Origin of the sequence: Shewanella halotolerans (assembly GCF_019457535.1) — a bacterium.
Lineage (GTDB): Bacteria > Pseudomonadota > Gammaproteobacteria > Enterobacterales > Shewanellaceae > Shewanella > Shewanella halotolerans.
On the sequence record NZ_CP080417.1, the window covers coordinates 1,381,705 to 1,439,375 of the forward strand.

The following is a 57,671-nucleotide window of genomic DNA, read 5'->3' on the forward strand; positions in this document are numbered from 1 at the left end:
TGGGGTGATGCTTGTCATAGCCCTTGGGCGGTCGCTGCAGGCTGTCACCCTCCATGGCAAATCCGGCGGCGCTTAGCTGCTTGAGCGCCTGTTTGTAGGCATTGGGGTTATCGTCGATGCAGCTGCGGATCTGGCTCAGCGCCTTGCTGTCAGGATGCCAGATCCCGGCGCCGAGAAAGCAGCCGTCGTTGGCGATATGCAGGTAGAGCCCGGGAGCGTGCACATCTTTGCCCTGAAAATGGCGAAACTGAATGCCCACGTTGACCTTGTAGGGAGTCTTATCGCTACTGAAACGGGCATCGCGTTGGGGGCGCATCAGGCTGCCGCCGACCTTCTTGGGCACGGCCGTGAGGCGCGGCGAGAGCTGCTGGATATGGGGCGCCATGGCGCCGATAAAGTTAAGCGCCGGGGTGCGAACCTTGGCCTCATACTCGGCCTGGTGGGCCTTGAACCAGTCACGCTCGTTGTTGCTGGCCAATTTGGCGAGAAACTCGAGACAGTCCGGGCCGAAAAGCGCTTCCTTGGTGGCAGGTGTGGTCATAATCTATCTACTTAAAATCTATCTATTTAAAATCAATGTATTGAAGTATTGAATAAATTACCATAAGAGATCCCCGGAGTGTTAATGCCGCTTGCTATGGGATAAGGTCACTCGTTATAAAGCGCGATAGCTATGCTATAGTGCTCGCAGCCATGATTGACTGTGATGACAGGAAGAAGAGATGAAAATTTGGGTCGATGCCGATGCCTGCCCAGGCGTGATTAAAGAGATACTGTTTCGCGCTGCCGATCGCGCCGAGATTGCCGTGACCTTAGTGGCCAACCACGCCATGCGGATCCCGCCATCGCGTTTTATTCAGCTGGTGACTGTCTCCTCTGGGTTTGACGTGGCCGATAATGAGATAGTGCGGCGCGCGGCGCCTGGCGATCTGGTGATCACCGCCGATATTCCACTGGCCTCAGAGGTGATCGACAAGGGCGCCCTGGCGCTGAACCCTAGGGGCGAGCTGTATACCGAGCATAACATCAAGTCTATTCTCAACATGCGCGACTTCATGGACACCATGCGTGCCAGCGGCGTGCAGACCGGCGGCCCGGCGGCCATAGGCCAGAGCGAGAAACAGGCCTTCGGCAATCAGCTGGATCGCCTGATCACTAAATATCACAAGCGTTAAGCAGCTTAAGCTATTTAGCCCTAGTTTTAACTGCCGTCCGTCAATTAATGAGCGCCAATCTGGCGCTTTTTTTATGCTCGAAAGTTAGTGCTTGCTGACGCCAAAGTACCTGTCTGAGTGGGATAGGCGTTGTCGACCTGTGTGGCACACCTCACATAACCACTTGATTCCGATTTTGTTTACCTTGCGCTCGCTGGCGAAATCGATTAACGTAAAACAAAAGTTTGGTGTGCAAACATTTGTTTGTCTCTTTATATTTGCTTGCTATAGCTTTGCATAGCCAGACAGTACCGATGCAGACACTACACATGCACACATTACCTATTGCTTAGTGAGATCGCCTAAATGACGGAACGTGAATTAGAAATCTTAGCACTACTCAAGCAAGACCCTTTGATCCCCCAGCAGGAGCTGGCCGACCGTTTAGGGATCAGCCGCTCCGCCGTGGCGGGGCATATCATGAATCTCACCAACAAGGGGGTGATTCGTGGCAAGGGCTATATCCTGGCCGAAGCCAAGTATGCCATGGTGATCGGCGGCGCCAACATGGATATTCTCGGTCGTCCGGCGTCTAGCCTGCGGGTGGGGGATTCCAACCCGGGGAGCGTCAGCTGCAGCCCAGGTGGGGTGGGGCGTAACATCGCCGAGAATCTGTCCCGTTTGGGCTCGGATACCCGCCTGATGACCGCCGTGGGCAAAGATGCCTATGGTCAGCAGATCGTCGAGCACTGTCAGCGCGCCGGCATCGACATGAAACCCAGCCTGCAGCTAAGCGATGGCGTGACCTCCACCTACCTCTCTGTGCTTGATGGCGACAGCGACATGCATGTGGCGATCAATGACATGGCGATTCTGGAGCGTCTAGGGGTCGAGCAGCTCAAGAGCCAGCAGGAGATGCTCAAGCGCGCCAGCCTGGCGATTATCGACGCCAATCTGTCCGAGGCCGCCTTGGCCTACCTGCTCAGTAACTTCGCCGACATTCCGCTGTTTGTCGATACCGTCTCCTGCGCCAAGGCGGAGAAGATCAAGCCCTATCTCAGCGCCGTGCATACCCTCAAGCCGAACCTTAAAGAGGCCGAGCAGCTCTCTGGGATCTCCATCGCCAACTATGGTGAGCTGCCAGTGCTGGCGAACTGGTTCCACGAGCAGGGGGTTAAGCGCGTCTTCCTGAGCCTGGGCATCGACGGTGTCTTCTACAGCGATGGTGAGGAGCAGGCCCATATTCCGGCCATTCCGGTGGAGATGGTCAACGCCAACGGCGCCGGCGATGCTTTCCTGGCGGGCCTGGCCCACGGCTTTATTCAAGGCTGGTCGACCCGTCAGTCGACCGAGTTTGCCATGGCGGCGGCGGTGGTCGCCCTGTCGGATCTGGCAACGATCAACCCTAACATGTCTGAAATATCAGTTAACCGAGTTATCAAGGAGTCTCTATGTTAGCGCAGTACCTAGATATCAACCCAGAAGTGAAAGCGGCATTGGATGCCGGTCGTCCCGTGGTGGCACTGGAGTCGACCATCATCTCTCACGGTATGCCTTACCCGCAAAACGTCGAGACCGCCCTCAAGGTGGAGCAGATCATTCGTGATAACGGCGCGGTTCCTGCGACCATCGCCATCCTCAAGGGACGCCTCAAAGTCGGCATGACTCACGATGAGATCGAGTATCTGGGTAAGGCGGGTCAGGCGGTGATCAAGACCAGCCGCCGCGACATTCCCTTCATCGTGGCTAAGCAGGCCGATGGCGCGACCACGGTTGCGTCTACCATGATCCTGGCGGCGATGGCAGGCATTAAGGTGTTTGCGACCGGCGGTATCGGCGGCGTGCATCGTGGTGCCCAGCAGACTTTCGATATTTCTGCCGACCTGCAGGAGCTAGCCAACACAGATGTGGCCGTAGTCTGCGCCGGTGCCAAGTCGATTCTGGATATCGGTCTGACCCTGGAATACTTAGAGACCCAAGGCGTGCCGGTAGTAGGTTATGAAACCGAGACGCTACCCGCCTTCTACACCCGTGAGAGCGACTTCGGTGTCGACTATCGTCTGGATACCCCTAAGCAGGTGGCCGATGCCATGACGGCCAAGTGGCAGATGGGCCTCAAGGGCGGCGTGGTGGTCGCTAACCCTATCCCGGCCGAATATGCCCTGGATAAGGCGATGATCGATCAAGTGATTAAAGATGCGGTGGCCGAGATGGATGCCAAGGGGATCTCAGGTAAGGCATCGACGCCTTTCTTGTTGGCCAAGGTCGCCGAGAAGACCGAAGGCAGCAGCCTGGCCGCCAACATCCAGCTGGTATTTAACAATGCTAAGCTGGCGGCGAAAATCGCCAGTGAATACAGCCGTTAAGGGTAATCTGACGGTGATAAAAAAGAGCGCTTAGGCGCTCTTTTTTTGTGAGTTTACGGGCGGTTTATCTTGAGATGATTTTAATTCGTGAGCTGTTTAGCAAGTGAGCAGCTCATCGCGGATCAGTCTTAGCAGATAGGTCTCGCGCTCGATAGACAGGCCCTTCTTGTCGCTATGGGCCATGGTGTGTTCGTTGTGGGTAATCGCCTCATGAATATCTATCCATACCGGGCGCATGCCGTTTTGCAGTTCATGGTGCTCGAGCCTAGTATCGCCAAGCTCTTCGCCAATGGCGCAGACAAAGCAGTAAGACTCCATCTGGACAAAATCGAATCCGGGTTTATACCAGGGGCGAAACTCCTGGTAGCGGCCGAACTCGCTCAAGATCTCGATAGTATGGGCGCCGGTTTCCTCTTCCAGCTCCCTAAGCAGCGCCTGGCGAATATCTTCGCCCTTATCCACGCCGCCACCGGGAATGCTGTAGTCGTGATACCGCGCCGTGTAGAGCATCAATATTTGGCTACCCCTGAGCACTATGGCGCGCGCCGCGCGGCGGATGAAGCCCTGTCCGGTTACCTCCTCTGGCGTGGCGGCATTAAGGTCGGGATGGATAGTGGATTTCAGCAGGCGCATAAGTTGACTCACTTGAAGATGAAAAAGGATGCCAAAGATAACAGGCTAGGCGCTAAGCAAGTCCAGCTGCGCCTGATAATCTGAGATGGCGCGCTCGAGCAGCGCTTTCTGATCTAACTGACTGCCTCTGACCACCTGATGATAGTGCTTCAACAGACGCCTTAGGTAGGCCTGCTGCAACTCAAACGGCGCCTGTGACCAGAGGTTGTCGCCAATCGCCGTGATGGGACGCTCGCCGCGGCGCGCCACATGCAAAAGCTCGTAGCAGCGCTTGTTCTCGCTGATGAGTCTCTCATCGATCAGATTGAGCGCCATGGCACTTAGCCTGTCTCTGAGCAGATAGGTGTGATGCACGGGGCAGAGGAGAAACTCTATGCTTTGCCCGAGGGCGTCGGCGCAGGCTTGAATCGCGCTCACCAGCTCGCCGGTCAGCTCGCCGCCGACCCCTGCGATGATCACCAGCTGCGGCGTGTTGCTCGGATAGTCTGCCAGCGGCAGCTTGGCCACATCCGTGCAGTGCACCCGCCATTGAGGGCTGGTGGCATCTTGGTTTAGTGGGAAGAAGCGCTCGAGTTTATCTTGCAGGGTCTGCATGATGCCAGGCACGATATCGACAAAATGCAGGGTACCGGCCACCTGTTTGTTAAGCAGGGCGGCGCCGAGCAGGCCGTGATCGCAGCAGCAGTCCCAGATATGGGCGTAGTGGCCATCGACCATGTCTTGCAGGTGAGAGAGGCGTTGACTGAGTTTCAAAGGGGAGGCTCGTCACCGGGAATGGCGGTTGTATCGACATTGCCGGTGTTTAATGGGTTGCTTGGTCTAGGGTGTCAAAAGTTAAAGCAGATCGATTTCCAGCTCGATATCCGTACAACCCTTCTTACAAAACACGCCGTAATGGCCTGTCTGCGCCTTCTCGGTGGGCACGATCAGCTGCAGTGGTTGTTTACATTTTTGGCAATCGACTCTGTTGCCCTTAAATAGCCGCTTGATCAGATTCTTCTGCTCGTTAAAGGAGGCGGCCGTGCTCTTGTTGATGGCCGAGAAGTCTACTGCTTGGTTTGCTGGCGTGGCGTTGTCTGTCATCGTCAATGTCGTTAATAGTGGCAAATGAAGCCCTAGTATACCAGCCTTGGTGCGTTGCAACAGCGCTTTTACCAGCCGACAAGCCGGGATCTGTATTGCAAAGCGTCTTGCCTGATGATCGCAAAGCGTCTTGTCTGGCAGCGCGATAAGTCAGCCAGCGAATTCCACTCCCGAGTAAAATGTACGCTCGTGCAACATATGTTTATTTTTTGTTAATACCTTGTTGCTATCAAGTTGGTGTGATAGCTTGTGCCTTGTTGTGTGGTAGTAAATGCCAAATCAGGTCGCAATTGAAGAGAGATATACCGCGGCATTTGCTATTCAGGGAAGTTCTAATAAAAAGACTCTTAACAAAATAAATATAATGGAGAGACCTCTATGAAGTTAACTAAGTTGGCAAGTGCGGTAATGGCATTAAGTGTTGGCCTATCAACTCAGGCATTTGCCGATGATGATCGTTACATCATCCAGGTAGACAATGGCAGTAAGGGTGTCGTTAAGGCACTGGCTAAGCAGTTAGGCGCACAGATCCATGTCGATGGTGAAGGCTTTATCGCTGCAACCTTTGCGGGCAAAGATTTGGCCCAAGTAAAGGGACTGTTAAACAACCCACACGTTAAATTGGTCGAGGCGGACCAGCGTCGTCATCTGATGAGCTTTAGCGATGATGCGGGCAACCCAATGACGCAGCAGGTAACACCTTACGCTGTGTATCAATCACAGGCTGATCAGCTGACTTTCAACGCCGCAGCCGGCATGAAGGTTTGTATCATCGACTCGGGTCTTGACGCGTCTAACCCAGATTTCGAATGGAACAAGATCACTGGTGACAACGATTCGGGTACAGGCAACTGGAACGTCAACGGCGGCCCACACGGTACTCACGTTGCCGGTACTATCGGTGCAGCTGACAATAATGTTGGTGTGATCGGTATGGCGCCTGGCGTCGACATGCACATCATCAAGGTATTCAACGCTGAAGGATGGGGTTACTCATCTGATCTGGCCCACGCCACTAACCTGTGTAGCGCGGCCGGTGCCAACATCATCAGCATGAGCTTAGGTGGCGGCGGAGCTAACTCTACCGAATCTAACGCTTTCCAAGCCTTCGTCGATGCAGGCGGTCTGGTGGTTGCCGCTGCGGGTAACGATGGTAACAACGTACGTTCATACCCAGCGGGTTACCCATCGGTCATGATGGTGGGCGCGAACGATGCAAACAACAACATCGCCGATTTCTCTCAGTTCCCATCTTGTACTTCGGGTCGTGGTCCTAAGGCGACTTCAGACGAGACTATCTGCGTGGAAGTGACTGCCGGTGGTGTGGACACACTATCAACTTACCCAGCAGGCATGGCGACTGCGTCTAACCTGACCGCGGACGGCGCTTCATTTGCCAGCAGCGCGATGGAAAACTCAGGCACAGTTTCAGGCAACACCTATTACATGGGCACTGCCGAAGCGACCGATGCTGGCGCTAACGGTAACATCTGTGTGATCGACCGCGGCGTGATCTCTTTCCACGACAAGGTCGCTAATTGTGAAAGTTCGGGTGGTGTCGGTGCGATCATCATCAACAACGAACCTGGCATGCTTTACGGTACCCTAGGTGACACCAATACTACCTCTATCCCAGCAGTAGGTACTGCACAGGAAGATCGCGCGGCGCTGCTTGCGGCGAGCACTGCAACGGTAGATATCGGCACTGCCGACTACGGCTTCATGAGCGGTACTTCTATGGCGACACCTGCGGTATCTGGTATTGCGGCGCTGGTTTGGTCTAACCACAACCAGTGTACAGGTAGCGAGATCCGTGCGGCGCTGAAAGCGACTGCCATGGACAGCGGTGCACCGGGTAAAGATGAGTACTTCGGTTACGGTATCGTTCAGGCTGCGGCCGCCGATGCTTACCTGACCGCTAACGGCTGTGCCGGTGGCGACAATGGTGGCGGAAACAACGGCGGTGGTGATTTCACTCTGTCGGCTAACGGCTACAAGAACAAGGGCGTTAAGACAGTTGATCTGACCTTCTCTGGTGCCGCAGGTGCAAACGTAGATGTTTACCGTGATGGCAGCAAGCTTGCGACCACTTCGGCTAGCAGCACCTACACCGACACCATCAACACTAAGGGTGGCGGAACTTACGTTTATAAGGCTTGTGATGAAGGTACTTCTACCTGTACTGCCGAGCAGACAGTGATCTTCTAAACAACTCCCTGAGTAACACTAAAAACGCAGCCTAGGCTGCGTTTTTTTATGGTTAATTCTTTAGCAATAGATGGGCGTAAGGAAAAGGAGCAATAAACAGTCCGTAAATGACTTCGTGATGCCCTGAGGGTAAGCGGCTAAGTGTTAGCCTTGTTCAGTTTTCTTTGCTCAGTTTTCTCTGTAGGTCCTGCCTTACTATCTCTAAAGCCGCCAGTGCCACATCTGGCTCAATCTCATGACTCTCCAGAAGATAAATAAGGTCTACGGCGAGTTTTATTTCGTCACTCGCGTCATCAAGAGCCGTCTTAGTTGTAGATGAGTTACCTGGTGCTTGCGTCATATTCTTCCCTCAAATGCCTGCTGTCGATTCTCACACAGCGTGGCGATGGGAACAAGTTGCCTAAGCTATCTCCTTAATGGCTGGTCGAGATAAAAAAACAGGCCATAAATGGCCTGTTTTAGTGTGATGAACCTACGGGGATTAGTAGGTATATTTGGCTTCTAAGAAGACGTAACCACCATTAAAGCCAAATGGCGTATTGGTTAATGGATAGACGAAGATGCCATTGAAGTTATTGCTATCCGGACGCTTCTCCGGGTAGACATCAAACAGGTTTTGCGCCCCGGCGGTAAAGCTTAGCGCCTCAGTTGCCGCATATTGCACTGACAAATCCATTACCCATTGGTCGCTATAAGTGACATCGCCAGAGGAATAACCCACAGTGTAATCGCCGAAGTAGCTTAGACGAACGTTGGTTTTGAAGTCGCCAAGCCTATGGGTGAGTCCCAGGTTGCCTGTGTTGTTTGGCGTGGCCGAGGTCATACGGGTTTGTTCGATACGATCGAAGAGCTCTTTACCTACGCCGTCTAACACCTGCGGGAAATGAATGTCTTGAATTTCCGTTTTGTTATAGGCATAGGCCAGGTTGGCTTGCAGATCGCCCCAAGCGCCGATATCAAAATCCTGACTTATTACCAGATCAACCCCTCGGGTTCGGGTATCGACGGCGTTGATGAAGAAGCGTGCCGATTCGGCGTTGGTGCCGGCAAGGGCCTCAGCGACCGCCGGTGAATCATCCGGCGTGACTGAGCTCGACAAGATGATTCGGTCATCGATAGAGATCTGATAGGCGTCCAAGGTCAGTGCCAGGCCCGCATCATTGCGATAGACCAGACCTAGACTGAAAGATTGTGATAATTCTGGCTCGAGCTCATTGATCCCTAAGCCTTTTGTCACCGGTGACAGGGTGTTGAAGGTGCCCGATTCTGTCGGTACCAACTGACCCGTGACGGGATCTGGGTTAAACAGGGTAGAGATGTTGCTGAAATACAGCTGCTGTACGCTAGGCGCTCTAAAGCCTGTGTTGATGGTTCCGCGCAGTGCCAGGTTGTCGGTAAAATCATAACGGCCCGCTAGCTTCCAGCTGGTGTTGTCGCCGAAGTCGGAATAGTTTTCGTAACGCAGCGCCGCCGCCCAGTAAAAGTCATCGGTTAACTGGTTTTCAAGCTCGACATAAACGCCTGTGTTATCTCGGGTCTCGTCGACTTCAGATTCTGGGGTAAAGCCCGAGAAGCCCTGGCTGCCGGCGGCGCGATTATCGAAACCGCCATTGATGTAGGAAGCACTCTCGCCAGCTTCAATTTGGTAGCCATTCTTGCGCCATGACACACCCGCGGCAAAGAGGATCTCTGAGTCGTTTGCAAAGTTAAAATAGCGCGACGCATCGATATTCAAGTTGGTTTCACGGGTCGACAAAGTACCTGCATCAAACTCGGTCGGGCTGTCGGGGCCCAAAGATGCGTTTAATGAGTTAACAATATTGTAGTTAAATGAGTTTTCGCCATGGCCTGCGGAGGTATCGATGTTCCATTCACCCAGGGTGAACTCATAACCAAGCACCAACGAGGTGTCGATGATTTCAGGGTTGATCTGGGGTAAGAAACCGTCGGGGTACACCTCGGTTAAGTTACGCTTATCCAGGGCTCTGCGGTAGAAGGCGCCTGATTTTGTTTCGCGTTTGCTCACGCCACCGAAGGCGTACAGCTCGCCCTTGTCTGAAATGGCCTTGGCGGCGTTGATGAACAGGCCTAGGTTGTCGTATTCGGCGTCGCCAACCTGGTGGCTCTTGCGATTAAAGCTGGCTTCGCGAGGATCCGGTGAGCCATCGGCTAATTCTGGATACTGCTGGCGAGGATCTAGTCCAGCGCGGTTAGTGCTGTCTTTATGGTGTGCTTCGAGTGAGACATTGACGAAGCCATCGTCACCCAGGGCGATGCCATGGTTGGCACCCAGTCGCCACTGTTCGCCGTCACCCGCGTAGGTTTGGCCAGCCTGTGCCGATACGCTACCACCTTGCTCATTGTCTTTTAGCACCACGTTGATGACGCCGGCAATCGCATCGGAGCCATATTGTGCCGATGCACCGTCACGCAGGATCTCGATACGCTTGATTGCGGTCATCGGAATGGCGTTCAGGTCGACGTTAGATGAGCCTTTACCGACTGTGCCACTCAGATGGACCAGTGCCGAGCCGTGACGACGCTTGCCGTTGACCAAGACTAAGGTGTGATCCGGTGATAGGCCGCGCAGGCTAGCCGGGCGCACCGCATCTGAGCCATCGGTTACCGATGAGAATGGAAAGCTGTAGCTGGGTGCGGCAAATTGCAGTGCCTTTGCCGTTTCTGTCATCCCCGTCGATTCTAGCTGCTCGGCGGTAATAATGTCCACCGGTGCCACACTATCTGTGGCGGTACGTAGTGCGATACGTGAACCTATGATCTCGATTTTTTCGAAACTGGCTTGTTGATCTAAGGTCGCTTGTTGATCTTCAGCGTGGACGCCAGGAAGGATGAGTGCAGATGACACTGCTAATGCGGAAACAGCTAAGCGCATAAGGCCTCTTAATAATTGGTATGTAAAACAATAATGAGAAGCGCGGGATAATATCACTGTAACAATTGTTACATTTAGAAGGATATGTACTAACTCAGTGCAGACGGTTCTATTGAGTACTCGCGATAGCGTATCGAAGGAGCATTTTATCTCGCCTAACGCGCCCAGTAGATAAGAGTAGATATTGAGTGCATTAACCATCAAAAACGACGGCTGCTTTGGGTAAGCAGCCGTCGTGGAGAAGACTCATCGTATGGGCAAATAGCCAGGCTGATTGGTCTATTCTGGAGAGCAGCGAGTCACTGTCAGCGGCGCACTGCGATGCTCCTCGGCATCTGAGATAAAACACTCATCACCGCTTATCCAAAGCTGGACTATCTGCGGTAGCTCAAAGTTGCGGCCCATCAACAGCTGACCATTAGGATCCCTATGGGGATTGCGCTCCAGCGCCAATCGACTGTTTCGGGTGAACGCGTCGGCGGCTAGGGTCACTTTCTGCATCTGTAACAGCTTGGCGATGGCGTTTTCCAGCTCAGCCAGACTCTCTGCACTCGGCTCACTGACTAATGCTGGCACTGGGGCTGGCACAGGAGCTGCCAAAGCTGCATCTTGTGCCTGTAGTGAGCAGCCAAGGAGCGTTAACGGCATGACGCCGAGTATGATACGAACTATGCGTTTCATCATAAATCCTACTTAGGCTGAGTCAGAATCCGGTTATTAAACAGCAGGTTTTGATTGCGGGTATCTTGCAGCACATAACCCGCATCGACAAACTGAGGTTTCGCCTGGGTACGTGACGCCTTTGCCACCTGAGCCGGGCAGCTGTTGTTGTCACGGTAGTAGAGCGCCGCAGCCAACTGGCCTTCATCTTGGTCGCCTAAGGCATGATTGAAATCATCTGCTACGTCACAGCCTGGCACTTCGCTTTGTAGCGTCGGGTTGCTGCTGGGGACGAAACCGTCTGAGTAGTCGCCGAAGCCCTTGTCGTTTTCCCCCTTGAACTGAATGGTGAAGTAGGTGGTGGCGCAGTTCGGTGTTGGGTAGAAGCCATAGGGCTTACCACAGGTGGTGCCGCCAATCTGGATCACCTCGACATCGATACCGCGCAGGCTGTTGATCAACGCCTCGCTGGCCGAACAGGTATCGTCTGTGGTGAGCACGAATACTCGAGACAGGTTAAGGCTTGGCAGGCTCTGGCCACCGCTCAACAGACTTGGATTAAAGCCAATGGTTTCATCGATGAAAGGCATAGGTGTTAAGGTCTGGCCCGTGACAGGATCTTTGGTGGGGTACTTGTCGTTAAAGGTGCTGCGCTCGAAGATACGATTTTGCGTCGCCTGCTGGCCGGCAATCATGTAGCCGAGCTGGCTCGCCATGGCCAATAAGCCGCCGCCGTTGTAACGCAGATCCAGTACCAGATCGTCTACCTTGGCATTGGCCAGCGTGGCGATGGCATCAAAAAGGCCGCGCTCTGCCGTGGCGATGTGGGAGTTAAATTGGAAGTAACCCACGTTACCCGAAGGGCTGGCGAGCACCTTAGTGTTCTGTACTGGGGTTGAGACCACAGTTTGCGCGGTGAGCACCACATCACGGGTCTGGCTGGCGCCAAGATCTAGGATGGTGAAGCGTGTTTCCTGGCCGTCGTCACTGGGAAAGAGGCCGTTATTCAGGGTATTGATCGAGGCCGTGTCGTTGGCATCTTTCACGCTCACGCCATCTATGCTGACGATGACGGCGCCACGGGCGATATTGGCGTTGGTGGCCGGTGAGCTAGGCTCAGTGTAGGTCACGGTAACCTTTCTGTCTGCGGTGCTGCTGGCCTGCTGGAGATGGAAGCTCATGCCATAGCCAACCGAGGCGCCCGATTGATTAAGCTGTTCCCATTCGCTGGTGGGCATAGAGAAGTGGAACTGATCTTTGGGGTTGCCCGTGGCCGACAGGTTTTCGGTTTTCAGTAGGCTGAAATATTCTAAGACCTGGTAAGGCGCCGGATCCCTATCTATGATCTCGCTGTACCAAAGGTAGGTGTCGTTACTCCAAGAACGTAACCACAGTTTTTCCTTGAGACCCGCGTCGCATTGGTTGGCCAATTGTGCATAGGGAGTAAATTCTCCCTCGACCCATTTCACCGTGCTGCCCGTGCCTATGGAGCCGCCGCTGCCAGAGGTATCGCTACCGCTGCCACCGCCGCTACAGCCAGTGAGCAAGAGGCCTGATGCGATCAGGCTTGTAAACAGAGCATTTGAGATTGACTTCATAAATAATCCTTTATTATTAAACTCTTGTGTTTGGTGGCGTTGCAATTGTTAACGGGTCTCATGCAGGAAAACATGGGTGTAACAATTTCTTGACCATCTTAGCTAAGAATTGCATATAGGTATAGCCTAAGTCGCGGACGGTCTTGTGTTTTCCTGCTCGTTTTCCATCTGTTTGTAGCCGATTACATCGAGAAGGCGACCTTAATAGGGCGTGCATCCAGATAAACCGCAGATATTGCAGCAGAAATGGTCGAATATGCAGGCTTTTGGCTCGTTCTAATTTGGCCGCGCTTTTCTCGCTTGCACCCATTTAACTGCATCTTATAGCCAGCCGCCAACTGCCAACTGCCAACTGCCAACTGCCAACTGCCAACTGCCAACTGCCACTTGTCATGCTTTTGCTGGTGATGAGCCGCCTAAGGGAGCGATTGCGCAAATAGCACACTAAGTCGACTTTAAGATACAAGGAAATTGAGTTGCAATATCAATAGGCTATGATTAAATGAATCTTGGCAGCCATTGACCACTTTGCCCCTTGTTAACAAGTTGAATCCATGATGAATAATTACCTGCTCGACCTTATCGCCGTGACCTGCTTCTTTAGCTGCTGGATAGGTTACGCTCGCTTTGCCCGCAAGAAGGCCAAGAACACCCACTGTATTGCCCGTTGCCTGCATCAGCATCGTATTCATTGGATGTATCAGCTGCTGGGACGCGAGGTGAGGGTGGCGGAGGCGGCGCTGCTGGCCAACCTTGAGCGAAACATCACCTTCTTCGCCAGCACCACTATGCTGGTGCTGGCCGGGGTATTGACCCTATTTGCCCAGGTCGAGCGGTTGGAGGCGGTGATCGCCTCTATCCCCATGACGGCGCCGCCGGTTCACATGCTGATCCAGTTCAAACTTGGCATATTGACGCTGATCTTTGTGATGGCCTTCTTTCAGTTTACCTGGTCGATGCGCCAATATGGTTTCCTCAACGTCATGGTGGGGGCGACCCCAGTCGATAAGAGTGGTCAAGATGAGCAGCTAAAGGCCTATGCGCTGCAGATGGCGATAGTGCAGGACAGGGCGGCCCATGCCTATAACTATGGCCTACGCTCCTACTACTTTTCGATGGCTGTGCTGGGCTGGTTCTTCCATCCACTGCTGTTTATCGTCTCTAGCCTGGTGGTGGTCTACACCCTGTATCGCCGCGAGTTTAAGTCCAGGGCGGTGCAGGCGATCACTCAGGGAATGTTGATCCTCGATGAACGCGAGCAGGCCAAAGCGACTAAGACTGTCTAGCGCTAAATAGAACTAGAGCAACTGACTACCCAGAGCCCAAGATTGCCCTGAGCAACTGACTGCCCCGCACCACTATTCGCCGAGCACTAATTTCCGATAAGGTTAAAGCGTCTTAGGATTAGTGGTCTCTAAAAATTAGTGGCTTATGAGAACACGAGAGCAAGCAACGGGGTGTCTATGGGGCAGGGTGGCGAAGTGTAATCTTTAGGTATCACTTGTTATCTACTTGTTGCGCGTTGTTTTTATTAATGTTTTATTGCTTGGCTTTTATGAAGTTTTTATTGCGCTTTTCCTAAACTATGGCGTATTGTTAGCGCCGCTAGGAGAGCGCAGATATTTATTCTCATAAATATCATAAATTTACAATGGATTGTGTAAAACACCTTTCTATTTTTTGTCTTTTATTCTCCTAGCTTCATAAATATAAGGGAATACATTGATGAAAAAATCAGTAACAGCCGTTGCCATTCTTCTTGGTCTTAGCAGCATGAGCGCCATCGCTGCCCAGGACAATGCCTTTCAACACGAAGCCGGTTTGAACTATAAGTCTAACTCTGAAGAGTTTGGCGATGGTATCTGGAACGCGAACTACCGCTACTATGTGACGCCAGTGGATCAGAAAAGCAGCCCATATGCTTTAAATGGCTTCCTGGCGCAAAGCTCTAACCTGGGTGCTTACTACAGCAACTTCGACGATGCCGACCTGGACTCTTACGGTATCGATGGTACTTATGTATTCGCCTCTAAGTGGTTTGTTGGCGTGAACTATCAGAAGCACGACTATGCTAACTTTGACTTCGACACCTATGGCGCCGAAGTGGGTTATTACTTCAATGACACATCAGCTGTGTCTGTCTTCTATGCCGATGGTGATGAAGGCGTCGAAGAGAGCTATGGTGTGAAGGTTCGCAGCTATATCGCGCTACAATCTACTGCCGGTGTGGATCTGCAGGCTAACTGGACTCACAGCGACAGCGACGACATGATCAATCTGGGTGCAGACTGGTATGTGAACAATTCTTGGTCTGTGGGGCTGGGTTACACCAACACCGACGATGATGATGCATTCGACGTGAGAACCGCGTACTGGCTACGTATTTCTGACAACGTCTCGGCTAACTTCGAATTGGCTCGCGTATTGGATTCAGATTTCGACGGTGTCAACATAGGTCTTGGCGTAGTCGGTCGTTTCTAAGATTTCTGTCAGACAAATGTTTGAGACTCAACGTCTCTTATCTAATGTCTCTGACTAAGTGTCTCTGCTTTAAAATCTTGTTTTCAAGGTGAGAGACATAGTGAGTAACAAAGGCCTGCTAGCGCCCTGGCTTGGCAGGCCTTTTTCTTATCTTCTTTTGCTGATCATATTGATGCGTGGCGCAGTGCTAATCCTTTTCTGGGCTCTGGTCTCAGAACTGTGGCCTTTGGGGCCAATGCTTTGCTGCCTATTTTGCTTTTTTTGCGCCCAATCTTCTTGCTGCTAGCATTAAAACTCGGTGGAGTCGAAGGTGGCTTGTATCCTGAGCACTTCGGGGAGAGCCTCATGGAGGGCGGCGACACAGTCGGCATCCAGCTTATTGCCCGCCAGGCGTGCCAGCTCGGCAAAGGCATCGCTATTGCTCCAGGCGGCCTTATAGGGGCGCTCACTGGTGAGGGCATCAAACACGTCTGCAACCGCCACGATTCTTGCTTCGATCGGCACAGCTTCGCCAACCAGTCCCGCTGGGTAGCCAGAGCCATCCATCGCCTCATGATGACAGAGCACAATATTGCGCAGCATCTGGGTGTGGTCCAGATTACTCAGGCGATAGTTACACAAGAGTTTGTCGATAAGATCCCGTCCAGACTCACAGTGTTTCTGCATCTCGGTGCGCTCATCTGGGGTGAGCGGGCCACGCTTAAACAAGATCTCGTCGGGCACTGTGATCTTGCCAATGTCGTGTAGAGGCGCAAACATGAAGATATGTTCGATGAAGTGATCGTTTAAGCCTCTCTCATCCGCCACGCGCTGGGCGATCAGCCGTGAATAATGGGCCATGCGGCTCAGGTGGCCTGCGGTTTCCGGGTCGCGAAAATGGGTGACATCTATGGCGGTCTTCATGGTCGAGGCCAGGGTGATCACCTCGCTTAACTCGTTGATCACCATCAGCGCCAGCAGATTGCCGATAAGATCCAGATGCTCCACGCAGCGCTTGTCGAACACCTGCTCGTCGTCACCGTTAAAGAAGATAAAGCCCAGCAGGGTATTGCCTGAAAGCAGGGGCAGGGTATAGCTGCTGCGATAGCCCGCCTCATAGATCTTGATGGCGTGCTCGTGTCGGCTGTCTCGGTAGATGCTAAGATCTTGCACTATCCTGGCCTCTCTTGAGCGGGCAACCTCTTGCAGCGAGTGGCACTGGCTGAGATTGGCCTGATAGTGGTTGAGAGGGGAGGGCTTGCCGCTATAGATAAAGGTGCGCACTATGTCGCTGTCCTGGTCGAATAGGGCGACGGCGATACGGGTGATCTGCGGCAGCTTGGCCTGGGTGGTGGCGTGAAGGTGTGACAGCTTGCTCATGATAGAGGGGTGCTGATTAAGGTCCGTCGAGGTGTAGTACATGTGCCGCTCCCTTGGCGTGTGGCCTGCTTGCGCGCAAATCGCTACCCATCATTATAGTCAACACATCGGCAGAGATAGCATTATACCTATGGCTTAGGGGCAAAAGCCGTAAAACCATGACCTTAATCAAGAAATCTGAGTTAACGGTTTTTGCGACCTCGGCCACTAAAACCTGATTAGAACCTTATTTCAGGTATTTGCTAAACCATGCTATCGCCTCCGTTATCGAACGCGTCGAGTGTTTCACATAGGGGTCGAAGTGACCGTCTGGCAGCAGGCAGAGCCGCTTGGGCTCGCGTGCATTGTTATAGGCTGACAAGGCTATGTCTGTCGGTGTGACAGTGTCATTTTCAGCGACTATCATCAAGAGCGGTGTGGGACTCACGCGCGCAATCCAGAGCCCAGGCTCATACTCACAGGCTTTTTCGCTGGACCTGAGTGTGACCCGATTCTCCCATCCGTCGGCGAGCGCCCAGGCTTTGCTGTAAAACGCCATGGCTTCATCGCTGGCATAAATGCCGGATTCCTTATCTTGGGGGATCACTCCTATGTAAGTGGGCGTCTCGCCCTTGGACCGCCTTGTCCTGTCCTGTTCAAATTCTTCTTGTACTGCGCTGAGTCGTGAACCTGCGCGGCGAAGAAACGTTTGATAGCCGCTGATGGTCGGCACCTGGGCGACGACACATTTCACTCGGCGATCTAAGGCGCCCAACATGATGGCATGTCCACCGCTAAAACTTGTGCCCCACACGCCTATCTGCTCGGCGTTAACCTCGGGACGAAAGCTCAGCCAGCTGATCATCTCCCTCATATCTTCTATCTGTTGATAGGGGATGATCTCGCCTCGGGGTTCACCGCCACTCTTGCCGAAATTTCTGTGATCATAGAGCAGCACGGCGAAGCCCGCCTTCGCAAATGCCTCGGCGAACTTGTCGATGTACAGCTCTTTAATGGCGGCGAAGCCGTGGCTCATCACAATCGCCGGGGCTGGTTTATTCAGGGATGCTTCTTCGCAGGCAGGCAGATAAAGCCAGGCGTCTAGCTCGACGTCGTTGGCTGGCACCTTAACGCTGTGGCGGGTAAATTGACTCATAGTCACCTCTCTATCACTCATTGACTCGGAATTTCTGGGAAAACGAGAAAATAGTAAGGCGAGAGGACGAAGGGGTCTGCCTTGAAACGGACAGGTATCTTCGCTAATCAGACAACTTGCGTGCGAAACTCGCTCGGGGTGACTCCCATCATTTTTTTGAATGCCGATGCGAAGGCGCCGGCAGAATCATAGCCCATCTCCATCGCTACCCGTACTATGGGCTCGCCGAGATTTAGCCTGGGGATGGCGGCGAATATTCTGGCCTGTTGACGCCAAATGGCGAAGCTCGTCCCCAGCTGGGTTTGAAATAGCCGGGATAAGGTTCTGGGTGATGCGCCGACTATCTCCCCCCATTGGCTGAGCGTACGGCCGTTGCCGGGATCTGCGAGCAAGCCCAAACAGATCTTCTGCAGCCGGTTATCTTTCGGCATGGGTAGCTTCAAGGGGATCTCTTGTGCCCAGCCGATCTCACTTATCAGGAGCTGCATCAGGTGCACTTCTCTGCTGCTGGGTTGGCTGCTATTGGTCACCGGCATCGCACTCTTCATCAGTTCGCGAAGCAGGGGGCTGACCACCAGGCTTTGGGGCTGCTTGGAGAAGCTATCGGGTAGGGCATCTGGTTGAAAGTAGACGCTACGCAGGCTGACTGGGCCTCGAGCCTTGAGTCTGTGAGGCAGCTCGGCGGGCATCCACAGCGCTTGCTGAGGCGAGATTATCCAGAAACTCTCCTCGCAGCTCAGTTCCATCACGCCGGATTCGGCGTAAATTAGTTGGGCGGCGTGGTGCCAATGGGGCGCCAGTAGTTGGCCATCTGGATACTCCCGAGCAACCGGCTTAAACAGCTGAGATGGCGAGCTAAAGACGGGAATATGTTCGATCTCTTGCCTGTTCATCATCAAGCTTTTGACCTCTTTGTCTTCATGCCTGCCTTCTCCTTTTTAGCATCTAGACCGCTTCGGCATCATAGCCTAATCCAAGGTTTGTTGTTACCCCAACATTTTCAATGTCTTGCTTTATTTTCGTGCGACAGGCCTTACTAACTAGGCCGTGTTAACTGCCAGGGGACGGGGGCTCAAGGTGGGAGATAAAAAATGGCCCCAATGACAGCGCCTCGTGGGGCGATGCTTGGGGCCGATATTTGAGTAGGCTTGTTAAGTCAGTTATCTAAGCGCTTTGCAAGAGTCTTTTAAATTAGATCGCCTTATCCAGCGCCTGAGAGACATCCGCAATAATATCCTCGATATGCTCTATACCGACCGAGATGCGGATCAGATCTTCTGAAACCCCAGCCTTGGCCAACTCTTCGCCGTTAAGTTGCCTGTGGGTGGTGGTGGCCGGGTGGCAGGCCAGGGACTTGGCGTCGCCTATGTTGACCAAGCGCAGGATCATCTGCAGGGCATCGATAAAGCGTCCACCGGCGGCCTTGGCCGCCTCGCTATCTTCGGCCTTGATGCCGAAGCTGATGATGCCCGAGGCTTTGCCCGAGGTGATCTTCTCGCAGTTATCGCGGTAGGGGCTGTTGTCCAGCGCGCCATAGTTGACCCAGCTGACCCTGGGGTCCTGTTCGAGAAATTTAGCCAGGGCGAGGGCGTTGTCGCAGTGACGCTCCATGCGCAGGGCCAGGGTCTCTAGGCCCTGTAATAGCAGGAAGGCACTCTGAGGCGATAGGGTGGCGCCGGTATTACGCAGCGGCACCACGCGGCAGCGACCAATGAAGGCCGCCGGACCAAACGCCTGGGTATAGACCACCCCATGGTATGAGGGGTCGGGCTCGTTAAGCAGGGCGAAACGTTCAGGCTGGGCGGCCCAGTCGAACTTACCCGAGTCGATGATCACCCCGCCGATGGTGGTGCCGTGACCGCCAATATATTTAGTCAGCGAGTGAATCACGATATCGGCGCCATGCTCGAAGGGGCGACAGAGTACCGGGGTGGCCACCGTGTTGTCGACGATCAGCGGCACGCCGTGTCTATGGGCCAGGTCGGCCAGGCGCGCGATGTCGACGATATTGCCCGCCGGGTTGCCGATAGACTCGCAAAACAGCGCCTTCGTCTTATCATCGATATGGGCCTCCAGGCCATCGAAGTCGTCGAAGGCCGCCATGCGCACCTCGACTCCCTGGCGTGGCAGGGTATGGGCAAACAGGTTATAGGTACCGCCATAGAGCTGACTGGTGCTGACAATATTGTCGCCCACTTGCGTCAGTGCCTGAATGGCATAGGTGATGGCGGCCATGCCAGAGGCCAGGGCCAGGGCGCCGATACCGCCTTCGATGGCGGCCAGGCGCTGCTCGAGCACATCTGTGGTGGGGTTCATGATGCGAGTGTAGATGTTGCCCGGCACCTTAAGATCAAACAGGTCGGCACCGTGCTGGGTGTCGTCAAACGTATAAGAGGTGGTCTGATAAATGGGGACGGCCGCCGCCTTGGTGGTTGCTTCCGAGTCATATCCATGATGCAGGGCTAAAGATTCGAGTTTCATCTAATTCATCCTATCGCTTAACTGAAAACCTGTGTTCGAAAAACGACCATAGCATTTAGCCTTCTGGATGTCTAAAACTTTTTAATTTGCAGATGATTTGTGCGATGAGGTGAGTTTTATGGTCGAACTGGCTCGAGAGCGGATTGGCTATCCGCCTTTTTCCTCTGGATCCTATAGCATCAAAAAAGGCAAAAATGAGCCCGGATGACATCACTCGAGTCGAGCAATTTTTGTCCCAAATTGAATGTTTTAGCCCCGGCTAAATAAGCAGTATCCCCTTTACCTGTTTTATTGTTATAAAACTACATTGTTAACAGTTCTCAGGATTCACTGCCGATCAGGATCACAATTCTGGCGGAAAAACTGTTGCTAAGTTACAAGCTGGTGTCGGAATGTGACCTCAATAGCGGAATCCCGGTTAACAAACTTTTACCATGAGGCATCCCAATTTAGTAACGGTTGATGTTTGCGATGGCAGGTTTTCCAGACAAGATTAAGACGATAAAAAAGGGCCTAGATGTGCCTATCGCCGGCGAGCCGAGGCAAGAGATAGATTGCTGCGCTCGTCCTGCAAAGGTGGCACTCCTGGGTGAAGAGTATGTTGGCCTGAAACCCACCCTCTTGGTGGAGGTCGGCGATCGGGTGAAGAAGGGCCAGACCCTGTTCGAAGACAAGAAGGCGCCGGGCATAGGTTTTACCGCGCCAGCCAGTGGTGTGGTCGTCGAGATCAACCGCGGCGAGCGCCGTGTGTTGCAGTCTGTGGTGATCCAGGTCGAGGGCGATGAGCAAGTCACCTTTATGGCCTATTCGGATCTGAGCCGCCTCAGCCGTGAAGCCGTACAGCAAAACCTGGTCGAGAGTGGTCTGTGGACCGCGCTGCGCACTCGCCCCTTCTCGCGCGTGCCCTTGCTCGATAGCGAACCTGCCGCCATCTTCGTCAACGCCATGGACACCAACCCACTGGCGGCCGATCCCCGCGTGATCATCGCAGAGCAGCGCGAGGCCTTTGCCGCCGGACTTGAGGTACTGACTTATCTCACCTCTGGCAAGATCCACCTGTGTCACGATGCCGGCGAGGCATTGCCTGGCGCCGACCTTGCGCGTGTCGAGAGCCATCGTTTTGCCGGTGTGCATCCCGCAGGTCTGGTGGGCACCCATATTCACTTTATCGCACCTGCCAGTCTGGAACGCCCAGTATGGCACCTTGGCTATCAGGATGTGATCGCCTACGGCAAGCTGTTCCTGACAGGTGAGCTCTACACAGATCGCGTGGTGGCCCTGGGTGGCCCGACGGCGCTCAATCCAAGACTGCTGCGCACTCAGCTGGGCGCTCAGCTCAGCACCCTGGTAGAGGGTGAGATCAAACCTGGCAGCAACCGTGTGGTGTCTGGCTCTGTATTGGCCGGTCATACCGCCGCTGGCGTTCACGACTATCTGGGCCGTTTCCATCAGCAGATCTCTGTGCTGGCGGAAGACGCCAAACATCAGCTACTGCCATGGGTGCGCGGCGGCGCAGACAAGTTCTCTATCACCCGCGCCGTGACCTCTCGCTTCAAGGCGACTAAGCGTCTGTTCGACCTCACCACTCACGCCGGTGGTTCACACCGCGCCATGATGGCCTTCGGTCAGCTGGATCGGGTGATGCCGCTGGATATCCTGCCGACCCTTTTGGTGCGTGATCTCGTGGTGCGTGACACAGATGAGGCGCAGGCCCTGGGGGCCCTAGAGCTGGATGAAGAAGATCTGGCCCTGTGTACTTTTGTCTGTCCCGGCAAGTATGACTTCGGACGGGAACTTCGCATCTGCCTAGATATTATTGAGAGGGAAGGTTAATGAGTAAGCAAGACAATAAGCCAGATGTGCAAGAGAATTACTATGCCCACGGCTCGTCGATGCGTAGCTTCCTGCGCTCGCTGCTTTATGCCCATGGCCGCAGCACCAAAGGTAAGGTGCATGTTCGCGATGCGATCGATGTAAAACGTACCATGACCCTGGTGGGTCTGTGTCTACTGCCGGCGATTCTGTTCGGTATCTATAACCTGGGTCTGCAGGCGCAGCTGGCGCTGGCTTCTGGCTTGACCACGCCCGATGTTTGGCAGCTACTGCCTTTCAATGCCATTACCGGCGGCCTCGGCGAGCAGAGCGGTTTATTTGGCCTGTTTGGCTATGGCCTGAGCTTCTACCTGCCTATCTATCTCACCGCGCTGTTGGTGAGCCTGTTTTGGGAGATGGTGTTCGCCAAGGTGCGTCGCCAGGAGCTGCATGAAGGCTTCTTCGTCACCGCCTTGCTGTTTACCCTGATCCTGCCTGTATCGACACCGCTGTGGATCGTGGCCCTTGGTATCACCTTCGGGGTGATCATGGCCAAAGAGGTGTTTGGCGGCATGGGGTATAACTTCCTTAACCCTGCGTTGGCTGGTTACGCCTTTATCTACTTTGCCTACCCGACCGAGGTGGCGCAGATCGCCCAGTTTGTGGCGGTCGATGGCTTCTCGGGAGCGACAACCTTGATTCAGACTGCTGCGGGCAAGATGAGTTTCGAAGGTTACACCTGGTATCAGGCTTTTAGCGATCCGCTGTGGTGGGATGCCTTCTTCGGCTTCACCGTCGGCTCTATTGCCGAGACCAGCACCCTGGCCATTCTGATCGGCGGCCTGTTGCTGCTGTTGACTCGCCTGGCCGACTGGCGTGTGGTGGCCGGTGTGATGGCCGGTATGGTGGCAACTGCCGTGCTGTTCAACCTTATCGGTTCGGCCAAGAACGAGATGTTTGCCATGCCTTGGACCTGGCATCTGGTCACCGGCGGCTTTGCCCTGGGGATGATGTTTATGGCCACTGATCCTGTGACTACCGCCTATACCCGCCAGGGCAAGTTTGCCTATGGCGCCCTGATCGGCTTCATGACAGTGCTTATCCGCGTGCTGAATCTCAAGATGCCTGAAGGGATCATGCTGGCGATTCTGTTTGCCAACCTGTGGGCGCCGCTCTTCGATTACCTGGTGGCGCGCAGCAACATGAAGCGGAGGCTGAAACGCAATGCCTTATAAGTCAGAACATATGTTAAGGATCCAGACCGCCAACCTCTGGTCGTCAATTTTCGCATCCTTTTTGTTTCGTCGTTCCAGAGAGCGCGCCACTATGGAGAAGCAACGCTAATGGCATTTAAGAAAGATACCGTTGTGGGGACCATGATCTTCACACTTGTCCTCTGCCTCTCTTGTTCTTTTATGATCACAGGAACGGCCGAGGTACTCAAAGAACGTAAGTTGGTGAAGAAGCGCGACGAGCTTAAGCGCAACGTCTTGCTGGCTGCCGATATCGATATCAGCGGCGACAAAGATTTTCGCGCCATCTTCGAGCAGTCTGTGAAGCCTCTGCTGGTGGAGCTGGACACTGGGGTTATCGATAGCCAGGCGAACGTGCTGGATTTTGATGACCGTATGGCGGCTATCAATCCGCAGACCTCGAGCAAGCCCAAGAAAGATATCGCCAAAATCAAGACCCGCGCCAATCAGGCCCGGGTGTTCAAGGTGTTTGACGACAAGGGCGAGCTGCACGCCGTGGTGCTGCCTATCTATGGCAAGGGGCTCTGGTCGATCATCTATGGCTATGTGGCGCTCAAGCCGGACCTGAACACCATAGAAAACGTGGTCTTCTACGAGCATGGTGAGACACCGGGTATCGGCGACTTCCTCGACGACAAGGCCTGGACCGACAAGCTTAAGGGCAAGCAGCTGTTTGACGACAAGGGACAGGTTTCCTTCAAGGTGGTCAAGGGCGGTGCTAAGGCCGGCGATCTCCATGGTGTTGATGCCGTGAGCGGCGCGACCATGACGGGACGCGGCGTACAGCGTGCCATGCAGTTCTGGTTCGGGGTCGAAGGTTATCAGACCTTCCTTCACAAGCTAAAAGCGTCGGAGGTTTAAGATGAGTAAGAGTATGACGGCGACCCGGGACATTCTAACCGGCCCGATTTTCGCCAATAACCCCGTGGCCATGCAGGTGCTTGGGGTCTGTTCGGCGTTGGCGGTGAGCAACTCGATGCAGACCGCATTGGTGATGACCCTGGCGGTGACCTTCGTGTTGGTGTTTTCTAACCTGATCATCTCCAGCATCCGTAACTTTATTCCTAACAGCGTGCGCATCATCGCTCAGATGACGGTGATCGCCTCCCTGGTTATCATCGTCGACATGGTGCTGCAGGATGTGGCCTATGAGCTGTCGCGTCAGCTGTCGGTGTTTGTGGGCTTGATCATCACCAACTGTATCATCATGGGCCGCGCCGAAGCCTTCGCCATGAAGATGCCGCCGCATCTGGCTGTGGTGGATGCCATGGGTAATGCCATGGGCTATGGCGTTATCTTGCTGAGCGTCGCCTTCGTGCGTGAGCTGTTGGGCGCCGGTACCCTGTTTGGCCATGAGATCTTAAAGACGGTCGAGAACGATGGCTGGTATCTGGCCAACGAGATGTTCAAGTTGCCGCCGAGTGCATTCTTCCTGATTGGCTTACTGATCTGGGCCATCAATGTTATCCAGCGTAAGCGAGGTTAAGGCTATGGAACACTATATCAATCTCTTTGTTCAGGCCGTCTTTATCGACAACATGGCGCTCTCCTTCTTCATGGGCATGTGTACCTTCCTGGCCGTGTCGAAGAAGGTATCGACCTCCTTCGGTCTGGGTATTGCGGTTATCGTGGTGATGACACTGGCGGTGCCGCTGAACCAGCTTATCTACTCTAAGGTGTTGGCGCCGGGCGCCCTGGCCTGGGCGGGCTATCCCGAGCTGGATCTGAGCTACCTTAAGCTCATCACCTTCATCGGTGTGATCGCGGCTTTGGTGCAGATCCTGGAGATGTTTCTGGATAAGTATATTCCTAGCCTGTACGACAGCCTGGGGATCTTCCTGCCGCTACTGACGGTGAACTGCGCCATCTTCGCCGGGGTGATCTTCATGGCGAACCGTGACTACACCTTGGGTGAGTCAGTGGTGTTTGCCACCGGCTCCGGCCTTGGCTGGGCGATGGCCATCGTGCTGCTGGCGGGCCTGCGTGAGCGGATGAAGTTTCACGCCATTCCAGCCGGGCTGCAAGGTGTGGGTATCACCTTTATTACCACGGGCCTGATGGCATTGGGCTTTATGTCTTTCTCCGGCATCTCGCTGTAACGGGCGTGCTAGTGTCAGCGCATTAAGAAAAGGGTTATTAGATGGAAATGGCAATAGGCATAGGCATGTTCACCATAGTGGTGTGTGTGCTGGTGATGGTGATTTTAGTCGCCAAGAGCAAGTTGGTGATCAACGGTGATGTGAGCATCCGCATCAACGACGACGATGACAAGAGCATAACCACGGCGGCAGGCGATAAGCTACTGGGCGCCCTGGCGAGCAAGAATATCTTTATTCCTTCGGCCTGTGGCGGCGGCGGAACCTGTGGTCAGTGTCGGGTGAAGGTTAAGTCTGGGGGCGGCGATATCCTGCCGACCGAGCGCGATCATATCAACAAGAAAGAGGCCAAAGAGGGCTGTCGTCTGGCCTGTCAGGTGGCGGTGAAGACAGACATGGAACTTGAGCTGGAAGAGGAGATCTTCGGCGTCAAGAAGTGGCAGTGTGAGGTGATCTCTAACGATAACCAGGCCACCTTTATCAAGGAGTTGCTGCTCAAGCTGCCCGAAGGGGAAGATGTGAAGTTCAAGGCGGGCGGATACATTCAAATTGAGGCGCCTGCTCACGAGGTGAAATACAGCGATTTCGATATTCCTACCGAATACCGCGACGACTGGGAAAAGTATGGCCTGTTCGATCTGGTCTCCACCGTAGAGGAAGACGTGCTGCGCGCCTACTCCATGGCCAACTACCCGGATGAGAAAGGGGTGATCATGCTGAACGTGCGTATCGCCACCCCGCCATCAGAAGGGCTGCCACCGGGCAAGATGTCCTCTTACATCTTTAACCTCAAGGCGGGCGATAAGGTCACCATCTCTGGGCCTTTCGGTGAGTTCTTCGTCAAGGAGACTGACGCCGAGATGGTGTTTATCGGTGGTGGTGCCGGCATGGCGCCGATGCGCTCACACATCTTCAATCAGCTAAAGGGTGAGCAGACCAAGCGTAAGATGACCTTCTGGTACGGTGCCCGTTCACGCCGTGAGATCTTCTATCAGGAGGAGTTCGACGCGTTGGCGGCGGAAAATGACAACTTCGAATGGCACGTGGCCCTGTCAGACCCGCTTCCCGAGGACAACTGGGACGGCTACACAGGCTTCATCCATAACGTGCTCTACGAGAACTACCTGAAGAATCACAAGGCGCCGGAAGACTGTGAGTTCTACATGTGTGGCCCTCCGATCATGAACTCCTCGGTGATCAACATGCTTGAAAGTCTTGGGGTTGAGCAGGAAAACATACTACTGGATGACTTCGGCGATTAATCCTTAGTCTTTCTAAGACAAAAACGCAGCCAATGGCTGCGTTTTTTTATGTCGAGGTGGGACGGGTCGCTATTTGATCTATGTCATAGTGGTCTAGCAGGCATAGCTTTATATTGTTTTGTTATCTAAAGGTTAACTAAGCAATGATATGAGCGACAAGCCAGAGAGCTGCGAGAACAATACACCCAAGAGTACCTATACCATCTCCGCGCGGGGTAAGGCGGATCATCAGTCGGTGATTAAGTTTTTAAAACAACATTTTGCCGCGGTGCCCCTTGGGCAGATTGAGAGTGTATTTGGTTTCGTCGAGCCATCGACCCTATATGGCGGGCGTTTCTATCTGATGCGCCAGCTGTCCGAGCGGGACACTGGCCTGCTGGCGGATCATGGTATAGGGCTTAGAATTCCCTTTACCAATCACTTTGCCACCAAGGAGGAGTTTGACGCCAATCGCGCCTTGCTGGCTAAGTATCATCACAAGCGCAACTCTATTATCTGCACCAATGACGACCTCGCTTATTGGATCAAGCAGGAATTTCCCGACTATGACATCGAAGCCAGCGTGATTAAGAACCTGCTAAAACCAGAGCAGATCGAAGAGGCCTTTGGGCTCTACGACACCCTGGTGCTTCCTATGGTGCTCAACGATGACGAGGCTTTCCTGGCCGCGCTACCTCATAAAGCGCGTATTCGTCTGTTTGCCAATGCGGGCTGTGCCTACACCTGCCCGGCGCGTATCTGTTACAAGTCTATCTCTAAGTTTAATAAGGGGCTGGGGGGCGAGTTTAAGTGTTCCCAAGATCTTAAGGCGAGAGAGATGCAGGGCATGATAGATTTCGATCTACAAAGGCTGAGAAACCTGGGATTTCATAAGTTTAAACTGCTCAGGGCGAGGGCTGGCGCCCAGACTGGTTATTAGTGGCTTTTGGTCGATAGCAGGGAAGTAAGGCGCTAGACAAGCCCAAATATTTAGCCCATTAGGTCGAGTCGAGTTGCTGCCAAGGCTTTATCTTTACCAGCGCTTTCTCTTTTTTTGCGTTTTCTCTTTTTCTGCGCTTTCTATTTGGTAGTGGGTTATTTTTGGCGACGCTCTTCTCTGATAGTGCATCAGGCGATCGCACTTGTGCTTTCTTATGTCTTCTTAATGTATTTACCTGAATAAAATCAGCTTGATACTGCAATTATTACTGGTGCTAGCTATCGCTTAGCCAGCAATATTCCCCGTTCAATCAACATACTTTTCTGTCTCTTTAGCTTTTAGCTGAGTTGCCGTTGAGTCACTGCAACCCAGTTGTCTCTGTGAAATTACGGATTTACAAAATATTCACATTTGGGTTTACTCCTATTTTTATTTGGGTATATTGTATACAGAATATTTTATCTAGATAGGTAATGTTGTTATTCGCCCGAAAGGAAGCGAACACGCCAGGGAGAGGGCGATTTACCCTAAAAAGCTAACAATAAGAGTGACTAATAACATGACCAACAAATTGACTTTATCTATCCTGGCCGCCCTGTTGACAACTAGCGCAGGCGTTGGCGCCAAGCAGCCCGAGTTTGCCGCCGATCACTGTAAGGCAGGGGAGATTAACGCTCAGCATTATCGTAATTTCCCCGCCGCTTTAGATGAGGCTAAGGCGCGCCATGCCAAGCTGTTTGAGCGTAAGCGCGCCATGGCTAAGCCTGGTGATGACGCCAGTGTGGCGACGGGCGATACCCCTTCGGCGCTGGCCTTGTCGGCGACCCCAAGTTACGTGATCCCTGTGGTGTTCCATGTGTATGGCACCCAGTTCAACGGTAAGACGGTGACAGATGCGGTGATCATAGATGCCCTCAACAAGACTAACGAAGACTTTCAGGGGCGCACCGCCGATTTCGCCGACATAGATGCCGAATTCCAAGGGGTGAAGCAGGCGCTCAACATCGAGTTTCGTCTAGCCAGTATCGATCCCCAGGGGAATCCCACTTCGGGTATCGTTTATCATCCGGCATCGTCCGGGGCGGGTAATTATTCCAGTTCAGATGTGAAGCGGGATCACTGGGATAACTACAAGTACATGAATGTCTACATTCAGAACGATCTCTATGCCGATGGCGTCACCAACAATTCAGGGGTGGCCTGGTACCCGGATACCACAATGTCAGACGAGGGGTTGGCACGGGTGACCTACAACGGCGCCTACCTTGGTAGCAATACCGATGAGAATTTTCGCTCTGTGTTGACCCACGAATTCGGCCACTTCCTGGATCTGATCCACACCTTCGAAGGCGGTTGTAAACGTGGCATGGAGCGCCGCTGCGGTACCACGGGCGATGAGAACTGCGATACGCCGCAGCAAAACAGCTGGCAGATGAACCCGGGTGATGGCGGCATAGTCAACTGCATGGGGCAGACCATTAACTGGCAGAACTTTATGGCCTACTCAGATCAATACGCCAACTTCACCCAAGATCAGGTGGCGCGCATGGTTAATGGCCTCGACAGTCAGGCTCGCGTGACCCTCTGGTCGGCGCAAAACCAGGCCGCGACAGGTGTAGCTAACTAATAGCGAAAGCCTTCAAAAACGCTTAAAAAAACGCAGCCTAGGCTGCGTTTTTTTATCTATTGAGGCGAGGATTAGACAAATGGCTAGATAAATACCGGGGCGTCGTATTCGTAGCCCTCGTCGGTATAGGCGGTCACTATGGCATCATCCACCAGGCCGGTGGGGGAGCTCACCTGAGTGTCGAAAAAGTGTTTGATCTGCTGGCGACGGCCGTGAGCCGCCCAGCTTTCGCCATCGGCCCAGATCTCATTGAAGACGATAGGGTAGTCGGTGCGACTGGCACTCGGGTGGTCTATCTGACGGGTGAGAATGTACTGAATACACCCCTGTTCCCGCAGTGAGTCGGGCTCCAGTGCCTTGAGTACTTCAAAGAGTTCGGCTTCCTTGCCCGCCTTGGGACGAAACTGGGCTATCACAAAAACGCGTGTTGACATCTGAGGCTCTCCGCTGGTTAAAAACTTAAATAAAATCATGGATGGCCTCTGAGTCTAGCCTAAAATGCGGCGTGGTTTAAAGGAGGCGTTTCACTGATATGCTCGTAGGTTTCTGGCGAATAGGGCAATGGTTATTCAGTGCGGTCCGAGAGTGCTATCATCAGGGCCCTGACAGAGCGTATAGGAAACAGAGTGACACAGAGAGAAGCTAAAGATGCCCTTAGCGTTTTTGCTGAGCGACTAGGTCTGCTTGGGCTGGCGGATGATGAATGCAGCGAGGCGCTGAGTCAGGCCAAATGCATGTGCGCGCCCCGAGGTGAGATACTGCTGCACCAGGGCGCCTGCCAGGAGCAAGGCTATTTCATCGCAGATGGCATCTTGGGCGCTCAGTATTACGGCGATTGTGGCGGCCTGTTTTCGAAGGAGTTTTATTTCGAAGGGGAGCTCTGCCTGCTCTATCACAGTCTGCTGACGGGGGATGCGGCGCCCTATCAGCTGGAGGCGGTGACTGACGCGACCCTGGTGCGCTTCCCCCTCGCGTTGCTCAAACAGGCGAGCTGGCAAGCCGTGCTGATCGCCTTGCTGAGTCAACAGCTGCTGTACAAGGAGGAGAAGGAGGCCTTTCTGCTGCTCAAACGTCCCGAGGAGCGCTATCTCTACCTGGTCAACCACAGACCCATGTGGGTCGAGCGCCTGAGTAACGTGCAGCTGGCTCGCTATATAGGTATCACGCCCGTGAGTCTGTCGCGGCTCAAGGGCAGGCTAGCCTGAGAGGACTAGTTTACAAGACAGATTTGTTGATATAGGTGACAAGATATCGGTGCGACACTTTCCATGCCTTGGTATAAGCTAGTACATATAAGCATCGAAAAGATTCTTCCCGGCTTATCTTAAGTTAATGCGCCTTGAATCAAGGCTGAATCATACTAGCGCCTTCTTTAGCATGTTGAAATCTTAGGTGGTGTATGTCGCTGTTTCTTCTGTCTCAATGCTTGATCGCTGTAGCGATCATTACAGACATTCTCTCTTTTCAATTCAAGCAGAAGCGCCACATAGTGCTCTGCCTCGCACTGTCTGGGGTATTAATCAGCGTTCATTTTGCGCTGCTGCTCCAGTGGACGGCCGCCGGGCTTATGTTGGTTGCCGCAATTCGTTACCTGGTGACCGTATTTTCGCATTCGCGGCGCCTGCTCTGGTTGTTTCTGGGGATTAATAGCCTGATCGCCCTATTTACCTATGCCGGCCCCCTGAGCCTGATAAGCTTTGTCGGCAGCTGTACTCAGACCATCGCCGCTTTCTGTCCAAGGGATCAACGCCTGAGACAGCTGATGATAGTGGGCACCAGCATCTGGCTGCTTAACAATTATCTGGTGGGTTCGCCCACGGCTGTGGTGATGGAGCTGCTGTTTATCGGCAGTAATCTGGTGGGTTACTACCGTTTCTATGGCTTGCCGTGGCGGCCTAGGTTGGTAGATTAAGGTGCGGGATCCGAGTATTGAAATCTGGCTTGAGAAAAATGGTGGCGGTGATTGCCACCGCCTTAATGCTTGCTCTTTCCTAGGCGAGCTCCTAACTTAACTGCTCCCTACTTAGCTATTTAGTTACTTAGCGACTTACCGCTTAGTTATCACGTTGCTTAGTTCGGCCCTGTTGATTGTGAGATGAGGCACCGCGACCGTTATTGGTCTGATGGCTCTTCACTGGCTGATGGCTCTTCATCTCACGCTGAGGGTTTTTTACCTCTCGCTGATGGCTCCTCTCTCTTTGATAGCTCTGGGGCTGATGGCTTTTCACTTCTCGCTGAGGGCTCTTCATTTCTCGCTGAGGGCTCCTCTCTCTTTGATACCTTTGGGGCTGATGGCTCTTCTCCCGCTGATAGCTGTCGTTTCGTTGAGGGCTCTTCTCTCTATTCCACTCTTTCGTCCTGTTGTCGGCTTTATTGCTCGATGAGCGGTTGGCCATGTCATTCAGGCTGAGTCGGTCGCGCTTCTCATAATACTTGGTCGGCGTCTTATGCGCGTTTTGATGACGGTCATGCTGGCTGCGGGCATCGCTCAGCTTGTGGCTGAAGTTCTGCTCGCGGCGCTTTTGAACCTGCGCCGCGTTGTAGTGCTTGGCCTGACTCGGCTTGGCCTGTTTTGAATTGGAATAGCGATTCACGCTGCTATTGTGTTTTACGTCATAACGGTTAGGACGATACTTGTCGTAGCGGGCCTTAACCTTTGGCGAGCGATAGGCAACACCGTGTCTATGCACCGGTTTGTGGTGCCAACGTTGGGCGCCGCTGCTGGTCACGATTCGGCTGTAAGGGCGGTAGCGAGTCGTGTGGTGGTGATGGGTCACCACTATGTGACGCTGACGCCAGCTAAACGCACTGAAGAAGTAGTTAAAGCTGATATGTATGCCGCTGTTGAAGTAGAAGTGTCCCGAAATATGACCCGGGTAGTAACGGGCATAATGGGGCGGATAGGCCCAATATACTGGTGGGTAGTTGTACCAGTGCCAATGGCCGTAGACCACTCGGGTGTCATAGTAAGGCACATAGACCACCTCTCGCTGCACAGGTTCGATAACGATCTGACGATTGACCTTAGTGACCTTCATATTCTCCATATCGTCGAAGGCATTGGCGCGTTCGGCCTGCTGTCTCAGGCTCTGAATACTGTCCAGCACTCGCTCCTCGTCCTGCAGGAAGGCGTCGCCCAGCTTCTGGGTCCACTCTAGGTCGTCGCTTAGGCGTTGCAACAGGTCGGGAAAGGCGACCAAGGCGGTGACGCTGGGATCCCAGTCCTGTTTCTCAGCGCGGTTAACCGCCTCAGCGCCTTCTAACGACTTGTTTTTGTTGCGCCAACGATTGGCCTGCACCACCTCTAGCGGATAGGTGGAGGCAATTAAAATGTGGGTGAGTAGGCTATCGGGATACAGGGCGATGGGGGCCAGCATCTGTGCCAGCTCGGCATCACTAAATTGGATCTCTTGAACAGCGTCTTCTGCCCGCGACACTGAAGGGGTAAGCAGTGACTGTGAAAGGGCAATGAGTAGGAGCAAAGTCCATTGTCTGATGCTTTTCATAACGTCTCCTAGGCTTATCTGTCATTGGATTTACTCAGATAATAAAAGGCCCAAGATGAACATTAGCTGAAAGCTATTTTATGCTTGTTTCATGTACTACTTACTGTCAGTAATGTGATAGAAAAAGCGCACGGCGAAGCGAATGAAAAGCAACTATAGTTGTAACCATATCAGATTATTAGCCTAATTCATTCGGTGAACTCTTGACGATATGGACAGATGACAAACAAAGTTTATTTTAGTGGAATCATATCTCTCTGCTGGGGGAGCGTTATGGACAGGCATGGAGTTGGTGTTAGGTGAGTATTCAGAAGAACCTATTAGGTTTGCTGACGCTGTTATTCCTGTTTGTATTTGCCAATATATTCATGGCTTACTTTTTAGAGCAAAAGAGTGAGCAGAAACTGCGTTGGGTTAATCATACCCATACCTTGCTGTCCTACTCAGATAAACTTCTATTAGCGGTGGCCAATGCGGAAACGGGGCAGAGGGGATACCTGCTCACCGGCCAAAAGCATTATCTTCAGCCTTATCATCTTTCGCTTCACACTATCAATGATTTGCTAAAGCAAATCACTTTGCTTACCCGAGACAATCTGAAACAGCAACAACTGCTGGCGCGCTTAAGCACAGAGATTGAGCGCAAAATCGCCGAGCTAAAGGAGTCAATAGCGCTTTTCGAAAAAGATCCTATGGCAGCTATGGCACTGGTGCGCAGCGATGTGGGTCAAGAGTATATGGACAATATTCGACATTATCTCGATGAGTTTAACCGCGAAGAGCAGCGCTTACTTGAACTTCGCATTGCCGATTTTACCTCGGTTAGAGGAGATATTAAGACCATTTTCATCATTGAAATCATAGTGGCCCTGTTTTTGGCACTGGCAATCTTTGTGCTGATCAGAAAAGGCTTGTTTGCCCCCTTGAGTAAGTTAATCGAAGCCACAAAGCGAATGGAGGCGGGGGAACGTCAACACCTGACCGATTTCTTGCCCAACAACGAGATCGGTTATTTGATGTCTTCATTTTATAAAATGAGTGAAGTCGTGTTTCAAAAGCACCAACAGCTGCATAAACAGGCGCATCTCGATGAGCTCACGGGGGTCAATAATAGGGTCTGTCTGTTTAAAGATTTAAGCGATGCAATAGAGCAGGCGCAGTGCAAAGAGACAATTTTGGCATTAGTGTTTTTGGATATAGACAATTTTAAACAGATAAACGATGAACATGGTCATCAGTGTGGTGATGAGCTACTAAAGGCGCTGGGAATAAGATTAACCCAGAGTTTGCGGCGCAGCGACGGTATTTATCGCTATGGAGGTGACGAGTTTCTAATCTTGCTCAATGATCTCAGCAGCGTCGAAGAAGTTCATAAGACCTTAGCTGGGGTTGTGGACAAAATGCGTGGTAGCTTTAGTTATCAGGGGGAAGAGCATCCGCTGCATTTTAGTCTCGGTGCCGCCTTGATGCCCCAAGACAGCCAAGACAGCGAAACCTTGATTCGATATGCCGATATTGCCATGTACGTCTCTAAGCGAGAAGGGCTGCAACGATTGGTCTATTTCGAGCCCAAGATGCTTGAAGACAATTCAATAGCCTAAGGTGTATTAACCTTGAGCTGTGCCTGGAAATCCTGAGACCAGCGTTAGTTCGCAAATTGCTGGTTAAACACAAGCTCAAACTTGGCGCCACCTAAGCTCTTACTCTCATCTATGGATAGTGCGCCCTGATAGCTGTCCACCAGGTCGCGAACTATAGCCAAACCTATACCATGGCCCTTAGCATAGGTATCGGCACGCTTTCCCCGTTCTAAGATGGTTTGTCGCTGCGCCGGGCTAATCCCTTCTCCATCATCTTCGACGCTAATAATGAGTTTGCCTTCGCGCGTTTCAATACTGAGTTCAACCTGTGATTTTGCGGCTTTACAGGCGTTATCCAGCAGGTTGCCCAGCATCTCGGTCAGATCGCTCTGGTCGCCGTAGAAGATCTGGTTTTCCTCTGGGGCCTTGCCATAGCTGAGGGCTACCCCGGGATGGATCTTGACCAGGGTGCGCAGCAGCTTGTCGGACACCAAGCTGATCTTAATCCCCAGGTGCCAGGCGTTACCGGCGGCGCTCTGGGCTCGTTTAAGCTGGTGGCCTATGGTGCGATTTATCTGCCCGACCTGCTCCAGAGAGGTGGGGCTGAGATCTTTTTGGCTCTGGATCACCGCCAGCGGCGTCTTGAGGCTGTGGGCCAGGTCAGAGAGGGCATTGCGATAACGGCTGCGCTGGCGCTGCTCTGTGCTCAGCAGCGTGTTTAGCTGTTTTGCCACCGCCTGCAATTCATTGGGGTAATGGCCACTGAGTTGCTCCGCCTCGCCACGCTGTACCTGCTCCAGCTCCTCTCTAAAGCGCGCCAGGGGGGTTAATGTCCAGGCCAGCCAGGCAAATTGAATTGCCAGCAGCACCAGCATCAGCACGAACAACCAGCTCCAAAGATGTTGGCTAAAGGCGTTGAGCTGCTGCGCCACGCCGTCGAGATCTTTGATGATGTGGATGGTGATTGGCGCGCTCTGGCGCTGGGCCTCGCCGGGGGCGAAGCGTACGCTAAAGCTGTAGATGAGATGAGGCTGCTGCTCTAGCATCAGCTCGCCAAATTCGCTGCGTCCCACCTTAGGATGGGGCAGGGGCGTCGTCAGATTGAATCCAAGAAAGGAGTTGGATGACCAGAGTGGCTCAATGCTGGCTGGGCTATCACCCTGGAGAGCGCTTTCAGTTCGGCGATCGCCTGCGCGGTCGATCACTGCGTAGAGGCCTGAGCCTATGACATTGAACTGATTTTCCAGCAGCACCTCTGGCATATAGAGCTTGCCATCGTCCATCTCGGCCACCGCCAGTACAGAATAGAGGTAGGCACTTAGCTGCTCTCTGACGTTGGTCATAACCTGTTGTTTAAAGGCGTTGTTGAGGGCGAAGCCAATGGTAGGCAGCAGCAGCAATATCAGCAGCAAGGCGCTGAGGATCAGGCGAACCCTGAGGGAGTTGAGTTTGCCCTGTGGGGCGCGCTGGCTGCTCATCAAATGGCCTCGAAAGCTTAACTGTTATCCAGTGGCTTCAGGCGGTAGCCCTGGCCACGTAATGTCTCGATAAGCCCATATTGGCCGTCGGGGTCGAGTTTCTTACGCAGGCGGCGGATAAAGACCTCGATGACGTTGGAATCTAAGTCGAAGTCCTGATCATATATGTGCTCGATGAGAATGCTCTTGGACTTCACTTCGCCGATATGCAGCATGAAATACTCGAACAGCTTGTATTCGGAGCCGCTCAGGCTGACATCCTGGTCGCCAAACTTGATCTCGTGGCTGCTGGTGTTGAGAGAGTAGGGCCCGTTTTGAATCACAGGACTGGATTTGCCCGCCGCCCGGCGGATCAGCGCCTTGAGCCTGGCGATTAGCTCTTCGGGATGAAACGGCTTGGTCAGGTAGTCGTCGGCGCCGGCATCCAGGCCTTCGACCTTGTCTTGCCAGTTGTCGCGGGCGGTCAGGATCAGTATGGGGTAGTCTATTCCCTCTTCTCTTAACCTGGCGATCAGCGCGATACCATCTAACTTAGGCAGGCCAACGTCGATAATGGCGGCGTCGTAGGGGTACTCTCGTCCCTGAAACAGACCCTCTTCGCCATCGCTGGCGATGTCTAAGGTGTAGTTGGCATCAAGCAGGTGTTGTCTCAGGTTGTCCTGAAGGGCTAAATCGTCTTCAACCAGTAGTAATCGCATTGGTGTGTCCTTTCTTAGCAGGTTATTGTCGGCTCATCTGTCCTGTTACGGCGTCGATGGCGACATAGAAGACCACGCCATCTTTACTGAGCAACTTGGCGCGGTAGCCTGGGTTGCCATTGACCCGTGATGATTGCACGCTCAGGACCTTGGCGTTAAAGCGTCCCTTTACCATCTGAGTGGCCTGCTGACGATTTTTAACACGCAGATTTTGATTAGTATTTTTCTGAGCCGCCATCAAGATGCTGCTACTGGCCGCCGATATTCCATAGCCCGCACTGTAACCTTGTAGGGGAAACAGGAGTGACGCTATGGCGAGCAATACTAAGGCTGGTTTCATCAAAATCACCTGTGTTGAATTCTTCGGACAGTGTAAAAGATCCTATAAAAATAAGAAACATATGCCGCGATTCTCCATGCTCGCCAGGGGGAAAGGCAAGCGTGCTTCTTCATTGTTATCTTGCGCAGATGAACAAGAGCTGAATGTTCAACTTTGCGCCATCTCCTTGAATAAGCTGATTTTTAATGTTCAGCTTACGTTCATTTTCGATCGCATCTAATGGCCTTAAGCAAGACGCAGTCCATTTTATGGAGATTGATTATGAACAGACTCACGATGAAAACGAGCCAGCAGCTGGCAACTAATACGCCAACAACTAATACGCCAACAAACAAGACGCTCTCAACTATGAACTCCTCAGCTCTGGGTAAGCTGTATAGCGCCATCAAGGCCACCGCCTTATTGACCATGCTGGGTAGCGGCGCAGCCATGGCGGCCGACAATCTCGGAGAAAATACAGGTGAGACAAGCGCCCTAGTCGGCTCGGCATCGACCAGCGTAGTGCAGGATGAACAGACGCTGGCCCAAGGTTTTAGCCGCGCCGGGCAGGCCATGACCAGTACGCAGCAGGCGAGCGCCGAACAGCTTAAACAGCAGAAGGTGGAACTTGCCCCGCGTAAGACGCGTGAGCAGGTGATTGCCGAGCGCCAGGCGCTGACACTCAGCGCAGAGCAAGGCTCAGATCAGAGCTTAGATAAGAGCTCGGCTCAGGCTGGTACTAAACTGCTCAAGTCCTCCGCTCAGCGCCTCGAGGCCGGGATCTACCATGAATTTGCTATCTATGAGGCCAGCAGCCGCCTGTTTGAAGATATCGATTATGACGGCTTCTATCGCACCTTCAGCGTGACCTTCGATGCCGATGTCCACAGTTATTATCTGGGCGAACATGCCAACGTCTATGCCGACCTCTATTTGAGCCGTAATGGCGGGCCCTGGGAGCTGTACCACACCACAGATGTGTTCACCATAGTGGATGATGCCAGCGACGATGATTTTGAGGTGCTCACCACGCTACATACTGGTTATCCGACGGACCACTATGATGTGTTGATCGATCTCTATGAGGTGGGTTACAGCGATATCGTCGCCACCATCAGCAGCGATGATCTGGATGATCTCTATGGGCTGCCGCTTGAGAGCGCCGATCGCGACCAGTATGTGGTCGAAGAGGTCGTCACCGAAGTCGAGGTAAGTGGCGGTAGCCTCTCTGCGACCTGGCTGATGGGACTAATGGGCCTGGCGGGACTGAGCCTGGTGCGACGTCGTCAGCAGGTGTAGATATCCTTTATGTGTCTCTTTCTTTTAACGTCACATAACCGTTTTTAGCATTCGTTTTTTAAAACCATTTTTAATAACCATAGCTAAATTAAGGTTATGTGGTGTCGCCATGAAGCATATTTCACAAAATTTTGCCCCCAACAGGCGTATATTAAGAGCCACTGGATAAACGTCTGAAATGGGGGAGACGATGTCAAAAGGGACGATTAATCAAGTGGCTGCCAATCAAGGCGCTGTCAGTCATGAAGGAGTCAGTCAAGAGGTGAAGGTTTACAAGGTGTGGGATAAGCCCACGCGGTTGTTTCACTGGATAAACCTTGGCTTAGTCATGGTGCTGATCTTCATCGGCATGGTGATGTTATTTAAGGGCGATATCGGCATCAGCGGTCTGGAAGCCAAGATAGGCCTGAAGAAACTGCATGTCTGGGTCGGTTACCTGTTTGCCATTAATCTGGTGATCAGACTGATCTGGGGGGTCATCGGCAGTCATAGTGCCCGCCTGAGTCAGTTGCTCCCGGATCTCAAGGGATTATCTGGCTACAAGGCCAAGCTGGCCAAGGGGGAGTCGCCTCAATATCTGCATCATAATCCCATGGGGCGCCTGGCCATCTTTGCCATGATGCTGCTGTTGGTGACCATAATGGTGACAGGCCTGGTGCGCGCCGGGACCGATATCTATTACCCACCCTTTGGCGGTGCGGTCAGCGACTATATTGCCCAGCCCGGCGTCGATGGTGCCAGCATCAAGCCCTATGACGATACCGGCGTCGATGCGCAAAAGGTGGCGATATTAAAGCCCTATAAGTCGCTGGCCGGCGAGGTGCATGTGTATAGCGTCTATCTGCTGATCCTGATGATAGTGCTGCATGTGGCCGGGGTGATAGTGGCCGAGATTAAACATCAGCCTGGCCTAGTGTCGGCGATGATATCGGGTAACAAGCCCCTCAGCGGTCCCGCCGAGGATGAGAAGCACTAACTGCGATAGATAGAGACCATAGCAGGTTTATAGCCTAAGCATACGGCATCTGTTCATCGGAGTTTGAAGCAAGTATGAGAAAAATGCAGCCCCGGCTGCATTTTTTATGCCCTGGATTCTACCTATTTGCCTAGCGGATAAAGCTTGGTTGGTTTTTTATCAAAGCAGCAATTAAAGACTTAATTTAATGCGATTTTTGGTCTAGTATGTTAGCTACTTGTAAATGTTTCGTTTCCGGGGGAAGCATGAAGCGCGCATCTATGCTGGTATTGTGTTTGGCGAGTCTTATCGCGTCGGGATCTGCGATGGCGGTTGCCGATATTAAGGGGTATTACCTGGGGGCCTTGGCGGGCCACTCTACGCTAGAGGCGGGAGAATTTGACGAGTCGGCCATCAGTTATGGTCTCTATGGCGGTTACTATTTCAGTAAAAACTTCGCCGTCGAGAGCACTTATGTTCGCACCGACAACTTTGTCGATGTGGGAGATGTGAAGGCCAATCAGTTGTCTATCGCGGCCAAGTTCCACCACTATTTCAATAATACTTACTCTATGTTCATCAAGGCGGGTATGGCGGCCACTAAGGTCGAGGCCGATCTGGACTACGACGGCAACGGCTGGCTGTGGGGCACTGGCTTTAACATGGCTTTCGACAATGGCATTAACGTGCGTATCGCCTATGAGATGCTCTATACCGATCTCGATGCGACCGGGCTCGATGAGCAGGTGGAAAGCGATTGGGGTAATGTCTATCTAGGCGTGCACTATCAGTTTTAGGCGCTAGATTAACGTTAGGCGTTAGCCCAACTATAGACTCACCTCCATTTTTAGACTCACGCTCATTTTTAGATAGTGAATGTCGATAAATAAGATGCAGCCCAGGGCTGCATTTTTTGCGCTTTAAGTTTGTAAAACGTCATCTAAGGTGCATTTACAATGTAAAAAATCCACAATAACTCCTTCTTAAACAATTACAAAGCTTCTGCTTCTCTCTCCCCTTGGCTTCTCCATATTGAAAGCTTATTGATAATCGTTATCATTTGCATGCAATTTTTAGGGGAATTCTTAACAAATGAAACAGATGCGCTTATCAGCAGTCGCGCTAGGATGTGCCGTATCCTTGTCGGTATCGGCAGAGGCAGAGCAACACAATACCAGTATCGAACAACAAGCTTTGGTAGAGGTCGAACGCATTACCGTATATGGCCGGCAGAACAAGGTCGTAATGAACTCAGGCCTGGCCACTAAATCTGATATGTCACTCATGGAGACGCCTGCAGCCGTGGTGGTGGTCGATGAGGAGTTGATCACAACCCAGGGGGCAACAGAGCTGCAGGAGCTGCTGCGCAACATAAGTGGTGTGACCCAGGCGGGCAACAACTACGGCATAGGCGACAATATCGTTATCCGTGGCCTGGGGGCCAATTATACCTATGATGGCATGTATGGTGGCGCCGGTCTCGGGAATACCTTTAATCCGACACGCTCATTGACCAATGTCGAGTCGGTTGAAGTGCTAAAAGGCCCTGCAACCGGGCTTTATGGCATGGGCAGCGCCGGCGGCGTTATCAACCTTATTGAGAAGAAGCCTCAGTTTAATGCCAGTCATCAATTCACTGCCGAAGTTGGTCAGTGGGACAGCTATTCACTGGGGCTCGACAGCACGGCGGCGTTGACAGATAAGGCGGCCTATCGTTTGGTGGCAAAGCATGCCAGAAGCGAGGGGTATCGAGACATAGGTACCGACAGGGATGAGGCTTACGCTTCATTAAAATGTCTACTGAGCGATCAGCAAGATATCATGCTCAGTGCCGCCTACATCAAAGATGCGATAGCGGTAGACTCTATCGGACATCCTATTCGTATTTACAATGCCGCGTCGGTTGGGGGTAAGCCTGCGGGTGAGGTTAGCTGGCAAGATCTGCTCAACGATGTTTCTAGCGCGGGATTACAGCTGAGCGATGAACAGCGTAAGCAATTGGCTGACTCGTTATCTGCCGGTGATGGCCTGACCCCCTATGCCTTTGGTGAAGCGGGGATCATTTCGCCGATGGCGAAAGACAACGAGGGTGAAGAGCTAAGGTTTAAGCTGACCCATAATATCTTTTTCGCTGACAATCTTTTTCTTAATCAGCAGTTGCAGTATCGCGACTATCAGTCGGGGTTTGCCCGTCAAACAGGTGCCTATAACTATGTTTATTGGAACCGCAACGGGGTGATCAACAGCGACCCCCGAGCGCCTCTGGTGGTAGATGATCGTCTGTATCCTTTCGCCGCACGTCGCCAGGAGTATCGTCAGGTTCAGGCCGACGAGACTTCGTGGCAGTATTTTGCCGATCTGCGTTATGACTTTAGCGTCGCGGGAATAGATAACGAGCTGTTAGTTAACGCCAATTTTGAAGATCGCAATATTCGCTTCAAGCAATACTCCATCTATGACGCGGACAAGGTGATCAAGAATAAGGCCGGTGAGGTGATCTATCAGGGCCAGCTGCCCTATATCTTCGATATTCGCTCGCCCAACTGGGCGGAGGGACAGTTCGAAGATTATGACCCTCTGATGACCAGCAACTATAACAAGAAGGTGCAGGCATGGGGCGTGGGCCTGCAACATGTGGGCTACTTTGATTTTGGTATTACGACGCGAATTGGGGTCGCCTTCAATGACATCTCTCAGCGTTACGAGCATTATGGCGTCGATGCGCGCTACAGCGCCAGTCTCGCACAGCCTACGCCGGAAGCCGATACCTCAGATGATGGGATGACCTATAACTTGGGCATTACCTACATGCCAACCGATGATCTGTCGTTCTTTATCAATCACGCCAAGGGGCGCACCGCCTATAGCGTGCTGGGCAGCCTAAAGGGCGATGGTGCCGATAGAGAAGACTCAGAGTCTATCAGCAACGACATAGGGGTACGTTTTAAAGCCTTTGATGATCAGATGCTGGCCTCGATTGTGGTGTTTGAAAGTTCACGAACGAACTTGCAATACAACAACAAGGACTATGAGGCGGGGGTATCGGGCCCAGATGTGGCGCAATATTTCTATGACGGCAAGGAAGAGACCAAAGGGGTTGAGCTGGATCTCAATGCTCACCTTGGCGAGCGCTGGGCAATAAATGTCAATGGTGTCTATCAGGACGCCAGAGACAAGCAAGATCCTAACAGCACGAGCTTCGATACTCGTCAGAAAGGTGTGCCTTACGTGACGGCCAGTACCTGGGTGACCTATGATGCCGACTGGTTTAAGCTGCCGAGTCCGCTCAGTGTCAGTCTGGGCGCAAAATATGTGGATGATCGCAGCACCCACTCCGCATCGTTTGGGATCCCAGATGGTTATGTGCCCAGTTATACCGTGATGGATGCGGCGCTGAGTTATCGGGCAGACAGTTGGACAGTGCAGCTGAATGTGAATAACCTGCTGGATGAGCACTATTATGAGAAAGCCATGTTCCTCGGCGGTATGCCTGGCGCCGAACGCAACGCCAAGCTGAGCCTCAGCTACCGTTTATAACTAGCCCGCTCACCAGCTAGATAGGTAATAAAAAACGCAGCCCAGGCTGCGTTTTTTTGTGGGTAAATCCTAGCGTAATTTACCCGGCAGATATTTGAATCTCGCCATCTGCTCGCCGTGGTGCTCAACGATTTTCGCCACCTGCTCGTCGCTCAGTACCTGACGCCACTGGTTCTTGCTGCCTTGGCGGAAGAAAGACTTGGCATTTTCATGCTTCTCCACAAAGCCGCGTTTGCTTTCCTGAGCCTTAAGCTGGGCGAAGGAGGAGTGCTTGATGGCGTTCTTGAGGCGATTGGGGTCTTTCCTCAGGCCGAGGAAAGATTCTATCTTGCGAAACACCTTCTTGGGGTCATCTAAGATATCTTCGTAGCGCAGGACTAGCTTGGCCTCTTCTGGGGTTTGAGTCCAGCTGGAGACATGCATTGACCATGAGGTGATCACTTGTGGCACGTTTTCGGGCTCGTTGGGGGTGCCTGTCATCTCTTCTGCCATGTAGGCGATGGTCTCATCTATGCTGTAACCGAAGTAGTTGGCCATAGAGACGGTAACGTCTAAGGGATTTCGCACTATGTAGATGGAGCCCGAGGTCACCGAAGAGTTATGCAGCGGATATTCTTTATAGGTGCCCAGATAGTTATGGGTCTTCACGAAGGTGGTGCCGTGAGCCTGCATGGCGATGTCGGCTTGCACCGCAGGCCTGAGGGCGCAGATCTCATCCAGACTGAGGTCTGTCGTCTTACGACCGTCTTGCAGGCGCGCTTGAAAGCGGTGCGCTGCCGACTCGGCGGTCGAGATTTTGTGCATGGTGTTGATGTCGACCCCTTGTTCGGCGTTTTGGATGTAGTTTTCAAGGAAGGCGCGAACCCAGGTGTTGCCCGATTTGGGATAGGAGGCGACCCAAAGAATATTCCCCATCAAAAAGTCCTTTCATTATTCTTGTGACTAGCTGGACGTGTGCGTGTCCGGGTACAGGCATATGAAATTACCGATTTGCCCGGCAAATGGCAAGGGAGAGGCAAAACTCTCTTTTGTCTCGCCGGTGGTGCATGGGAAATAGCATAATGGCTAGATTGGTTTCCTCCCTAAGAGTCGCTATGCTGAACACCTAGTGGAAAAATTTTAGGCAATGGAGTCAAGCATGTTACGCCAGATCATTCATCAATCCTGTTTAGTGGGCGCCCTGGTTGCCCTCGGCACCAGCCAAAGCCTTTGGGCCCAAGACGAGGCGCTGTCGCAGTCGGTCAAGCAAGCCATGCCGGCGCTCTCTAGTCTCTATCTCGAGCTGCACCAAGCTCCCGAGCTTTCTTATCATGAGCAGCGAAGTAGCGCGAGGATGGCGGCCGAGTTTGAGGCCTTGGGTATAGAGGTGACTCGTGGTTTTGGCGGTCATGGCGTGGTTGGCATCTACCGTAACGGTAAGGGCCCCACTGTGATGATCCGCGCCGATACCGATGCCTTGCCGATTGTCGAGGAGACGGGCAAAGCTTACGCCTCTAAGGTCACTACTCTTGATGCCCAGGGCAATCAGGTGGGGGTGATGCACGCCTGTGGCCATGATGTGCACATGACCAATCTGGTGGGCACGGCGCAGCAGTTGATTCAGCAAAAAGATAAGTGGCAGGGCACCTTGATGCTGGTGGCTCAACCCGCCGAAGAGGTGGGGGGCGGTGCCAAGGCGATGCTTAAACAGGGGCTGTTTAGCCAGTTCCCGACACCCGATCATATTCTTGGTCTGCATGTCAGCGCCTCAGTACCAGCGGGTAAGGTGGCCATCGCTCCGGGCTATGCCCTGGCGAACGTGGATTCGGTGGATATCAGCATCAAGGGGCGCGGCGGTCATGGTGCCTATCCTCATACCACTGTCGATCCTGTGGTGTTAGCGGCGCGCATAGTGCTTGCTTTGCAGACTATTGTCAGTCGGGAAGTCTCGCCACTGGCGCCCAATGTGATCACCGTAGGCTCGATTCACGGCGGCTCGAAACATAACATCATAGGCAACGAGGTGAAGCTACAACTCACGCTACGCTCATACGATCCTAAGGTGCGCGAGCAGCAGATCGCCGCCATCGAGCGACTCACTAAGGGGATCGCCATCAGTGCGGGACTGACCGAGGCCGAGTGGCCTGATGTGCATGTGCATCAGGAGGAGAGCATTCCATCGACCTATAACGATCCGGAGCAGACAGCTAAGGTCAGGGCCAGCATCGCCAAGCAGCTGGGGGATGATAATGTCCTGGAGGCATCACCTGTGATGGCGGGAGAAGATTTTGGTCTGTATGGCTTAACGCCCGCCAAAAGGCCAATCACCCTGTTCTGGTTAGGCGCTGTGCCCGCGGCCGATTATGCGGCCAGTCAGGTATCGGGCGCGAGTCTCCCCTCGCTGCATTCCAGCAAGTTTGCGCCCGATTATCCCGTCGCCATCGAGGCCGGAGTGCAGGCGATGAGCCGTGCGGCCTTGGATCTGTTTAAGGAATAGCGCGTTAACGGGTCGATATTTAAGAGCACTAGAAGTGTTTAAGGTAGGGCTGGCATGTGCCAGCCCTTTTTGCTGTAAGGACTTAGTTGCTAAGGAAGGGGAGTTGTTAGGTCTGAGTAGTTGCTAGGGCAGAGTTGGAGTATCGAAGCCGTAGCTGGCCAGAATTTTCTGCCCCTGTGGTGACAGGATAAAGAGCGCCAGATCCGCCGCATGGGGCTGCGCATCCTGAATGACGGTCAGGCCGTAGTTGGCGCCGACGCTCAGGTTTTCAGGCAGCTGCACTATCTTGAGGGGCTTGACCTCTTTCTGCGCCAGCACGGCGTTGGTGCAGTAGGTGAGGAAGATATCCGCCCGCTTGTTCTCCATCACCCAGCCATAGGGATTACGGCCTTTAGGTGGCTTGGCACTGTCCGGGCCGCCGGTTAGCTTAAGTGCCTTGGCTTCCAGCTGCTGCTGGGCGCCGGATGAGATGGCCTCGGCGCGCTCGAATACCTTAAAGGCGTAGTCACCGGCGGGGTCTGCCTTAGGGGTCGAGGTGCCAAGACGTATCTTGCTATTGAGCATCTGGGTCAGCAGAGTATCGCTTGAAAGTTCGACCTCAGGCTGCGCCAGGGCGCAGAGCTTGTTGCGGGCAAACATTACCACATCGCCGCTGCGTGCAGCTTGGCTCAAAGTAGTAGGATGCTTCATGTTGGCCGAGGCAAAGAGATCCACCTTCTCACCGGATTCGATACGCGCTCTAAGCAGTCCAGATGGAGCAAACTGAGGGGCAACCTCGCTATGGCCCTTGGCCTGATAGGCGCCAATCACCTCTGTCATGGCGGCCTTGAGGCTGCCAGCGGCGCGAAATTCGATGGGCGCCTCATGGGCCGTTACCTGAGCGCTCATGCCTGCGATGAAAAGCGTGCCTAGAAACCACTGATATTTCATGATTAAAATCCCTGTTTGTCATAGATTGGCCTATCAAACCTGAGATTTTGTCCCTGGGCAATAGACGGCTTTAGGCGGCAAGTTAACTTGCTACAGGGATCGCTGAATTAAGTGGCGGGCGAGACAAAATGTCGCGCCTTGGATTGACCAGGTTATGGATGGCGCACTGATGAACAGCCTGCATCAACCACAGCTTGGCTTTTCCTTACTCAAACTATCTGCATCACTCATACACTTTAGGCTTATCTATTATTTCATCGGGTAGATTTGCTGCTGAGCTCTCACAATTGACCATCTGTTTTGCATTGTTTTAATGCCTGGATATATTACACTGAAAAAATATTTTATTAAAAATCAATTGGTTAAAATTATTCTGCGTATTTCGCGCAGGCGTTAATAGAGAGTTGGTATGTTTACAATTTCGACAAGAAAAACACTTTTGGCTTTTATCGGGGTAACACTTGTTACTGGCTGCGCTACGGGCAATACGCCTGAGTCGAAGAAGGCCAATGCCCGTCAGGAGACCCAGGAGGCTTTGACAAGTATCTATGCACAGCATCCGGGGGCTAAGCGCGCGGTGGCGAACTCGATTGCCCACGTGGTCTGTACCGGCAGCAACAGTTATCTGTTTGCGTTATCGACGGGGGGCGGCATCTGTGTACTCAGCGAAGGCGGCAAGAACAGCTACTATCGTTTTGCGACAGGCGGCGTTGGTGCCGGGATCGGCTGGAAACAGGTGGCCTTCGTGCAGGCCTTCATGAAGCCTGATGCGCTGAAAAGATTTAAGGACTCAGGCTATGAGGGCCAGGCCCAGGCGGAGGCCAGTGCCAAATATGAGGAGAGTGGCGATCAGGTGTCGGCCAATCAGTCGGTGGATCTCGACGGGGTAAAAACCTATCAGGTTAACTTGATGGGAGCGGCGGCGCAGGCGACCGTACAAGGCTATAAGTACTGGCCGACCGACTTCAGCGAAGATTTCATGCAAAACCGGCAGTGATCTCTGCCTTGAAAAGACAATCGCCAGCGAGTCTGGCGATTGACGCTAGCCTGAGGATTCGTTAGCGCTTAGTAGAGCATCAGGCCGATCATCCGGCCGAAGAAAAATGCGGTGAGACACAAGAGTCCCAATAACGCCAGAGCGACAAGTGGTTTTAGTAATTCGGGGGTGGCGTCCCATGCCTTGAGTAGTGAGTTCATCCTTGTTTCCTCATGCCAATTTACACATTCCGTTTTGCCCATCCATTAGCCTTCACCGACGCAGTTTAGTCTAGTTAGCTATCGATGCAACAGGCCAAGCTTGGATTGGGTCTTAGTTTGAAGCCAGTCATAGCATAAACGCAGATTGTGACACAATAAAGTCGCAGGCACTGCCTAAGCTATTGCTCAAGCCATTTTTCAGTCATTCAAGCCATTTTTCAGTCATTCAAGCCATTCAAGTCATTGACTGTGTGAGGCAGAAGTCATGTCAGTGGCTGACCTGACTTGGTGCGAAAAAGCTCTCTCTTATCCTTTCTGTCTCACCGCTGGCACGCATTTTCTCAAGTTCGTCGGCCAGGGCGTGAGCCTTACTGCCGGGCATCAACAACAGTCTTCTGTTGGCGATGGAATCGGCTTGGCCGGGATCGTAATCAGGATTGGGTGAGGCCTTAAAATAGCGACTCGCCCGTGAAAACCCCAGATACATGTCGCGTATCGGCTCGCAACATTCTGGGTGAAGCTTGAGCTCGGGATGAGGATGGTGGGCCAGCTCAAACCTTAAAGTGGTCTCATCATAGCTGAAGAAGTCGCCCTTGCGGGCAATCAGTAGCTCAAAGGCCTGGGCGGCATCCATCTCCGGGGGACGACGGGTGATTATGCCCTTAGGAATGCCATCGAGATCATAGCCCCCGGGTGAGATGAGTAGCACATAGGGGGTGCCGACCAACTCGTTAAGGGAGCTGATTTGTGCTAGGTCTTTGTGGCTGATGCCTGTGTAACGTTCATAGAGGCCATTGGCAATGAAGTAGCTGTACTGATTACGCTTTTGTGTAAAACCAAAGCCCGGATAAAAGTCCACCTTGCCCAGACGCATTTCTCTGAGTATCCGCTTCTTGGGAGCCCTGAGCACCTTGAGGGTACAACCGATCCGCTCTGCCGCCTTCTGGTACAGGGCGAGATAGAGCCCTTGGTTATTCGGCTCGGCATGTATGTAAGGCAGGCGCTCGCTGGTGCGATAGCCCATGGTGAGTTCGCAGGAAGCGGCGTTAGCGCTGAGTGTTAGGGAAAATGTGAGTGTGAGTGTAAGCGCGAGTGTATGGGCTAGTGACAAGGAGGCCTTATGAGGGATGCGTGTGAGGCGAGCCTTTTGCCCCGTCAGGCCAGCAGTATTCCCAGGACTTGCCTGTAACATACTTTGTGCTCGCTTGGTTAATCCCATGAACCAATCATCCCTATTACGCATTGAATCCCTTTTTACTGCCAACTTTTATCGATTTGCGTCAAGTTGTGCCTAGTCGCGCCAAGAGCGGCTTAGGCTGAATGATAAATTTAGCTTATCTTGCAATTGGTTAGCTATTTCATTGTTGCCTTACCACCAATTATCTTAAAAGCGGGTACGCCTCTAATCAAGGTATCGCGGGCAAAACACTGCTCGCAGTTTGGGCAATGGCAGGGCGTGTGCGTATCATCTTCTACGATGCGCTCCTTGAAGCATTTGAGCAGGGCACCTTTACCCCCCTTACGATACTTAAATAGCCGGGTCTTACACTGGGCACAGAAGATTTCGACGGTGCGACTGGGCGCTTTCTTGTTGGGGCGGGCCATGGGCAAAAAAAGAGGATGTGAAAAACTGGGTTTAGGATACCAACTAATCGCCAGTGGTTCGAATTTTCCCTTGGGAATCTTCCGTTAGGAAGCGGTCAATTGATTCCTTGTGAAGGTAAACCGAATCTCGCTATAGTAGTGACCAGGTATCAAGGATTGACCTTACTTCATGATAAAAATAATAAAACGAATAACAATTGCGGGATTGGCCTTACTTTTTCTCGTTTCAATCGCCGTGTATGTCGCGCTGCACCTTAGCCTGCCCAAACTCTCTGGCGAGGTTCAAACTAGTCAGATCTCGGCCAAGACCAGTATAGGGCGGGACCGTCTGGGCACAGCGGTGATCCATGCCGAGAATCGTCAGGATGCCGCCTTTGCCCTGGGATTTGCCCATGGCCAGGACAGGTTTTTTCAGATGGATCTGCTCAGGCGTAACTCTGCCGGCGAGTTGGCCGAGCTGTTCGGCAAGCCTGCGGTAAAACTCGATGAATCGCGCCGCTTTCATCAGCTGAGAAAGCGCGCCGAGCATATCTATCGCCATCTGCCCACCGCCCAGCAACAGCTGTTGCAGCGCTATGCCGACGGCGTCAATCGCGCGCTCACCGCCCAGTCACTGCCCTCGTTCGAGTATCTGTTGACCCGCGCCAAGCGTGAGCCATGGCGACCCGCCGACAGCCTGCTGGTGATCTACAGCATGTATCTGGATCTGCAGGGCAACGGCCTCAAGCGCGATCTCGCGCTTGATCATATCGAGCGCCGCTTCGGTTCGCAGATGCGCAGTTTTATCACCCAGACCTCAAATTATCAGGCGGCACTGGATAACAGCCTGTTTCCTTCCGATCCACCGACAATTCCAAAGCTAAGTCCAAGCGTCGGTCTACAACAGAGTACGGTCTCGACCCTGGCCCAACGACTGGCGGTGACCATAGAGGAGCCGGTAGAAGTGGGCAGCAACAACTGGGCGGTGACCGGCAAGATGACCCGCACCGGCAGCGCCATGCTGTCAGACGATATGCACCTCTCCTTCGCCGTGCCCATCATCTGGTACCGCGCGCAGCTAAACTACCCGGATGGTGAGGGAAAGGCGGTGCAGGTGACCGGCGTGTCACTGCCCGGCGCACCGGCGATTGTGGTCGGCAGCAATGGCAAGCTGGCCTGGGGCTTTACCAACGCCTATATCGACACCGCCGACTGGGTTGCGCTGGCCGAGGATGAGCCGCTTGAGGTGGTCCACGAGACCATCAAGCTGCCAGAGGGGGAGCAGGACTATGCCATCACGCTGTCGCGCTTCGGTCCGGTTCGCCGCCTGGGGGAACAGGCCTATGCCCTCGCCTGGGTAGCCCATCAGGAGTATGCGGTCAACATGGAGCTGATGGCGCTGGAGCAGATAGATAATGTGCCTGAGGCGATGGCCAAGGCCAGCGGTTTCGGGATCCCGGTGCAGAACCTGATGCTGGCCGATGACAAGGGCCACGCCGCCTGGCAGCTTGCCGGCGCCGTCCCCGCGCGCACCAATAGCAGCGATATCGCCCAGCCAAGTGAGGAGATAGTCTGGGATAAGTGGCAAGAGAGAGACGATGAGTTGCCGTCGCTTCAAGATCCCGTCAGCGACAGGCTGTGGAGCGCCAATGCCAGGGTGATGTCGACCCAGGAGGCGGAGCGTTACGGCGATGGCGGCTACGCCCTGGGGGCCAGGAGCGCGCAGATCCGTGACCGGCTGCTGGAGCAGGAGCTGTTCGATGAGAGCGACTTCTATCGCATTCAGCTCGATAATCAGGCTCGCTTCTACCGTCCCTGGCAGGCTTTTCTGTTGGAGAGCTTGATGCGCGAGCCCAAGCGTTTTGCCAAGGATATTGTGCAGATCCGTGACTGGCAGGAGTGCGCCTGCGCCGAGTCGGTGGGCTTTACCTTGGTGAAAGCGTTTCGCAGTCAGATATTGGATAGTGCCTTTGCGCCGGTGGAAGCCGAGCTAAATAGCGCCCAGCTGAGTCTCTCTGTGCTCAAGCGCTATCTGGAACCCGCCATCTGGCAACTGCTCAAGCAGCAGCCTGTCGACTGGCTGCCACAAGATGTTATCAGCTGGGATGAGTTGGTGATCGCCAGCTATGTCGCCGCCCGCGACGAACTGCTAGATAAATACAGCGAGGATGGCGAGCTGAGCGCGCTTAATTGGGGCCGGGTGAATACGCTGGCGATACAGCATCCCTTTAGTCGCCAGTTCCCGCTGCTGAGTCGCTGGTTGGATATGCCCAAGGTGGCCGGTTTTGGCGATACCTTCATGCCGGCGGTGCAGCGCAAGAGTTTCGGCGCCTCCCAGCGTTTCATCGTGCAGCCCGGCTATGAAGAGCGGGCCATCATGGTGATCCCCGGCGGCCAGTCTGGCCACCCCTTATCGAAATATTACCGCGCCGGCTTTAGCGAGTATGCCCGCGGCGCGGCGACACCGCTGCTGCCGGGAGAGATAGAGGCCAAGCTGACTCTGACGCCGAGTCAGGCGCAAGATTGATTCATAGGGTCTCGGCATTAGATGTTTAAGCCAACAAAAAAAGCCACCCTGGGGTGGCTTTTTTTTGATCTAGCTAGAGTCCGAGTTAGCCGATGGTCAGGCTCACGCCAGCGCCACCTGGGGCTTGTAACGCAAGAGCTCGCCAGGTAGCTTGATCCCCTGTGCCTTGATGGCGTTGACCCGCGCAAGATAAGCGGCGCCATACATCAGGTGCTTGGCCAGATCCACCGCGTGACGTTTACTGTAGTCATCCAGATAGCTGCCCTTGGCCCACTGGTTGAAGGCGCCCAGCGCGGGGCCAGCCCAGATCTGATAGTCCATCTCGCGGCCCTGTTCGCCGGTGTTTGACCAGCGGCTCGACAGCCCCAGGTACCAGCGGAAGATCAGTGCCATCTTACGCTTGGGGTTACCCTCGGCACGCTCAATTTGCTTAGGGTCGCGCTCGTTGAAGTGGGCGACTGTGCCGGCCCAGATCTCATCCAGGCTGGCGCGAAACACCTGTTTCTCCAACTTGTCGCGCTCATCGACAGGTATCGCCTCTATCGAATCGTAGCGGCTGTAGATCTCATACAGCTTATTGGCGCGCATGGGGAAAAGGGTGCCGCGCTTGACCACCTGCAGCTTAACGCCCATCTCAAACATGTCGGCGGCCGGCGCCATGGTGACATCGGCCATCTCTGTGGTGGCCAGCAGCTTGCGGGTGTGTTCGCTGGCGCCCGCCTCGACACAGGACTGGTTGATGGAGCCTGTGACTATGTAGGCCGCGCCCATGTTGAAGGCGGCTAGGGCAGCATCTGGGGTGCCTATGCCGCCGCCACAACCGACGCGCAGTGGCGTGGCATATTGATACCTGTCCTGGATCTCCTCCTTGAGCGCCAAAATGGTCGGTAGCAGGGTCACCAGAGGGCGGTTATCCGTGTGGCCGCCCGAGTCCGCCTCGGCGGTGATATCATCCGCCATGGGCACAGCCTGGGCCATCTCCATCTGATCATGGGTGATCAAGCCCTCGTCCACCAACTTCTGCAGCATCTTTATAGGTGCTGGTTGCATAAACTTCTCGGCCACCTCGGTGCGGCTCACCTTGGCGATCACCTTATTGCCTATGATGATGTGGCCGTTGGCGTCACGGCTCAGGCCAGCGGCGCGGTAGTAGACGATCTGCGGCGTCAGTCCCAGGAAGGCCGAGGCCTCGACCGTGCGGACCTTGTGCTTGAGGAAGAGCTCGACGCTGCCGCGCTCAAGCGCAGGCTCGCTCGGGCTGTGGATCAGGTTAAACATGTAGGGGCCATTAGGTAGCGCGGTTTGGATACGTTCGATCGCCTGCTCGACCCGGCTTGGGATGAGTCCTGCAGCGCCAAAGGAGCAGAGGATCCCAGCCTTGCCCAGGGCGATCACTAGCTCTTCCGACGAGATGCCATTGGCCATGGCGCCAGCATAGTAGGCGTACTTGACGCCGTGCACCCGGCGAAAGTTGCCATCGCCCAGGCTCTCAGTGCCCAGGGCCGGGGTGAAGGCGCTGACCGGGTGGCCCGAGGCCTGAGCGCCCGAGCCTTGATTATTGGTCATCAGGCTCGCCTCGGTGGCGATGCCCACGCCCAGGTCACTGTCGTTGACCAGGTAGCAGGCGCGGCTGAAATCTTTAAGCGCAGTCGCCATGGCGGCCGTGTCGAAGCTGATTTTGCTGTCGCTTACCTGCCAGGGCCAGGGAGAAAGCTGCTCGTTTGTGGTAGTCGGATTCATCTAATAAAAGACCTTTTTCGTCTTGGGCGACCCGGGAACATGCCTGTTTTGTTAGGCATGGCCCGCATCGACCGATTTTCTTATGTTGCTCAATCTATGTGTTTTTATCGTGCTGTCTACATCTTTGTTTGTGCTTAGGCTTCTTCGATGCAGATGGCGATATCGCTCACCTCGTAGATCCGCAGGCCATCCTTACTCAGGCTGGCATTGCCGGTGATCACCAGTTTGCCTGCGTCCTCTTTGACCGAGGTGATGCTCACATCCATCGACATCTGTTTGTTCAGTGGGTTGATCTGACCGCGATACTTCCACTTGATGTTGGAGAGGATCTGGCCAAATTTCGGATTGGTGAACCCGGCGCCCAAGTCTTTGCTGATGGCATAAGTCTGCATGGTTTCTATGATGGCTTCAACGCCTAATGAGCCCGGCATCACAGGATCCTGATGGAAGTGGAACTGAAAGAACCAGTCGCTCGGATCTATGGTGCGCTCGGCGTAGAGGTAGCCCAGGCCGTGGGTGCCACCGTTATCGACGATCTCGACGCTGTCGATAAAGTTCAGCTGACCGCCCGCCAGGCGGTAGTGGGGCTGGCCCGCCGGTGCGTTGAAGTGACGATTCTGTTTGTCCAGCAGGTTGACCTTGATATCTGGTGTTATCCCCTTGGCCTGATGCCAAGGCTGAGTGACCTTACCATTGTCTAATCCCAGCTGATCTTTAAGCGCCTCGGCCTTGAAATAACCGAATACAGCTGTGCCACGATAGAAGGGTTCACCATCTGTGCTCAGCTCGAAGCTAAAGCTCTGAATGATGTTGGTGCCCGCCATCACGGTTGAGAGCAGGCGCGAGTCGTTGACGATCGTCTTGCCGCGAAGATCCACCTGACGCAGCAGTTCGCCACTACCGTCTAAGTTGCGGAAGAAGAGCTCGAGACCAGGGAAACCGAGTGTGGTGCCCATGTAGCCCGAGATAAAGCCGTTTGGCTGCAGGGCGATCTCCATCATCACAGAGTAGGGCATCAGCGCCTGATGGCTGTTGGCATCGAAATACCAGGCATTCTTGGGGACCTCATATTCGGCAATACAGCTGGCAGGGTGCTTGAAGTCGCCGCGCTGGCCGTTAACCTCTATCACCCGGGTGGTGAGCTGCAGATCACCACAAGGAGTGCGCGGCGGGATCATGCCGCGGTAGATGGCAAACTCTGGGCCGAAGCACTTCTCGATATCGCCGGTGGCGAATTCGAACAGATGATAGGGCGTAAAAGGCACAGTGTCGGGTACCCGGTTAGGGTAATCTGGCGTGACTGGCGCCTCCACGTGCGTCAGCGGGATCACCCCCTTGTTAGGCGCAGCGCTGAGCTCGGGGATCTGAGCCATTAGCGGTGCGTTGGCTGATGCACCTTGAACCTTTTTGGCTTGTGCCGCCTCGGTTGGCTTTTCGTTGGTAGATTTAGTATCGAGATCTGGATAGCGGGTGCACTCAGATTCCTCTTTGATCATGACCCCTAGGTTTTGGAAGTCGACCACCACCTTGCCATTTAGCAAAATATCGATATTCGCCTTGGCGTAAGGGCGCGGGCTGAAGCCTATCTCGGTCACCTCCATGCGGTAGGTGAGGCGGGCCGATTGCGGGATCACCTGGCCGCGACAACGCACCTTCTGCGAGGCATTCTCCAGAGGCTGGAAACGACCATTTTGGGTCTGGGTGTGCATGCCAAGGTGCAGCATGTAGAACTGTAGCAACTGGCCACAACCCTCGGCCATGAGGGAGCCGGCCATCACCTGATCGTCCTTGAAGTGGCAAGGGAAATACCAGTGGTTTGGCTCTAGCTGCTTATGGCCTTCTACCAGGCCAAGGCCCCAGGCGCCGCCGTTTCTCTCTACCTTGCTGACCTCTTCGATCATCAAGAACTTCTCCGAGGCGAAGCAGAGTGAGGGTTGTGCCGGGCCTGCGTGGGATGGACCGAAACAGCCTTGAATATCGGCCGACAACAGCTTGTGGATGTCGCCATAGCTGAATTGGGTGCGCGGACAGTCCAGGAGTGGATTAAAGGTCTGCTTGGTGGCGCGGCTGCGAGCCAGCAGCTCCTCTTCGGTGCGGATCACCCCTTTACCGTCGGCCAGTTCGGCGTCGGTGAAGAAACCGGCGCAGCCGCCATCCATCTTGAGGATCATGGTATCGCCGACGAAACATTCGTAGGAGAAGAAGAACAGCAGGGTATCGCCATTGCGGGCGAAGTTGTTGATCTTAATCTCATACCTTAGGGTATCGCCACCGCGGGGGAGATCCCCTAAGAAGGTGAGGGTACAGTCAAGCAGGCGATAGACTCGCTCGCCCTTGTTCTCAAAGTCTATGCCCAGGTAGCTAATTAGCATGAGGTCGCACTGGCCCGATTCCACTGCGACCGCCCAGGGGATCTGACCGTCCACCAGGTAGGGGGCGTCGACGGGAATGTCGTATTCCGTGGTCATGGTGCTGGGCTTATATTCGCCCAGTTTGGCGTCCAGCTTGGTGACCCTGGATACCAGCAGATAGTCAGTGGTCGGCAGGCGCACACGGCGTGAATAACTGTCGATGACGTCATACTCTGGGCCGAATACTTTGGCAATATCCCCCTCGGCGTATTCCACCAGATCATGATAGTCCCAGATGCAGGGCTTATGGGCTGGAACTGGCGCGCGGTAGGGCGCGACCAGATCATGCCTTGGCCTGAGTGGCATTTGGGTGACGCTTGAGGCCGCAGCTGACGCCGATGGGCTACCTATGGCTTGGGCCAGTTGCTGCTTAAGCAGCAGGTCGGCCACTTTCAGGCCTGATTCACGGCTCTTGAGGAAAGCGAGATGGGCCTGACGGGCCTTTTGTTGATTGTCATGAAAGGCGCTGAGATCAGGGTTGCTGATCGGTGAGCCTGGTGGCTGAGCTGAATGCTGGGTCATAGTGGGTAAGTTACCTGTTGCATCGTCTGTCATCGACGGCGTGGCAAACTGTGATTCTTGAGTCGTGTTCGAATTAACTTGGCCTAAATAGCTTATAAGCTTGGCCACTTTTTTCGGTTTAGTCTGAACTTGTCCATTGGCCGCGGCCAACTTGTCTTGCAGCGCTGACAGTTGCGTCAGCGGCTGGGTCAGTATGTGGTCTATGATGCCGCGTCCACCCAGGGTGACCCGCTTGATCAGGCTACGCCCCTCATGGGTGGTGAGATCCTGGTCTAGCCTTTGGGTCAGCGCGCTGCGTTGGGCATGAGTTTGAGTAAGGTGCACCAAGGCGCTCTGATCTTCGCTGAAGTTGGCGACCAGGGCATTGTCCGCGTTTTCTTGTGTCATGCGCAGCAGTGTGGCGATAAGGCTGGTCATGCCGGCGGCGGCAAAGCTGTGGCCCAGTTGTTGGTCGCTCTGCACCAGACGAGCCTGCGCCGTAGGCAGCTCTGCTATCAGCTGTTGGGGCTGATGCAGGCTGCAAGGCGCCACATTCATCTCGACCAGTGAGATCTGATCGGCATCTGTGCCATTGAGGGTCAATAGCTCATCGCACAGGCGCGCTAATTGATGCTGAGGCCCAAAATTGAGGCTCTCTATCTTGCCATAGGCGCTAGCGCCACGCTGGCTTTGGTGGGATGAGGTTTCCAGCACCAGGGCGCCGGCGCCTTCCGCCAGTCGCCAGCCGTTTGGATGGCTTTGACTGGCCACGGGGGCGATAGCATTTTTCAGCATCACCTGCTCCAGGCTGCCACAGAGATCGACCGCGGCGATCACCACGGCATCAAGCTGCTCCTGCACCATGATATTTTCCGCCACATCCAGGGCGCGGCCTACTGATTGCTCGCCAGCGGAGATGGTGAAGGCCGGACCGCTGAAGTCCCACAGGGAGGCGATACGCGAGGCCATGATGTTGCCGATAAAGCTGGTGTATTGGTTTAGCTTGGCGGCGTCGAGCACGCTGTCCATAGCCAGGGCCTCAAGCTCGCGATACTGGCTGTCGATCAGGCTGGCGCCCATGGCATCCAGACTCTGTTTGAGCTGAGTGTGCAGGTTTACCCGGCCGCGGAACTGGTGCAGTTCCAGCTCTGTCTCCATAGCGACCAAGACGGCCACTTTTTGCCCTGGCTGTAACGCTGCGTCGCGTATGGCTTCGTCGGCGACTTTCATCAGCATCAGCTGTTGGCCGATAAGGCGATCGTCTTCATTGGGGGGGAGTTTAAAGCGCAGAAAATCCAGCTCGAAGCTATCTACATAGGCGCCTTGGGGGGCCGAGTTCAGGCCAAATTGCGCTAGCAGTTCTGGGTGCTGATCTAACCCTTTCCAGCGCGCTGGTGGCAGGGGCACAAAGGCCTCTTGTTCTTGGCGAATACAGGTGTCGAGTGCGTTAATGCTGCCAAGTGGGCCAAGATGCGCCGCAATACCACTGATCACAAATTGCGGTGTCGAGCCATTGTGACAAGGCGCAGTTAACTGCGGCGATGTCGCTGTGGTTGAAGGCTCGCACTCTGTGGGTGTATAGGATTCTAACAACAGATGGGCATTACAGCCGCCGAAGCCAAATACCGACACCCCGGCCAGGCGCGTTTGATTATCGACCTTGACCGGCCAAGGCGTCACTTGACTGGGTAGGGTATGAGCGCCAAATAGGCCGTTTGGCGATTCGATGGCCTCACTGAGGTTGATGCTTGGGGGCAGCTGGCCCTGATTCATGGCAAAGATCATCTTCATGATCCCTGGCATGCCCGCGGCGGTCAGCAGGTGGCCAAGGTTAGACTTGGCAGAGCCTATCATGGGCGCGCTTGCACCTTGGAGCCTAGGGGCAAAAAATTGCTCCATGGAGGCCAGTTCTA

48 protein-coding genes (2 of these 48 only partly in view) are annotated in these 57,671 nt (G+C 53.7%); 24 read left to right on the plus strand and 24 right to left on the minus strand.

All coding sequences use genetic code 11. The annotated features are described in order from the left end of the window. Positions 1-541 carry the 5' portion of a DUF2461 domain-containing protein gene (locus K0H81_RS06065; protein WP_220060240.1) on the minus strand. The gene continues 158 nt to the left of window position 1, outside the view, so only the first 541 of its 699 coding nucleotides appear in the window; it begins with the start codon at positions 539-541; the stop codon falls past the left edge of the window. 181 nt (positions 542-722) lie between these two features. Between K0H81_RS06065 and K0H81_RS06070 the strand changes: the two genes are divergently transcribed. The 3 genes from K0H81_RS06070 to K0H81_RS06080 all read left to right on the plus strand — a co-directional run bounded on the left by K0H81_RS06070 (position 723) and on the right by K0H81_RS06080 (position 3,520). Beyond that, entirely contained in the window at positions 723-1,175 is a 453-nt protein-coding gene (locus K0H81_RS06070) for a YaiI/YqxD family protein (protein ID WP_220060241.1), read from the plus strand. A 345-nt stretch (positions 1,176-1,520) separates the two neighbouring features. Then, entirely contained in the window at positions 1,521-2,612 is a 1,092-nt protein-coding gene (locus tag K0H81_RS06075) for a PfkB family carbohydrate kinase (RefSeq protein ID WP_220060242.1), read from the plus strand. Then, complete coding sequence (locus K0H81_RS06080) at positions 2,606-3,520, plus strand: pseudouridine-5'-phosphate glycosidase (RefSeq protein WP_220060243.1); 915 nt, start codon at positions 2,606-2,608, stop codon at positions 3,518-3,520. The genes K0H81_RS06075 and K0H81_RS06080 overlap by 7 nt, the downstream gene beginning before the upstream one ends. A gap of 96 nt (positions 3,521-3,616) precedes the next feature. Here K0H81_RS06080 and K0H81_RS06085 read toward each other — a convergent pair whose 3' ends face one another. From K0H81_RS06085 to K0H81_RS06095, 3 genes are all read right to left on the minus strand, one after another. Continuing rightward, positions 3,617-4,153, minus strand: coding sequence for an NUDIX domain-containing protein (locus tag K0H81_RS06085; protein ID WP_220060244.1), 537 nt, complete (start codon positions 4,151-4,153; stop codon positions 3,617-3,619). Positions 4,154-4,198: 45 nt separating this feature from the next. After that, positions 4,199-4,906, minus strand: coding sequence for a tRNA (adenine(22)-N(1))-methyltransferase (locus tag K0H81_RS06090; protein ID WP_220060245.1), 708 nt, complete (start codon positions 4,904-4,906; stop codon positions 4,199-4,201). Between the two features lie 81 nt (positions 4,907-4,987). After that, entirely contained in the window at positions 4,988-5,236 is a 249-nt protein-coding gene (locus tag K0H81_RS06095; protein WP_041406678.1) for a hypothetical protein, read from the minus strand. A gap of 378 nt (positions 5,237-5,614) precedes the next feature. Here K0H81_RS06095 and K0H81_RS06100 point away from each other — a divergent pair, with 378 nt between their 5' ends. After that, positions 5,615-7,444 carry a S8 family serine peptidase gene (locus K0H81_RS06100; RefSeq protein WP_220060246.1) on the plus strand — a complete coding sequence of 610 codons (1,830 nt, stop codon included), beginning with the start codon at positions 5,615-5,617 and terminating at the stop codon, positions 7,442-7,444. A 154-nt stretch (positions 7,445-7,598) separates the two neighbouring features. Here K0H81_RS06100 and rsmS read toward each other — a convergent pair whose 3' ends face one another. From rsmS to K0H81_RS06120, 4 genes are all read right to left on the minus strand, one after another. Continuing rightward, positions 7,599-7,784: a pleiotropic regulatory protein RsmS gene (gene rsmS, locus K0H81_RS06105; protein ID WP_220060247.1), complete on the minus strand. Its 186-nt coding sequence runs from the start codon at positions 7,782-7,784 to the stop codon at positions 7,599-7,601. A gap of 141 nt (positions 7,785-7,925) precedes the next feature. Then, a complete protein-coding gene (locus K0H81_RS06110; RefSeq protein ID WP_220060248.1) occupies positions 7,926-10,337 on the minus strand; it encodes a TonB-dependent receptor plug domain-containing protein in 2,412 nt (803 codons plus the stop codon). 279 nt (positions 10,338-10,616) lie between these two features. Beyond that, positions 10,617-11,018 carry a hypothetical protein gene (locus K0H81_RS06115; RefSeq protein WP_220060249.1) on the minus strand — a complete coding sequence of 134 codons (402 nt, stop codon included), beginning with the start codon at positions 11,016-11,018 and terminating at the stop codon, positions 10,617-10,619. A gap of 8 nt (positions 11,019-11,026) precedes the next feature. Beyond that, complete coding sequence (locus tag K0H81_RS06120) at positions 11,027-12,595, minus strand: S41 family peptidase (RefSeq protein WP_220060250.1); 1,569 nt, start codon at positions 12,593-12,595, stop codon at positions 11,027-11,029. 557 nt (positions 12,596-13,152) lie between these two features. Between K0H81_RS06120 and K0H81_RS06125 the strand changes: the two genes are divergently transcribed. Then, entirely contained in the window at positions 13,153-13,881 is a 729-nt protein-coding gene (locus K0H81_RS06125) for a DUF599 domain-containing protein (protein WP_220060798.1), read from the plus strand. A 439-nt stretch (positions 13,882-14,320) separates the two neighbouring features. Then, positions 14,321-15,076, plus strand: a complete 756-nt coding sequence (locus tag K0H81_RS06130) for a putative porin (protein WP_220060251.1) — start codon at positions 14,321-14,323, stop codon at positions 15,074-15,076. Positions 15,077-15,364: 288 nt separating this feature from the next. Here the strand turns inward: K0H81_RS06130 and K0H81_RS06135 are convergent, their stop codons facing one another. The 4 genes from K0H81_RS06135 to K0H81_RS06150 all read right to left on the minus strand — a co-directional run bounded on the left by K0H81_RS06135 (position 15,365) and on the right by K0H81_RS06150 (position 20,051). Next, a complete protein-coding gene (locus K0H81_RS06135) occupies positions 15,365-16,477 on the minus strand; it encodes an HD domain-containing phosphohydrolase (protein WP_220060252.1) in 1,113 nt (370 codons plus the stop codon). Positions 16,478-16,661: 184 nt separating this feature from the next. Next, the gene (locus K0H81_RS06140) at positions 16,662-17,570 is read right to left on the minus strand and encodes an alpha/beta hydrolase (protein WP_220060253.1); all 909 of its coding nucleotides are present in this window, start codon (positions 17,568-17,570) and stop codon (positions 16,662-16,664) included. 107 nt (positions 17,571-17,677) lie between these two features. Beyond that, positions 17,678-18,463, minus strand: a complete 786-nt coding sequence (locus K0H81_RS06145; RefSeq protein WP_258406401.1) for an AraC family transcriptional regulator — start codon at positions 18,461-18,463, stop codon at positions 17,678-17,680. A gap of 298 nt (positions 18,464-18,761) precedes the next feature. Then, positions 18,762-20,051: an O-acetylhomoserine aminocarboxypropyltransferase/cysteine synthase family protein gene (locus K0H81_RS06150; RefSeq protein WP_220060255.1), complete on the minus strand. Its 1,290-nt coding sequence runs from the start codon at positions 20,049-20,051 to the stop codon at positions 18,762-18,764. 471 nt (positions 20,052-20,522) lie between these two features. Between K0H81_RS06150 and K0H81_RS06155 the strand changes: the two genes are divergently transcribed. The 8 genes from K0H81_RS06155 (at position 20,523) to K0H81_RS06190 (ending at position 29,020) form a co-directional block, all read left to right on the plus strand. Further along, the gene (locus tag K0H81_RS06155; protein WP_220060256.1) at positions 20,523-21,884 is read left to right on the plus strand and encodes a Na(+)-translocating NADH-quinone reductase subunit A; all 1,362 of its coding nucleotides are present in this window, start codon (positions 20,523-20,525) and stop codon (positions 21,882-21,884) included. Beyond that, positions 21,884-23,098, plus strand: coding sequence for an NADH:ubiquinone reductase (Na(+)-transporting) subunit B (locus K0H81_RS06160; protein ID WP_220060257.1), 1,215 nt, complete (start codon positions 21,884-21,886; stop codon positions 23,096-23,098). The genes K0H81_RS06155 and K0H81_RS06160 overlap by 1 nt, the downstream gene beginning before the upstream one ends. A gap of 108 nt (positions 23,099-23,206) precedes the next feature. Beyond that, the gene (locus tag K0H81_RS06165) at positions 23,207-23,977 is read left to right on the plus strand and encodes a Na(+)-translocating NADH-quinone reductase subunit C (RefSeq protein ID WP_220060258.1); all 771 of its coding nucleotides are present in this window, start codon (positions 23,207-23,209) and stop codon (positions 23,975-23,977) included. A 1-nt stretch (position 23,978) separates the two neighbouring features. Then, positions 23,979-24,602 carry an NADH:ubiquinone reductase (Na(+)-transporting) subunit D gene (locus tag K0H81_RS06170; RefSeq protein WP_011866503.1) on the plus strand — a complete coding sequence of 208 codons (624 nt, stop codon included), beginning with the start codon at positions 23,979-23,981 and terminating at the stop codon, positions 24,600-24,602. 4 nt (positions 24,603-24,606) lie between these two features. After that, positions 24,607-25,215, plus strand: coding sequence for an NADH:ubiquinone reductase (Na(+)-transporting) subunit E (gene nqrE / locus K0H81_RS06175; protein WP_011866502.1), 609 nt, complete (start codon positions 24,607-24,609; stop codon positions 25,213-25,215). Positions 25,216-25,256: 41 nt separating this feature from the next. Then, positions 25,257-26,474 (plus strand): NADH:ubiquinone reductase (Na(+)-transporting) subunit F, encoded by a 1,218-nt coding sequence (gene nqrF / locus K0H81_RS06180; protein WP_011866501.1) that lies wholly within the window; start codon positions 25,257-25,259, stop codon positions 26,472-26,474. Positions 26,475-26,622: 148 nt separating this feature from the next. Beyond that, entirely contained in the window at positions 26,623-27,393 is a 771-nt protein-coding gene (locus K0H81_RS06185; protein ID WP_220060259.1) for a hypothetical protein, read from the plus strand. A 559-nt stretch (positions 27,394-27,952) separates the two neighbouring features. Then, positions 27,953-29,020 carry a M43 family zinc metalloprotease gene (locus K0H81_RS06190; protein ID WP_220060260.1) on the plus strand — a complete coding sequence of 356 codons (1,068 nt, stop codon included), beginning with the start codon at positions 27,953-27,955 and terminating at the stop codon, positions 29,018-29,020. Positions 29,021-29,103: 83 nt separating this feature from the next. On the opposite strand, the gene K0H81_RS06195 is transcribed toward K0H81_RS06190, so the two are convergent. Further along, on the minus strand, positions 29,104-29,454 hold the full coding sequence (locus K0H81_RS06195) for a putative quinol monooxygenase (RefSeq protein ID WP_220060261.1): 351 nt from the start codon (positions 29,452-29,454) through the stop codon (positions 29,104-29,106). A 192-nt stretch (positions 29,455-29,646) separates the two neighbouring features. Here K0H81_RS06195 and K0H81_RS06200 point away from each other — a divergent pair, with 192 nt between their 5' ends. Together K0H81_RS06200 and K0H81_RS06205 are read left to right on the plus strand one after the other, a co-directional pair. Beyond that, on the plus strand, positions 29,647-30,225 hold the full coding sequence (locus tag K0H81_RS06200; RefSeq protein WP_220060262.1) for a Crp/Fnr family transcriptional regulator: 579 nt from the start codon (positions 29,647-29,649) through the stop codon (positions 30,223-30,225). Between the two features lie 194 nt (positions 30,226-30,419). Then, positions 30,420-30,932 carry a YgjV family protein gene (locus K0H81_RS06205; protein WP_144200222.1) on the plus strand — a complete coding sequence of 171 codons (513 nt, stop codon included), beginning with the start codon at positions 30,420-30,422 and terminating at the stop codon, positions 30,930-30,932. A 142-nt stretch (positions 30,933-31,074) separates the two neighbouring features. Here the strand turns inward: K0H81_RS06205 and K0H81_RS06210 are convergent, their stop codons facing one another. Next, on the minus strand, positions 31,075-32,526 hold the full coding sequence (locus K0H81_RS06210) for a DUF3300 domain-containing protein (RefSeq protein WP_258406402.1): 1,452 nt from the start codon (positions 32,524-32,526) through the stop codon (positions 31,075-31,077). A 299-nt stretch (positions 32,527-32,825) separates the two neighbouring features. Here K0H81_RS06210 and K0H81_RS06215 point away from each other — a divergent pair, with 299 nt between their 5' ends. After that, the gene (locus K0H81_RS06215; RefSeq protein WP_220060263.1) at positions 32,826-34,127 is read left to right on the plus strand and encodes a diguanylate cyclase domain-containing protein; all 1,302 of its coding nucleotides are present in this window, start codon (positions 32,826-32,828) and stop codon (positions 34,125-34,127) included. Positions 34,128-34,171: 44 nt separating this feature from the next. On the opposite strand, the gene K0H81_RS06220 is transcribed toward K0H81_RS06215, so the two are convergent. From K0H81_RS06220 to K0H81_RS06230, 3 genes are read right to left on the minus strand one after another with little or no spacing between them, the layout of a single operon-like run. Continuing rightward, positions 34,172-35,584 carry an ATP-binding protein gene (locus tag K0H81_RS06220; RefSeq protein WP_220060264.1) on the minus strand — a complete coding sequence of 471 codons (1,413 nt, stop codon included), beginning with the start codon at positions 35,582-35,584 and terminating at the stop codon, positions 34,172-34,174. Between the two features lie 17 nt (positions 35,585-35,601). Beyond that, positions 35,602-36,282, minus strand: a complete 681-nt coding sequence (locus K0H81_RS06225; protein ID WP_220060265.1) for a response regulator transcription factor — start codon at positions 36,280-36,282, stop codon at positions 35,602-35,604. A gap of 22 nt (positions 36,283-36,304) precedes the next feature. Beyond that, positions 36,305-36,622: a PepSY domain-containing protein gene (locus tag K0H81_RS06230; protein ID WP_186300560.1), complete on the minus strand. Its 318-nt coding sequence runs from the start codon at positions 36,620-36,622 to the stop codon at positions 36,305-36,307. A 261-nt stretch (positions 36,623-36,883) separates the two neighbouring features. Between K0H81_RS06230 and K0H81_RS06235 the strand changes: the two genes are divergently transcribed. The 4 genes from K0H81_RS06235 to K0H81_RS06250 all read left to right on the plus strand — a co-directional run bounded on the left by K0H81_RS06235 (position 36,884) and on the right by K0H81_RS06250 (position 42,392). Beyond that, the gene (locus K0H81_RS06235; protein WP_258406403.1) at positions 36,884-37,900 is read left to right on the plus strand and encodes a choice-of-anchor H family protein; all 1,017 of its coding nucleotides are present in this window, start codon (positions 36,884-36,886) and stop codon (positions 37,898-37,900) included. A 190-nt stretch (positions 37,901-38,090) separates the two neighbouring features. Then, the gene (locus K0H81_RS06240) at positions 38,091-38,876 is read left to right on the plus strand and encodes a cytochrome b/b6 domain-containing protein (RefSeq protein WP_258406404.1); all 786 of its coding nucleotides are present in this window, start codon (positions 38,091-38,093) and stop codon (positions 38,874-38,876) included. Positions 38,877-39,121: 245 nt separating this feature from the next. Further along, positions 39,122-39,652 (plus strand): outer membrane beta-barrel protein, encoded by a 531-nt coding sequence (locus K0H81_RS06245; RefSeq protein WP_144200234.1) that lies wholly within the window; start codon positions 39,122-39,124, stop codon positions 39,650-39,652. 295 nt (positions 39,653-39,947) lie between these two features. Then, positions 39,948-42,392, plus strand: a complete 2,445-nt coding sequence (locus tag K0H81_RS06250) for a TonB-dependent receptor (RefSeq protein ID WP_220060266.1) — start codon at positions 39,948-39,950, stop codon at positions 42,390-42,392. A gap of 69 nt (positions 42,393-42,461) precedes the next feature. On the opposite strand, the gene K0H81_RS06255 is transcribed toward K0H81_RS06250, so the two are convergent. Continuing rightward, a complete protein-coding gene (locus K0H81_RS06255) occupies positions 42,462-43,307 on the minus strand; it encodes a sulfotransferase domain-containing protein (protein WP_220060267.1) in 846 nt (281 codons plus the stop codon). A 223-nt stretch (positions 43,308-43,530) separates the two neighbouring features. Between K0H81_RS06255 and K0H81_RS06260 the strand changes: the two genes are divergently transcribed. Then, positions 43,531-44,868: a M20 metallopeptidase family protein gene (locus tag K0H81_RS06260; RefSeq protein WP_220060268.1), complete on the plus strand. Its 1,338-nt coding sequence runs from the start codon at positions 43,531-43,533 to the stop codon at positions 44,866-44,868. A gap of 123 nt (positions 44,869-44,991) precedes the next feature. Here K0H81_RS06260 and K0H81_RS06265 read toward each other — a convergent pair whose 3' ends face one another. Continuing rightward, on the minus strand, positions 44,992-45,798 hold the full coding sequence (locus K0H81_RS06265) for a molybdate ABC transporter substrate-binding protein (RefSeq protein WP_220060269.1): 807 nt from the start codon (positions 45,796-45,798) through the stop codon (positions 44,992-44,994). Between the two features lie 409 nt (positions 45,799-46,207). Between K0H81_RS06265 and K0H81_RS06270 the strand changes: the two genes are divergently transcribed. Then, positions 46,208-46,795 (plus strand): lipid-binding SYLF domain-containing protein, encoded by a 588-nt coding sequence (locus K0H81_RS06270; RefSeq protein WP_220060270.1) that lies wholly within the window; start codon positions 46,208-46,210, stop codon positions 46,793-46,795. A gap of 68 nt (positions 46,796-46,863) precedes the next feature. Here the strand turns inward: K0H81_RS06270 and K0H81_RS20245 are convergent, their stop codons facing one another. From K0H81_RS20245 to K0H81_RS20250, 3 genes are all read right to left on the minus strand, one after another. Further along, positions 46,864-46,995 (minus strand): hypothetical protein, encoded by a 132-nt coding sequence (locus K0H81_RS20245; protein WP_258406405.1) that lies wholly within the window; start codon positions 46,993-46,995, stop codon positions 46,864-46,866. Between the two features lie 268 nt (positions 46,996-47,263). Further along, positions 47,264-48,019: a substrate-binding periplasmic protein gene (locus K0H81_RS06275; RefSeq protein ID WP_144200243.1), complete on the minus strand. Its 756-nt coding sequence runs from the start codon at positions 48,017-48,019 to the stop codon at positions 47,264-47,266. Positions 48,020-48,348: 329 nt separating this feature from the next. Next, positions 48,349-48,600 carry a hypothetical protein gene (locus K0H81_RS20250; protein WP_258406406.1) on the minus strand — a complete coding sequence of 84 codons (252 nt, stop codon included), beginning with the start codon at positions 48,598-48,600 and terminating at the stop codon, positions 48,349-48,351. Between the two features lie 169 nt (positions 48,601-48,769). Between K0H81_RS20250 and K0H81_RS06280 the strand changes: the two genes are divergently transcribed. Next, positions 48,770-51,106: a penicillin acylase family protein gene (locus K0H81_RS06280; protein WP_220060271.1), complete on the plus strand. Its 2,337-nt coding sequence runs from the start codon at positions 48,770-48,772 to the stop codon at positions 51,104-51,106. Between the two features lie 102 nt (positions 51,107-51,208). On the opposite strand, the gene pfaD is transcribed toward K0H81_RS06280, so the two are convergent. After that, positions 51,209-52,846, minus strand: coding sequence for an eicosapentaenoate synthase subunit PfaD (gene pfaD, locus K0H81_RS06285; protein ID WP_220060272.1), 1,638 nt, complete (start codon positions 52,844-52,846; stop codon positions 51,209-51,211). A 134-nt stretch (positions 52,847-52,980) separates the two neighbouring features. Beyond that, on the minus strand, positions 52,981-57,671 hold the 3' portion of the coding sequence (locus tag K0H81_RS06290) for a hotdog fold thioesterase (protein ID WP_220060273.1). It continues 1,093 nt past the right edge of the window; the window shows 4,691 of its 5,784 coding nt (coding positions 1,094-5,784); the start codon falls outside the window, past its right edge — the gene reads right to left on this strand; it ends in the stop codon at positions 52,981-52,983.

Excerpts from the sequence above, each read along its gene's own strand:
- K0H81_RS06250 (WP_220060266.1), top strand. The coding sequence starts at position 39,948 with ATGAAACAGATGCGCTTATCAGCAGTCGCGCTAGGATGTGCCGTATCC.
- K0H81_RS06120 (WP_220060250.1), bottom strand. The coding sequence starts at position 12,595 with ATGAAGTCAATCTCAAATGCTCTGTTTACAAGCCTGATCGCATCAGGC.
- K0H81_RS06140 (WP_220060253.1), bottom strand. The coding sequence starts at position 17,570 with ATGAGTCAATTTACCCGCCACAGCGTTAAGGTGCCAGCCAACGACGTC.
- K0H81_RS06270 (WP_220060270.1), top strand. The coding sequence starts at position 46,208 with ATGTTTACAATTTCGACAAGAAAAACACTTTTGGCTTTTATCGGGGTA.
- K0H81_RS06115 (WP_220060249.1), bottom strand. The coding sequence starts at position 11,018 with ATGAAACGCATAGTTCGTATCATACTCGGCGTCATGCCGTTAACGCTC.
- K0H81_RS06275 (WP_144200243.1), bottom strand. The coding sequence starts at position 48,019 with ATGGGCTATCGCACCAGCGAGCGCCTGCCTTACATACATGCCGAGCCG.
- K0H81_RS06220 (WP_220060264.1), bottom strand. The coding sequence starts at position 35,584 with ATGAGCAGCCAGCGCGCCCCACAGGGCAAACTCAACTCCCTCAGGGTT.
- K0H81_RS06235 (WP_258406403.1), top strand. The coding sequence starts at position 36,884 with ATGAACAGACTCACGATGAAAACGAGCCAGCAGCTGGCAACTAATACG.
- K0H81_RS06085 (WP_220060244.1), bottom strand. The coding sequence starts at position 4,153 with ATGCGCCTGCTGAAATCCACTATCCATCCCGACCTTAATGCCGCCACG.
- K0H81_RS06100 (WP_220060246.1), top strand. The coding sequence starts at position 5,615 with ATGAAGTTAACTAAGTTGGCAAGTGCGGTAATGGCATTAAGTGTTGGC.
- nqrE (WP_011866502.1), top strand. The coding sequence starts at position 24,607 with ATGGAACACTATATCAATCTCTTTGTTCAGGCCGTCTTTATCGACAAC.
- rsmS (WP_220060247.1), bottom strand. The coding sequence starts at position 7,784 with ATGACGCAAGCACCAGGTAACTCATCTACAACTAAGACGGCTCTTGAT.
- K0H81_RS06195 (WP_220060261.1), bottom strand. The coding sequence starts at position 29,454 with ATGTCAACACGCGTTTTTGTGATAGCCCAGTTTCGTCCCAAGGCGGGC.
- K0H81_RS06125 (WP_220060798.1), top strand. The coding sequence starts at position 13,153 with ATGAATAATTACCTGCTCGACCTTATCGCCGTGACCTGCTTCTTTAGC.
- K0H81_RS06145 (WP_258406401.1), bottom strand. The coding sequence starts at position 18,463 with ATGAACAGGCAAGAGATCGAACATATTCCCGTCTTTAGCTCGCCATCT.
- K0H81_RS06160 (WP_220060257.1), top strand. The coding sequence starts at position 21,884 with ATGAGTAAGCAAGACAATAAGCCAGATGTGCAAGAGAATTACTATGCC.
- nqrF (WP_011866501.1), top strand. The coding sequence starts at position 25,257 with ATGGAAATGGCAATAGGCATAGGCATGTTCACCATAGTGGTGTGTGTG.
- K0H81_RS06130 (WP_220060251.1), top strand. The coding sequence starts at position 14,321 with ATGAAAAAATCAGTAACAGCCGTTGCCATTCTTCTTGGTCTTAGCAGC.
- K0H81_RS20245 (WP_258406405.1), bottom strand. The coding sequence starts at position 46,995 with ATGAACTCACTACTCAAGGCATGGGACGCCACCCCCGAATTACTAAAA.
- K0H81_RS06070 (WP_220060241.1), top strand. The coding sequence starts at position 723 with ATGAAAATTTGGGTCGATGCCGATGCCTGCCCAGGCGTGATTAAAGAG.
- K0H81_RS06255 (WP_220060267.1), bottom strand. The coding sequence starts at position 43,307 with ATGGGGAATATTCTTTGGGTCGCCTCCTATCCCAAATCGGGCAACACC.
- K0H81_RS06110 (WP_220060248.1), bottom strand. The coding sequence starts at position 10,337 with ATGCGCTTAGCTGTTTCCGCATTAGCAGTGTCATCTGCACTCATCCTT.
- K0H81_RS20250 (WP_258406406.1), bottom strand. The coding sequence starts at position 48,600 with ATGGCCCGCCCCAACAAGAAAGCGCCCAGTCGCACCGTCGAAATCTTC.
- K0H81_RS06135 (WP_220060252.1), bottom strand. The coding sequence starts at position 16,477 with ATGTACTACACCTCGACGGACCTTAATCAGCACCCCTCTATCATGAGC.
- K0H81_RS06080 (WP_220060243.1), top strand. The coding sequence starts at position 2,606 with ATGTTAGCGCAGTACCTAGATATCAACCCAGAAGTGAAAGCGGCATTG.
- K0H81_RS06230 (WP_186300560.1), bottom strand. The coding sequence starts at position 36,622 with ATGAAACCAGCCTTAGTATTGCTCGCCATAGCGTCACTCCTGTTTCCC.
- pfaD (WP_220060272.1), bottom strand. The coding sequence starts at position 52,846 with ATGAATCCGACTACCACAAACGAGCAGCTTTCTCCCTGGCCCTGGCAG.
- K0H81_RS06265 (WP_220060269.1), bottom strand. The coding sequence starts at position 45,798 with ATGAAATATCAGTGGTTTCTAGGCACGCTTTTCATCGCAGGCATGAGC.
- K0H81_RS06190 (WP_220060260.1), top strand. The coding sequence starts at position 27,953 with ATGACCAACAAATTGACTTTATCTATCCTGGCCGCCCTGTTGACAACT.
- K0H81_RS06185 (WP_220060259.1), top strand. The coding sequence starts at position 26,623 with ATGAGCGACAAGCCAGAGAGCTGCGAGAACAATACACCCAAGAGTACC.
- K0H81_RS06095 (WP_041406678.1), bottom strand. The coding sequence starts at position 5,236 with ATGACAGACAACGCCACGCCAGCAAACCAAGCAGTAGACTTCTCGGCC.
- K0H81_RS06240 (WP_258406404.1), top strand. The coding sequence starts at position 38,091 with ATGTCAAAAGGGACGATTAATCAAGTGGCTGCCAATCAAGGCGCTGTC.
- K0H81_RS06260 (WP_220060268.1), top strand. The coding sequence starts at position 43,531 with ATGTTACGCCAGATCATTCATCAATCCTGTTTAGTGGGCGCCCTGGTT.
- K0H81_RS06170 (WP_011866503.1), top strand. The coding sequence starts at position 23,979 with ATGAGTAAGAGTATGACGGCGACCCGGGACATTCTAACCGGCCCGATT.
- K0H81_RS06245 (WP_144200234.1), top strand. The coding sequence starts at position 39,122 with ATGAAGCGCGCATCTATGCTGGTATTGTGTTTGGCGAGTCTTATCGCG.
- K0H81_RS06210 (WP_258406402.1), bottom strand. The coding sequence starts at position 32,526 with ATGAAAAGCATCAGACAATGGACTTTGCTCCTACTCATTGCCCTTTCA.
- K0H81_RS06075 (WP_220060242.1), top strand. The coding sequence starts at position 1,521 with ATGACGGAACGTGAATTAGAAATCTTAGCACTACTCAAGCAAGACCCT.
- K0H81_RS06280 (WP_220060271.1), top strand. The coding sequence starts at position 48,770 with ATGATAAAAATAATAAAACGAATAACAATTGCGGGATTGGCCTTACTT.
- K0H81_RS06205 (WP_144200222.1), top strand. The coding sequence starts at position 30,420 with ATGTCGCTGTTTCTTCTGTCTCAATGCTTGATCGCTGTAGCGATCATT.
- K0H81_RS06150 (WP_220060255.1), bottom strand. The coding sequence starts at position 20,051 with ATGAAACTCGAATCTTTAGCCCTGCATCATGGATATGACTCGGAAGCA.
- K0H81_RS06225 (WP_220060265.1), bottom strand. The coding sequence starts at position 36,282 with ATGCGATTACTACTGGTTGAAGACGATTTAGCCCTTCAGGACAACCTG.
- K0H81_RS06155 (WP_220060256.1), top strand. The coding sequence starts at position 20,523 with ATGGCAGGTTTTCCAGACAAGATTAAGACGATAAAAAAGGGCCTAGAT.
- K0H81_RS06165 (WP_220060258.1), top strand. The coding sequence starts at position 23,207 with ATGGCATTTAAGAAAGATACCGTTGTGGGGACCATGATCTTCACACTT.